Origin of the sequence: Methylobacterium carpenticola (assembly GCF_042748905.1) — a bacterium.
Lineage (GTDB): Bacteria > Pseudomonadota > Alphaproteobacteria > Rhizobiales > Beijerinckiaceae > Methylobacterium > Methylobacterium carpenticola.
Map to the genome: position 1 here is coordinate 625,446 of NZ_JBHZEO010000001.1, position 54,707 is coordinate 680,152.

Annotated in this window: 53 protein-coding genes, 1 tRNA gene, 1 pseudogene and 1 riboswitch (2 of these 56 cut by a window edge); of the genes and pseudogenes, 30 read left to right on the plus strand and 25 right to left on the minus strand. The window is 72.3% G+C overall.

Annotated features, from left to right (window positions below; genetic code table 11):
• A protein-coding gene (locus ACE101_RS02980; RefSeq protein WP_379126052.1) for an MBL fold metallo-hydrolase crosses the window boundary here: on the minus strand, positions 1–435 show its 5' end (the start). It extends 1,368 nt beyond the left edge of the window; only the first 435 of its 1,803 coding nucleotides appear in the window; the start codon lies at positions 433–435; its stop codon lies beyond the left edge, outside the window.
• 273 nt (positions 436–708) lie between these two features.
• On the opposite strand from ACE101_RS02980, the gene ACE101_RS02985 reads away from it, so the two are divergent.
• Together ACE101_RS02985 and ACE101_RS02990 are read left to right on the plus strand one after the other, a co-directional pair.
• Positions 709–1,131 (plus strand): hypothetical protein, encoded by a 423-nt coding sequence (locus tag ACE101_RS02985; RefSeq protein ID WP_379126053.1) that lies wholly within the window; start codon positions 709–711, stop codon positions 1,129–1,131.
• 196 nt (positions 1,132–1,327) lie between these two features.
• Complete coding sequence (locus ACE101_RS02990) at positions 1,328–1,648, plus strand: DMT family transporter (protein WP_379126054.1); 321 nt, start codon at positions 1,328–1,330, stop codon at positions 1,646–1,648.
• Positions 1,649–1,690: 42 nt separating this feature from the next.
• Here ACE101_RS02990 and ACE101_RS02995 read toward each other — a convergent pair whose 3' ends face one another.
• From ACE101_RS02995 to ACE101_RS03005, 3 genes are all read right to left on the minus strand, one after another.
• A complete protein-coding gene (locus ACE101_RS02995; RefSeq protein WP_379126055.1) occupies positions 1,691–2,821 on the minus strand; it encodes a M20/M25/M40 family metallo-hydrolase in 1,131 nt (376 codons plus the stop codon).
• On the minus strand, positions 2,818–4,281 hold the full coding sequence (locus ACE101_RS03000) for a M81 family metallopeptidase (RefSeq protein WP_379126056.1): 1,464 nt from the start codon (positions 4,279–4,281) through the stop codon (positions 2,818–2,820). The genes ACE101_RS02995 and ACE101_RS03000 overlap by 4 nt, the downstream gene beginning before the upstream one ends.
• Before the next feature lie 91 nt (positions 4,282–4,372).
• The gene (locus ACE101_RS03005; protein ID WP_379126057.1) at positions 4,373–5,911 is read right to left on the minus strand and encodes a class I adenylate-forming enzyme family protein; all 1,539 of its coding nucleotides are present in this window, start codon (positions 5,909–5,911) and stop codon (positions 4,373–4,375) included.
• Positions 5,912–6,181: 270 nt separating this feature from the next.
• Here ACE101_RS03005 and ACE101_RS03010 point away from each other — a divergent pair, with 270 nt between their 5' ends.
• Both ACE101_RS03010 and ACE101_RS03015 read left to right on the plus strand, forming a co-directional pair.
• Positions 6,182–8,335 (plus strand): methyl-accepting chemotaxis protein, encoded by a 2,154-nt coding sequence (locus ACE101_RS03010; RefSeq protein ID WP_379126058.1) that lies wholly within the window; start codon positions 6,182–6,184, stop codon positions 8,333–8,335.
• A gap of 118 nt (positions 8,336–8,453) precedes the next feature.
• Positions 8,454–9,680, plus strand: coding sequence for a peptide ABC transporter permease (locus ACE101_RS03015; protein WP_379126060.1), 1,227 nt, complete (start codon positions 8,454–8,456; stop codon positions 9,678–9,680).
• A gap of 67 nt (positions 9,681–9,747) precedes the next feature.
• Here the strand turns inward: ACE101_RS03015 and ACE101_RS03020 are convergent, their stop codons facing one another.
• From ACE101_RS03020 to ACE101_RS03040, 5 genes are all read right to left on the minus strand, one after another.
• On the minus strand, positions 9,748–10,170 hold the full coding sequence (locus ACE101_RS03020) for a metallopeptidase family protein (protein ID WP_379126061.1): 423 nt from the start codon (positions 10,168–10,170) through the stop codon (positions 9,748–9,750).
• A gap of 112 nt (positions 10,171–10,282) precedes the next feature.
• Positions 10,283–11,014 carry a pyrimidine 5'-nucleotidase gene (locus tag ACE101_RS03025; RefSeq protein WP_379126062.1) on the minus strand — a complete coding sequence of 244 codons (732 nt, stop codon included), beginning with the start codon at positions 11,012–11,014 and terminating at the stop codon, positions 10,283–10,285.
• A gap of 113 nt (positions 11,015–11,127) precedes the next feature.
• Complete coding sequence (argB, locus tag ACE101_RS03030; protein ID WP_379126063.1) at positions 11,128–12,042, minus strand: acetylglutamate kinase; 915 nt, start codon at positions 12,040–12,042, stop codon at positions 11,128–11,130.
• 150 nt (positions 12,043–12,192) lie between these two features.
• On the minus strand, positions 12,193–12,960 hold the full coding sequence (gene eutC / locus ACE101_RS03035) for an ethanolamine ammonia-lyase subunit EutC (RefSeq protein WP_379126064.1): 768 nt from the start codon (positions 12,958–12,960) through the stop codon (positions 12,193–12,195).
• Positions 12,957–14,336 (minus strand): ethanolamine ammonia-lyase subunit EutB, encoded by a 1,380-nt coding sequence (locus ACE101_RS03040; RefSeq protein WP_379126065.1) that lies wholly within the window; start codon positions 14,334–14,336, stop codon positions 12,957–12,959. Before ACE101_RS03040 ends, eutC begins: the two co-directional genes overlap by 4 nt.
• A 339-nt stretch (positions 14,337–14,675) precedes the next feature.
• Between ACE101_RS03040 and ACE101_RS03045 the strand changes: the two genes are divergently transcribed.
• Complete coding sequence (locus ACE101_RS03045) at positions 14,676–14,933, plus strand: DUF6894 family protein (protein WP_379126066.1); 258 nt, start codon at positions 14,676–14,678, stop codon at positions 14,931–14,933.
• 293 nt (positions 14,934–15,226) lie between these two features.
• On the opposite strand, the gene ACE101_RS03050 is transcribed toward ACE101_RS03045, so the two are convergent.
• The 3 genes from ACE101_RS03050 to ACE101_RS03060 form a co-directional block, all read right to left on the minus strand.
• A complete protein-coding gene (locus ACE101_RS03050) occupies positions 15,227–15,721 on the minus strand; it encodes a hypothetical protein (protein WP_379126067.1) in 495 nt (164 codons plus the stop codon).
• 153 nt (positions 15,722–15,874) lie between these two features.
• Positions 15,875–17,239: an ATP-binding protein gene (locus ACE101_RS03055; RefSeq protein ID WP_379126068.1), complete on the minus strand. Its 1,365-nt coding sequence runs from the start codon at positions 17,237–17,239 to the stop codon at positions 15,875–15,877.
• Positions 17,236–17,991 carry a response regulator gene (locus ACE101_RS03060; protein ID WP_379126069.1) on the minus strand — a complete coding sequence of 252 codons (756 nt, stop codon included), beginning with the start codon at positions 17,989–17,991 and terminating at the stop codon, positions 17,236–17,238. The genes ACE101_RS03055 and ACE101_RS03060 overlap by 4 nt, the downstream gene beginning before the upstream one ends.
• A gap of 138 nt (positions 17,992–18,129) precedes the next feature.
• On the opposite strand from ACE101_RS03060, the gene ACE101_RS03065 reads away from it, so the two are divergent.
• The gene (locus tag ACE101_RS03065) at positions 18,130–18,405 is read left to right on the plus strand and encodes an accessory factor UbiK family protein (RefSeq protein ID WP_379126070.1); all 276 of its coding nucleotides are present in this window, start codon (positions 18,130–18,132) and stop codon (positions 18,403–18,405) included.
• Between the two features lie 264 nt (positions 18,406–18,669).
• Positions 18,670–19,173: a type III secretion system chaperone family protein gene (locus tag ACE101_RS03070; protein WP_379126071.1), complete on the plus strand. Its 504-nt coding sequence runs from the start codon at positions 18,670–18,672 to the stop codon at positions 19,171–19,173.
• A 329-nt stretch (positions 19,174–19,502) separates the two neighbouring features.
• On the opposite strand, the gene ACE101_RS03075 is transcribed toward ACE101_RS03070, so the two are convergent.
• Positions 19,503–22,406, minus strand: a complete 2,904-nt coding sequence (locus ACE101_RS03075) for an FAD-binding and (Fe-S)-binding domain-containing protein (protein WP_379126072.1) — start codon at positions 22,404–22,406, stop codon at positions 19,503–19,505.
• Positions 22,407–22,699: 293 nt separating this feature from the next.
• Here ACE101_RS03075 and ACE101_RS03080 point away from each other — a divergent pair, with 293 nt between their 5' ends.
• Both ACE101_RS03080 and ACE101_RS03085 read left to right on the plus strand, forming a co-directional pair.
• On the plus strand, positions 22,700–22,972 hold the full coding sequence (locus tag ACE101_RS03080; RefSeq protein WP_379126073.1) for a hypothetical protein: 273 nt from the start codon (positions 22,700–22,702) through the stop codon (positions 22,970–22,972).
• Between the two features lie 48 nt (positions 22,973–23,020).
• Entirely contained in the window at positions 23,021–23,896 is an 876-nt protein-coding gene (locus ACE101_RS03085) for an SDR family oxidoreductase (RefSeq protein ID WP_379126075.1), read from the plus strand.
• Between the two features lie 25 nt (positions 23,897–23,921).
• Here the strand turns inward: ACE101_RS03085 and ruvA are convergent, their stop codons facing one another.
• Entirely contained in the window at positions 23,922–24,539 is a 618-nt protein-coding gene (gene ruvA, locus ACE101_RS03090; protein WP_379126076.1) for a Holliday junction branch migration protein RuvA, read from the minus strand.
• 99 nt (positions 24,540–24,638) lie between these two features.
• Here ruvA and ACE101_RS03095 point away from each other — a divergent pair, with 99 nt between their 5' ends.
• Entirely contained in the window at positions 24,639–25,259 is a 621-nt protein-coding gene (locus tag ACE101_RS03095; RefSeq protein WP_379126077.1) for a YceI family protein, read from the plus strand.
• Between the two features lie 172 nt (positions 25,260–25,431).
• On the opposite strand, the gene ACE101_RS03100 is transcribed toward ACE101_RS03095, so the two are convergent.
• Both ACE101_RS03100 and ACE101_RS03105 read right to left on the minus strand, forming a co-directional pair.
• Positions 25,432–25,692, minus strand: coding sequence for a hypothetical protein (locus ACE101_RS03100; RefSeq protein WP_379126079.1), 261 nt, complete (start codon positions 25,690–25,692; stop codon positions 25,432–25,434).
• Positions 25,693–25,697: 5 nt separating this feature from the next.
• A complete protein-coding gene (locus tag ACE101_RS03105; protein ID WP_379126081.1) occupies positions 25,698–26,711 on the minus strand; it encodes a WD40 repeat domain-containing protein in 1,014 nt (337 codons plus the stop codon).
• A 252-nt stretch (positions 26,712–26,963) separates the two neighbouring features.
• On the opposite strand from ACE101_RS03105, the gene ACE101_RS03110 reads away from it, so the two are divergent.
• From ACE101_RS03110 to ACE101_RS03140, 7 genes are all read left to right on the plus strand, one after another.
• Complete coding sequence (locus ACE101_RS03110) at positions 26,964–27,371, plus strand: response regulator (RefSeq protein ID WP_379126082.1); 408 nt, start codon at positions 26,964–26,966, stop codon at positions 27,369–27,371.
• Between the two features lie 24 nt (positions 27,372–27,395).
• Positions 27,396–27,821: a photosystem reaction center subunit H gene (locus ACE101_RS03115; RefSeq protein WP_379138451.1), complete on the plus strand. Its 426-nt coding sequence runs from the start codon at positions 27,396–27,398 to the stop codon at positions 27,819–27,821.
• Positions 27,822–28,082: 261 nt separating this feature from the next.
• Positions 28,083–29,162, plus strand: coding sequence for an ROK family protein (locus tag ACE101_RS03120; protein ID WP_379126083.1), 1,080 nt, complete (start codon positions 28,083–28,085; stop codon positions 29,160–29,162).
• Between the two features lie 248 nt (positions 29,163–29,410).
• Positions 29,411–29,890, plus strand: a complete 480-nt coding sequence (locus ACE101_RS03125) for a Tat pathway signal protein (RefSeq protein ID WP_379126084.1) — start codon at positions 29,411–29,413, stop codon at positions 29,888–29,890.
• Positions 29,891–30,125: 235 nt separating this feature from the next.
• Positions 30,126–30,620, plus strand: a complete 495-nt coding sequence (locus ACE101_RS03130; RefSeq protein ID WP_441005384.1) for a MotA/TolQ/ExbB proton channel family protein — start codon at positions 30,126–30,128, stop codon at positions 30,618–30,620.
• Positions 30,621–30,646: 26 nt separating this feature from the next.
• Positions 30,647–31,117, plus strand: coding sequence for a protein TolR (gene tolR / locus ACE101_RS03135; RefSeq protein ID WP_379126086.1), 471 nt, complete (start codon positions 30,647–30,649; stop codon positions 31,115–31,117).
• Positions 31,118–31,170: 53 nt separating this feature from the next.
• On the plus strand, positions 31,171–32,157 hold the full coding sequence (locus tag ACE101_RS03140) for a TonB family protein (protein ID WP_379126087.1): 987 nt from the start codon (positions 31,171–31,173) through the stop codon (positions 32,155–32,157).
• Between the two features lie 417 nt (positions 32,158–32,574).
• Here ACE101_RS03140 and ACE101_RS03145 read toward each other — a convergent pair whose 3' ends face one another.
• The 3 genes from ACE101_RS03145 to ACE101_RS03155 form a co-directional block, all read right to left on the minus strand.
• Positions 32,575–34,224, minus strand: a complete 1,650-nt coding sequence (locus ACE101_RS03145; RefSeq protein WP_379126088.1) for an OFA family MFS transporter — start codon at positions 34,222–34,224, stop codon at positions 32,575–32,577.
• 104 nt (positions 34,225–34,328) lie between these two features.
• Positions 34,329–34,553, minus strand: coding sequence for a hypothetical protein (locus tag ACE101_RS03150; RefSeq protein WP_379126089.1), 225 nt, complete (start codon positions 34,551–34,553; stop codon positions 34,329–34,331).
• A gap of 39 nt (positions 34,554–34,592) precedes the next feature.
• Complete coding sequence (locus ACE101_RS03155) at positions 34,593–35,273, minus strand: hypothetical protein (protein ID WP_379126090.1); 681 nt, start codon at positions 35,271–35,273, stop codon at positions 34,593–34,595.
• Positions 35,274–35,482: 209 nt separating this feature from the next.
• Here ACE101_RS03155 and ACE101_RS03160 point away from each other — a divergent pair, with 209 nt between their 5' ends.
• Positions 35,483–36,499: a substrate-binding domain-containing protein gene (locus tag ACE101_RS03160; RefSeq protein WP_379126091.1), complete on the plus strand. Its 1,017-nt coding sequence runs from the start codon at positions 35,483–35,485 to the stop codon at positions 36,497–36,499.
• Here the strand turns inward: ACE101_RS03160 and ACE101_RS03165 are convergent.
• The gene (locus ACE101_RS03165; protein WP_379126092.1) at positions 36,481–36,672 is read right to left on the minus strand and encodes a hypothetical protein; all 192 of its coding nucleotides are present in this window, start codon (positions 36,670–36,672) and stop codon (positions 36,481–36,483) included. The two genes, ACE101_RS03160 and ACE101_RS03165, sit on opposite strands and share 19 nt — an antisense overlap.
• Before the next feature lie 261 nt (positions 36,673–36,933).
• Here ACE101_RS03165 and ACE101_RS03170 point away from each other — a divergent pair, with 261 nt between their 5' ends.
• The 3 genes from ACE101_RS03170 (at position 36,934) to ACE101_RS03180 (ending at position 39,284) form a co-directional block, all read left to right on the plus strand.
• Positions 36,934–37,389, plus strand: a complete 456-nt coding sequence (locus ACE101_RS03170) for a lysozyme inhibitor LprI family protein (RefSeq protein ID WP_379126093.1) — start codon at positions 36,934–36,936, stop codon at positions 37,387–37,389.
• Positions 37,390–37,461: 72 nt separating this feature from the next.
• Positions 37,462–38,382, plus strand: coding sequence for a bestrophin family protein (locus ACE101_RS03175; RefSeq protein ID WP_379126094.1), 921 nt, complete (start codon positions 37,462–37,464; stop codon positions 38,380–38,382).
• Between the two features lie 131 nt (positions 38,383–38,513).
• Positions 38,514–39,284 (plus strand): SDR family NAD(P)-dependent oxidoreductase, encoded by a 771-nt coding sequence (locus ACE101_RS03180; RefSeq protein WP_379126095.1) that lies wholly within the window; start codon positions 38,514–38,516, stop codon positions 39,282–39,284.
• A gap of 38 nt (positions 39,285–39,322) precedes the next feature.
• Here ACE101_RS03180 and ACE101_RS03185 read toward each other — a convergent pair whose 3' ends face one another.
• A complete protein-coding gene (locus ACE101_RS03185) occupies positions 39,323–40,753 on the minus strand; it encodes a PepSY domain-containing protein (protein ID WP_379126096.1) in 1,431 nt (476 codons plus the stop codon).
• Positions 40,754–40,760: 7 nt separating this feature from the next.
• On the minus strand, positions 40,761–42,875 hold the full coding sequence (locus tag ACE101_RS03190; protein WP_379126097.1) for a TonB-dependent receptor: 2,115 nt from the start codon (positions 42,873–42,875) through the stop codon (positions 40,761–40,763).
• Between the two features lie 255 nt (positions 42,876–43,130).
• Positions 43,131–43,323, minus strand: a riboswitch (cobalamin riboswitch).
• 137 nt (positions 43,324–43,460) lie between these two features.
• Between ACE101_RS03190 and ACE101_RS03195 the strand changes: the two genes are divergently transcribed.
• On the plus strand, positions 43,461–43,607 hold the full coding sequence (locus ACE101_RS03195) for a hypothetical protein (protein ID WP_379126098.1): 147 nt from the start codon (positions 43,461–43,463) through the stop codon (positions 43,605–43,607).
• Positions 43,608–43,615: 8 nt separating this feature from the next.
• Here the strand turns inward: ACE101_RS03195 and ACE101_RS03200 are convergent, their stop codons facing one another.
• The 3 genes from ACE101_RS03200 to ACE101_RS03210 all read right to left on the minus strand — a co-directional run bounded on the left by ACE101_RS03200 (position 43,616) and on the right by ACE101_RS03210 (position 46,620).
• A complete protein-coding gene (locus tag ACE101_RS03200; protein WP_379126099.1) occupies positions 43,616–44,809 on the minus strand; it encodes an iron-containing alcohol dehydrogenase in 1,194 nt (397 codons plus the stop codon).
• A gap of 69 nt (positions 44,810–44,878) precedes the next feature.
• The gene (locus tag ACE101_RS03205; RefSeq protein ID WP_379126100.1) at positions 44,879–45,658 is read right to left on the minus strand and encodes an AprI/Inh family metalloprotease inhibitor; all 780 of its coding nucleotides are present in this window, start codon (positions 45,656–45,658) and stop codon (positions 44,879–44,881) included.
• A complete protein-coding gene (locus tag ACE101_RS03210; protein WP_379126101.1) occupies positions 45,655–46,620 on the minus strand; it encodes a 2-hydroxyacid dehydrogenase in 966 nt (321 codons plus the stop codon). Before ACE101_RS03210 ends, ACE101_RS03205 begins: the two co-directional genes overlap by 4 nt.
• Before the next feature lie 261 nt (positions 46,621–46,881).
• Between ACE101_RS03210 and ACE101_RS03215 the strand changes: the two genes are divergently transcribed.
• From ACE101_RS03215 to ACE101_RS03255, 8 genes and pseudogenes are all read left to right on the plus strand, one after another.
• Complete coding sequence (locus ACE101_RS03215) at positions 46,882–47,976, plus strand: ABC transporter ATP-binding protein (protein ID WP_379126102.1); 1,095 nt, start codon at positions 46,882–46,884, stop codon at positions 47,974–47,976.
• 139 nt (positions 47,977–48,115) lie between these two features.
• Positions 48,116–49,426, plus strand: coding sequence for an ABC transporter substrate-binding protein (locus ACE101_RS03220; RefSeq protein ID WP_379126103.1), 1,311 nt, complete (start codon positions 48,116–48,118; stop codon positions 49,424–49,426).
• A gap of 87 nt (positions 49,427–49,513) precedes the next feature.
• Entirely contained in the window at positions 49,514–50,458 is a 945-nt protein-coding gene (locus tag ACE101_RS03225) for a carbohydrate ABC transporter permease (protein ID WP_379126104.1), read from the plus strand.
• Positions 50,459–50,469: 11 nt separating this feature from the next.
• Entirely contained in the window at positions 50,470–51,345 is an 876-nt protein-coding gene (locus ACE101_RS03230) for a carbohydrate ABC transporter permease (RefSeq protein ID WP_379126105.1), read from the plus strand.
• A 141-nt stretch (positions 51,346–51,486) separates the two neighbouring features.
• Positions 51,487–52,899, plus strand: coding sequence for a 3-isopropylmalate dehydratase large subunit (leuC, locus tag ACE101_RS03235; RefSeq protein WP_379126106.1), 1,413 nt, complete (start codon positions 51,487–51,489; stop codon positions 52,897–52,899).
• A gap of 89 nt (positions 52,900–52,988) precedes the next feature.
• Positions 52,989–53,073 (plus strand) — tRNA-Leu (locus tag ACE101_RS03240).
• An 877-nt stretch (positions 53,074–53,950) separates the two neighbouring features.
• Positions 53,951–54,370, plus strand: a complete 420-nt coding sequence (locus tag ACE101_RS03250; RefSeq protein WP_379126108.1) for a winged helix-turn-helix domain-containing protein — start codon at positions 53,951–53,953, stop codon at positions 54,368–54,370.
• 17 nt (positions 54,371–54,387) lie between these two features.
• Positions 54,388–54,707: pseudogene (locus ACE101_RS03255) on the plus strand (IS630 family transposase) (its annotated part continues 217 nt past the right edge of the window); the annotation flags it as partial.

A 54,707-nucleotide genomic window follows, 5' to 3' on the forward strand; every position in this document is an offset into this window, starting at 1 on the left:
GACCGCGACGTCGTCCTCGAGGGTCAGCTCGCCCTCGACGAGGTCGTGGTAGCGGATCGTGGCGCCGAGCTGCTCGAGCGCGACCGGGAAGTAGCTGTACTGCATCTGCCCCGACAGGGTCTCGCGCAGGGAGGCCCCGAGCCCGCGCGGCGCGTAGATGTCCCACTCGTTGCCGGGGACGAAGAAGGGCGCGAAGAACGGCACGCCCTGGATGTGGTCCCAATGGGTGTGGGTGATGAGCACGTGCCCGCGCAGGGGCTCGCCCGTGGCGGCGAGTTCCCGCCCCAGCGCGTAGGCTCCCGTGCCCATGTCGAGGATGACGCGGGTGCCGCGCGCCGTGCGCAGGGCCACGCAGGAGGTGTTGCCGCCGTAGCGGATGGTGCGCGGCCCGGGGACCGGCAGGGAGCCCCGCGTTCCGAAGAACCGAACCTGCATGGCCCATCCTCCCGGCCATCCGCCGCCGGCATGCCCGAGCGGGACGTGAAGTTTTCGCGAGAACCGGTCCCGGTTCAAGCGGGGACCGTCAACCGCAGGCATCGGACCGTCCTCAGCGTCACCGGGAGGGCGTTCGCGGCTCAAACGAGAGCTGCTCCAGCTCGTTGATTGGGTTCGGCGCCTCCACCCGCCGCTCTGGCCCGGAAACCCCTCTCCCGTGCGGGGGAGGGGATCCCGCGCCCGGACCTGAACTCACGAGCCAAGTCCGCCCGGATGATCGGCGGGCGGCAGGGATTTCAGACCGCGTGGCCGCGCATCGACAACCGGATATTAACCACGATCCTCAAGCATAGCCGCATGAGACATCGACGGCATCTGACGACCATAAACTTCCTGTTGCTCGCCAGCATTGTGCTCGCGGCTGGCTGCACGCGGGCGCACCGGTCTGATCTGTCGTCGATCCGGCCGGTCGAGTTTCGGGATCGGCCGGTCGGTCGCGGGACCGGCAGCGGAGCCAGGCACGCGGCCGGGTATGTTGAGCCGATGCTTGTCCTGCGCGGTTCGCTGCATCCGAAAGCGAACAAGGCTCCGAGCTTCACGAAAGTCGAGGATGCCTGGGCGTTCTACGACGACTTGGCGAGACGGATGGACGCACGGGCGGTGCGGAGCATGCGGACGATCTGCCTGGGCTGTTGACGCCGCGCGAGTTCGGCCGGGGCGCCGCCGGGCGACCCTGGCGGACGATGCGCGGGGGCGGGGCTCGCCGGCGGCGTTGATGTCCGGCGCCCCGTCGGGTAACCGGGCGCCGCGACGGCAACGTCCTCGCCCCGCCCGGCTTCGCCGGGGCCGGGTTCTCAAGACCGGGACGGCCCGGCAGCCCGGGGAGGCTGTCGTGGCGTGGCTCGTTCTGGTGATCGCCGGCCTGTTCGAGGTCGTGTGGGCCTTCGCGATGAAGCAGTCGGACGGCTTCACCCGCCCCTGGCCGACCGTGCTGATGGCCGTGGCGATGCTGCTCAGCGTCGTGCTGCTCTCGTGGTCGATGCGCGTGCTGCCGCTCGGCACCGCCTACACGGCCTGGACCGGGATCGGCGCCGTGGGGGCCTTCGTGGCCGGCGTGGCGGTCCTGGGCGAGGCCGCGAGCCCGCTGCGGATCCTGGCCGCCGTCCTGATCGTGAGCGGGCTCCTGCTCATGAAGCTGGCGAGCCCCGAATGAGGCGCGCCCGATCCTCTCCGGCCGGGCCCCGGACCGTTCGGATCAGGCCAGGGTGGCGAGCAGCCCTGCGAACAGCCGCCCGCGGCTGACGAGGCTGTCCTCGTCGAGATGCTCCTCCAGGGTGTGGTAGCCCCGCCCGATCACCCCGAGCCCGTCGAGGGTCGGCAGGCCCATCGCCCCGGTGAAGTTGCCGTCCGAGCCGCCCCCGGCGCTGCGGTGGGGCAGGGGCAGGCCCATCGCCCCGGCGAGCCCGCGGGCCGTCTCGTAGAGGGCGAGCGTGCCCGCATCCGGTTCCCAGACCGGGCGCGTGACCCCGCGCGTCACCGTGAAGGTCACGTCGTCCTCGGCGCCGGAGAGGGCGAGCATGCGGGCGACGCCGCGGTCGAGGTCGGCCTGGCGCTTGGCCATGCTCAGCGCCTCGCCCCGGCAGGTCGTCGGCACGCAGTTCACCCACTGGCCGCCCTGGACCACGCCGACGCTGAAGGTGCAGTCCTCGCTCGTCATCGCGTCGATCGCCAGGATCTTGCGGGCGAAGCTGCGCACCGCCGAGCGCCCGTCGCCGAGGCGCGAGCCGGCATGGCTCGGCCGGCCCACCGCCTCCAGGTTGAAGCGCGCGATGGCGTAGCGGCCCGTCACCACCCCGTTGTCCTCCTGGCCCGGCTCCGGGACGAGGATGAAGCGGTGGCGCGCGGCCTCCGCCTCGATCAGGTCGCGGGTCGCCGGGCTGCCGATCTCCTCGTCGCTGGTGAACAGCACCGTGACGGGGAGCGGCGTCGCGATCCCGGCCCGGCCGAGGGCCCGGATCGCCTCCAGGGCGATGAGGTTGCCGCCCTTCATGTCGAGGATGCCGGGGCCGTGGACCCGGCCGCCCTCGCGCCGCCAGGGCAGCGCCCGCAGGGTGCCGACCGGATGCACCGTGTCCATGTGGCCGAGCACCAGGATGCCGGGCGCGCCGGCCCGCGGATGCGGGAAGCGGGCGCGCACGCAATCGCCGAGCCCCAGCCGGCCGGGGATGATCTCCACGCCCGCCCCCGCCACCGCGAGGTCGCGGGCGGCGAGCGCCATCATGCGGTTGACCGCCGGGGCGTCGAAGGTCGGGCTCTCGCACTCGACCCAGGGGCGCAAGGTGGCCAGCATCGCCTCGCGGTCGAGGGGCAGATCGGTCGGGTTCATGCGGCCTCGAAGGGGTTCGGATCGCGGGGCCACCAGGGGCCCGCCTTCTTGGTGAGGGGCAGGGTGGCGAAGTCCGGCGGCACGGCGCCCGGGGCGGCCACGTAGCGCACCTCGCTCGCGATCGGCGCGAAGGCGGCGTGGAAATGCTGCATCGACTTCACGATCACGAGGCGCTTGTCGTGCAGGGTGAGGCCGAGCCCCGTGAAGCCGTCCGGATCGAAGGGCTGCTGGCGCTGACTCGTCAGCACGAGGTGGATGCCGTCCGCCTCGACCCAGGCGCAGGGGCCGAGCAGCGCCCGCCCGCCGCTGAGGCCGCCCTGGCTGTGCGCCTCGGAGAGGCCCCGCACGGTGATGCGCAGGTCGACCGGATCGCCCGAGGTGACGCCGCACTTGCCGCCGACGCGCAGGGTGAAGCTGGCGCCGAGCCCCGCCTCCCGGCAGATGCCGACCGCGCCCGGATCCCAGTAGAGCCCGCTCGCCACGCCCCGCACGCCGCGCTCCACGAGGCGGCGCAGGATCGCTGTGTTGTCGGAGGGCGCGCCCGCCCCGGCATTGTCGGCGACGTCGGCGAGCACCATCGGGCGCGGATCCGGGGAGGCGAGCGCCCGGTCGATCGCCTGATCGATGGTGTCGTAGCGGGTGGCCGCCTCCTCGCGCATGGCGAAGACCTCGCCGGCGAGGTCGCGGGCGAGCGCCGCGGCCTTCCCGGAATCGCCATCCGCCACGACCAGCATCCTGGCGCCCACATCCGCCACGTCGGCCCAGGGGAAGCCGTGCCCGAAGGACACCGACAGGATGCCGTCCCGGCCCTCCGCCGCGCTCATGCGGTCGACGAAGCGGCGCACCGGCGGGTCCGAGGTGCGCCACAGGCTCACCATCCGGCAGTCGTGATAGGCCATCACGGGCCGGATCCGTCCCTCGGCGGTGCCGATCACCAGGGGGTAGAGGTCGCGGGCCCGGTCGACGATGTCGGTGTGGGGATATTCCTTGTAGATCACGATGACGTCGGCTTCCCGCCGCATCATCTCGGTGAGATGGCAGTGCAGGTCGAGTTCGACGCCGACCGGCACCCCCGGCCCGACGATCCCGCGCACCCGGGCGAGGGTGTCGCCCTCGCAATCGTCGTAGCCCTCGGCGACCATGGCGCCGTGCATGAACAGCAGCACCGCATCCACCGGCCCCGCGGCGCGCAGGTCGTCGAGGAGCGTGTCGCGCAAGTCCTCGTAGACGTCCCGCAGGGTGATCCCGCCGGGCTGCGCGAAGGTCGAGAGGCTCTCGACCACGCTGTGGCCGTCCGCCTCGGCGAGGCGGCGCCACTCCTTGAGGCCGATATTGCTCAGGCGCGGCGGGTTCAGGCTGCCGTCGCGGCGGGCGTAGTCGGCCAGGAAGGCGGTCCGCCCGGTCGGCAGGGGCGCGAAGGTGTTGGTCTCGGTCGCGAGGGAGGCGATGAAGAGCTTCACGCGGGGATGGTCTCCATGGGCGAGGCGGCTTCCGGATCCGGCGCAGGCGATCGCGATAACCTCGGCCGCCGGTCTGCAAGAGCCGGGCCGCTCACCCGGCCGTCTCGGCGAGGCGCTTCCTCTGCACCTTGCCGTTCGGGGTGCGGGGCAGGGCATCCAGGAACACGATCTCGCGCGGGCACTTGTAGGCGGCGAGGCGCTCCGCGCACCACGCGAGCAGCGCCTCCCGGTCCGGCTCCGCGCCGGGCTTCGGCACCACGTAGGCGGCGATGACGCGCACATCCGCCCGCACCGTCCGCTCGGCCACCGCCACCTCCTGCACGTCCGGATGGCCGATCAGCGCCGCCTCGACCTCGTTCGGCGAGACCCGGTAGCCGAAGGCGTTCATCACGTCGTCGTGGCGGCCCTCGAACCAGACGTAGCCGTCCGCGTCGAACCGGGCGAGGTCGCCCCCCGTGAACCACTCGCCCCGGAAGACCGCCGCCTCCTCGTCGGGGCGGTTCCAGTAGCCGAGCATCAGACCGGGATCGGAGCGGTGGACCGCGAGCAGCCCCGGCTCGCCCGCCGGCAGCGGCGCGGGCGGGCCCTCGGGGGGCAGGATGGCGACGCGCCGCCCCGGCTGCGGCCGGCCGGGGGAGCCGGGGCGCACCGGCACGGTCGGGCCGGTCGAGATGTAGGTCGAGATCTCGCTCATCCCGAGCGCCTCGTAGAGGAGCTTGCCGGTGAGCCGGGTCCATTCGTCGAGGAGATGGGCGGAGAGCGCCTCGCCCGCCGTGATGCCGTGACGCAGGCTCGACAGGTCGTGGGCGCCGAGATCGGCGTATTTGAGGATCTGCCGGTAGAGGCTCGGCACCGCGGCGAACAGCGTGGCGCGGTAGCGGGCGATCAGGGCCGGCCAGATCCCGGGATCGCGCCGGCCCGTATAGAGCACCGTCGTGGCGCCCCGTGCCCAGGGATCCTGGATGCCGACGCCCAGCGTGTAGGTCCAGTTCATGGTGCCGGCATGCAGCACCACATCGCTCTCCTGCAATCCGAGCCAGTGGTCGTGCATCGGCCGCCGCCCCCAGAGGGTGCGGTGGGCGTGCAGCACGCCCTTCGGCCGGCTCGTCGTGCCGGAGGTGTAGACGAGGTAGGCCGGGTCGTCCGCCGCGGTGTCCGCATAGGCCGGCAGGGGCGGCCCGGCCCGCAGCCGCGCCACGTCCGCCGGTCGCAGCACCACGCGCCCGCGGCAGGCGTCCGGGTCGAGGGGGCAATCCTCGGCGGCCACCACGGCGGCGGCGCCGGAATCCGCCATCAGGAAGGCGGCCTCGGCGGGGGTGAGCTGCGGCGAGGAGGGCTGCGCCACCAGCCCCGCGGCCAGGGCCGCGAAGTAGACGATGGCGTAATCGGCGTCGTTGCCCATCCGGATCATCACCCGGCTGCCGGGGCTGAGACCGAGATCGAGCAGCCCCGCCGCGACGCCGCGCACCGCCCGGTCCACCGCGCCGTAGGTCAGGACCTCGGCGGCGTCGCCGTCGCCCGCCAGGATCAGCGCCGGCTTGTCGGGATGGCGGCGCGCATTCGCCTCCAGGCAGTGACGGGCGCCGTTGAAGCGGGCAGGGGGCGGGCTGGCGTCGGATGGGGCGCTCACGGGGAACTCCGGGCCGCGGAACGAGCCCTCGTCTTACGCAACCGGGCCGCGATCGTCACCCGGACCTTCGCCGGGCGCGGGTGATCCCAGCCGGTTCGGTCGCGAAACCAAGTGTTGTACCGGTCGCTCACGCGATTTCTTTGAATCTGATGCCGGAGGTCCGGTCTTCGTGGATGCGCCTCCATGTACTTTGGTTGATGAGCGCAGATTAATAGAATGTTCACGCTTGTGACATAATCGATTTCGGCACACTCGCACGTGGTCCGCAACATGTCCCTGCTCGCAAGTCTCAAGGTCCGCCTCCCGGCCACGACGGTCGGCCTTGCGCTCATCAGCGCGGCCGCGATGGGGACCCTGAGCTGGTACGCGGCCAGGGACGGGCTCGTGACGGCGGTGCAGGAGCGCCTCGCCTTCGCGGCGACGGCCCGGAAGGCCGGCATCGAGCTCGTGGCGGGGCGCCTCGCCGATGAGGTGCAGGCCCTCGCCGGCACCCCCCAGGTCGCCAGCAACCTGCCGGACCTCATCGAGACGCTCGATCCCGCCAAGCCCGATTTCGAGGCGGTGGTGAAGGCCTTCACCGCCCCCGCCAGCGTGGCGGATCGCCTCGCCCTCGACGGCACCAGCACCGGCACGATGTACGGGCGCCGCCAGGCCAAGGTGCAGGAGGCCGCCCGCCGGCTCGTGGCGCGTCCGGGCATCGCGGACGTCCTCTTCGTGGAGGAGGGCGGACGCATCGTCTACACGGCGACCAAGGACGGCGACTTCGCCAAGTCCGTCTCCGATCCGGGCCTCGCCGGCACAGCCCTCGCGCGGCTCGTCGAGCGGCTGAAGGCTGCCGAGGGCGACGTCGCCCTGTTCCAGGATTTCGCCGCCTATCCGGTGGGCGAAGGGCCCGCCGCCTTCGTCGGGCGCGCCATCACCCGGCGGGCGAACGTCGCCATGGGCACGGGGCAGGCCGCCACGCGCATCGGCTTCCTCATCCTGCGCCTGTCGCCGGCGGCCTTCGACGCCACCCTGTCGGACCGCGAGGGCCTCGGCCTGACCGGGCAGGTGATGGCGGTGGGGGCGGACGGGTTCCTGCGCAGCAACCCGCCGCTGGGCGGCCCGCGGGCCGGGCGCCCGGTGAGCGAGCGCGGCGTCCCGGCCGACGCTCTCCGCTCGGGCGGCGCCTTCACGTTCCAGAGCGCGGACGGCACCCGCGTGGCGGCCTCCGCGCCGGTCTCGGTGCTCGGCACGTCCTGGACCATCCTGGCCGAGCAGGAGGAGGGCGAGGCCCTCCGGGCGGTGGGCCGCCTCACCCGCCTGCTCGCCCTGTCGGCGGCGGCGGTGCTGGCCCTGACCGCGCTCATCGGCACCGCCCTCGCCCTGTCGATCGTGCGCCCCCTCGGCGCCCTGACCGGAGCCCTCCAGGCGCTCGCGGCGCGCCAGACCCTGGCCGAGGTGCCGGGCCACCGGCGCGCCGACGAGATCGGCGACATCGCCCGGGCGGTGGCGGTCATCCGCGACGTCTCGCTGGAGGACGCCGCGCGGCAGCTCGAGACCGAGGCGGCCCAGCGCCTGCGTCAGGAGGAGGAGCGGCGGGCCCTGCTGCGCGACCTCGCGGACGGGTTCGAGCGCTCGGTGGGCGGCATCGTGGATGGCGTGGCGCAGGCGGTGGCCGGCCTCTCGCAGGCCGCCGACACCATGACGGGTGCGGTCGAGGGGACGGCGCGCCGCTCCACGGGCGTCGCCGCCACCGCCCATCAGACCGCCGGCAACGTGACCGCCGTCGCGGCGGCGGCGGAGGAACTCGGCGCCACCGTGGGGGAGATCAGCCGGCAGGTGGAGCAGGCGGCCGCGATGTCGCGCGGGGCGGTCGAGGAGGCGAGCCGCACGGCGGGCACCGTCGAGGCGCTCTCGGCGGCGGCCACCCGGATCGGCGACGTGATCGGCATGGTGTCGCAGATCGCCGGCCAGACGAACCTTCTCGCGCTCAACGCCACCATCGAGGCGGCCCGGGCCGGGGAGGCGGGCCGCGGCTTCGCGGTGGTCGCCGCCGAGGTGAAGAGCCTCGCCCAGCAGACCGCCAAGGCCACGGACGAGATCTCCAGCCAGATCGGCGCGATCCAGAGCGCGAGCGGCGACGCCGCGGCGGCGATCCAGGCCATCGCCGCGCGCATCGGCAGCATGGAGGAGGTGACCGCGGGCATTGCCGCCGCGGTGGAGCAGCAGGGCGCCACCACCCAGGAGATCGTGCGCAACATGGGGCAGGCCTCGGACGGCACCGGCGCGATGACGGCCGACATCGCGGGGGTCGCGCAGGCCGCGCAGGCGGCGGGGGCCGCCGCCGGGCAGGTGAGTGCCGCCTCCTCAGGCCTTGCCGCGGAGGCGGAACGCCTGCGCGCCGAGGTCGGCTGCTTCCTGGCGAGCGTGCGGGCGGCGTGATCCCGCACGGGCTCGCCGGCCCGCAGTGTTGCACCGTGTCTACAGCGCTCGGACGGCCGGCTGACTAGGAGGGGAGGATTGCGCGCCCGCAGGCGCGCCGCCCGAAGGCTCGTCGCCCATGCCGCGCGCGGCTTCCTCCTCCCCCGATCCGGCCGTCGACGCGGCGGCGCTGCTGCGCCGCATCGGCTTCCTCTGCATGCTGGTGGTGGTGCCCCTCGCCACCCTGGTGTCGCGCCGGGCCATCGTCATCCTGGTGCCGATCGCGGTCGCGCTCCTCTGCCTCGCCACGGCCCTCGACGGGGCGGGCCGGCCGCTCGGGGCGGGCCTCGTCCGCTTCGTGCGCTCGCGGGCGATGGCGGCGGGGGCGCTCCTCGTCGGCTGGGCGGCGCTCTCGATCGTCTGGACGCCCTTCCCGGGCTCCGCCACCGAGCGGCTCCTCAACATCGCGATCACGGTCCTCCTGACCCTGGCAGGCTACCTCGCCCTGCCGGACCGGATGCGCGCGGCCAACGCCTACCTGCTGCCGGTAGGCGTCGGGCTCGCGGCGGTGGCGGCGGTGGCGCTCGGGCTGTTCAGCGGCGCAGCCCTGCGCATCGGCCTCGACGACGATTCCACCCTGGAGCGCGGCGCGATGCTGCTCGCGCTCCTGGTCTGGCCCGCGGTGGCGTGGCTGCGCTCGCGCCGCCGCGACGTCGAGGCGCTCGGCGTCGCGGTGGCGGTGGCCCTCGCCCTGGTGCTCGCGCCGGGCCCGATCCCACTCCTCGCCCTCGCGGCGGGCGCCGTCGCCTTCGTGCTGGCGGCGTGGCGGCCGGGCCCGGGCGTGCGGATCGTGGCCGGGGCCGCGGCGGGGCTCCTCGCCCTCGCGCCGCTCATCCCCTTCCTGCTGCGGCCGCTGGTGACGCCGCTCCTCGGCACGGCGCATCCGCTGGCGATGGCCCTGAAGACGTGGCAGCGCGTGGTGACGAGCGAGCCCCTGCGCCTCCTCACCGGGCACGGCTTCGAGACCGCCCTGCGCGGGCGGATCGTCGGGCTCCTGCCGCCGAGCGCACCGACCTCGCTCCTGTTCGAGATCTGGTACGAACTCGGCGTCGTCGGGGCCGTCGCGGCGGCCTTCGTGCTGTGGTCGGCGGTGCTGCAATCGGGCCGCGATCACCCGACGCTCGCGCCGGGCGCCATGGCGACCGCGATGACCGCCTTCGCCTCGGCCTGCCTCGGCATGGGCACCACGGTGATCTGGTGGCTCACCAGCGTGGCGATCGCAGTGCTGGCCTTCATCGCCATCGAGCGCGGCCAGTTCCGCACCAGCCGGCCGAAGGCCAGCGCCCTGCCGGGCCGGGGCGGATAGGCCGCGCAGCGTCCCGGTCGCGCAGCCTCGCCGCCGCCGGACCTGTGACCGTTTCGGCGAACGACGCCTACTCGGCCTGCGCCTCGATCCGGGCCATGTCCGCGTCCGAGAGGCCGAAATGGTGGCCGATCTCGTGCACCAGCACGTGGGTGACGAGGTGGCCGAGCATCTCGTCGTGCTCGGCCCAGTAATCGAGCAGCGGGCGGCGGTAGAGCCAGACCATGTTGGGGAACTGGCCCGTGGCGAGGCTCGCCGCGCCGCCGCCCTGGGCGAGGCCGGTGCCGCGGAACAGCCCGAGCAGGTCGAACTCGCTCTCGCAGCCCATCTCGTCGAGGGTCTCCTCGTCCGGGAAATCCTCGACCCGGATCACCACGCCCTGGCAGAGGCGCCGGAAGGCCTCGGGCAGGCGCGCGAAGGCCGTCTCCGCCAGGGCCTCGAAGGCGGCGAGGTCGGGCGCGCGCGCGGCGCTCCAGTCGGGCGTGTCGGTCATCACCAGAGCCTGAGCTGCACGCCGAGCCACCACGCCATCACCGCGACGGCCACGACGCCGAGGCCGCGGCCGATGCGCCGGCCCCAGATCTCCGCCGGATCGCCCTCGGGGCTCACGGGGCGAGGGCCGGCGAGACCCGCTCGGCGAGGAAGCCGGCGAGATCGTTGGTGATGTGGTCGATATGGGGCGCCCGCACCGCCTCCTGCTCGGTGGGATCCCGGAAGGGGTCCAGGGTGCGGGGCACCACCAGCACCGTCGCCATGCCGAGGTCGTGGGGCACGACGAGGTTCTTGGCGATGTCCTCGAACAGGGCCGCCCGGGCCGGGTCGACCCCGTGCCGGTCGAGGAACTTCTCGTAGGCCGACCGCTCGGGCTTGGGCACGAAGTCCGAGGCCGCGATGTCGAACACGTCCTCGAAATGATCGAGGATGCCGAGCTTGCGCGCCACGTTCTCGGCGTGGCGCCGCGAGCCGTTGGTGAGGATGAGCTTGCGCCCCGGCAGGGCCTCGATCGCCTGCCCCAGCGCCGGGTCGAGGACGATGCTCGAATGGTCGATGTCGTGCGCGAAGTCGAGGAAGTCGTAGGGATCGATCTTCCACTCGTCCATCAGCGCCCGCAGGGTCGTGCCGTAGCGGTGGTAGAAATACTTCTGCAGCGCCTGGGCCGAGAGCCCGTCCAGCCCGAACAGATGCATCACGTAGCGGGTGATGCGCTCGTTGACCTGCGGCCAGACGCGGGCATCGTGCGGATAGAGCGTGTTGTCGAGGTCGAAGACCCAGGTGTCGACATCCGCGAAGCCGCGGGCGTTGGGGGCGGTGAGATGGCTCTCGCTGGGCAGGAACACGGGTCTCGACCCATTCGACGCGAAGGGGGCCCCGCGGCCCCCGGGCGTTCAAGATAAGCGTCCCGCTCCGGAAGGGAAGCGGGGATGGTCCGGCGGCCCCGCGGGGCCGCCGTTCAGATGGCGCTGCGCCGGATCAGCGTGCCCGCGCCGTAATCGGTGAACAGCTCCAGGAGCACCGCGTGCGGAACCTTGCCGTCGAGGATGACCACCGCCTCGACGCCCTGCTCGATGGCGTAGATGCAGGTCTCGATCTTCGGGATCATGCCGCCCGTGATGGTGCCGTCCGCGATCAGCTTGCGGCAATCCTCGACGGAGAGTTCCGGGATCAGCTTCTTGTTCTTGTCGAGCACGCCCGGCACGTCGGTGAGGAGGAGCAGGCGCTTGGCCCGCATCGCCCCGGCGATGGCGCCCGCGAAGGTGTCGGCGTTGACGTTGTAGGTCTGCCCGTCCGAGCCCACCGCCACGGGGGCGAGGACCGGGATCAGCTCGGCCTTGAGCACCGCGTCGAGCACCGCCCGGTTGACGCGCTCCGGCTCGCCGACGAGGCCGAGATCGACGTGGCGCTCGATGTGCGAATCGGGATCGACCACGGTGCGGGTGGCCCGGCGGGCCTGGACCATGTTGCCGTCCTTGCCGCACAGGCCGATGGCCTTGCCGCCCTCGGCGGAGATCCAGCCCACGATCTGCTTGTTGATCGAGCCGGCCAGCACCATCTCGACCACCTCGACGGTGGCCTCGTCGGTGACGCGCAGGCCCTCGCGGAACTCGGACTTGATGCCGAGCCGGTCGAGCATGCGGCCGATCTGCGGGCCGCCGCCATGCACGATCACCGGCTTCAGGCCGGATTGCTCGAGGAGCACCACGTCCTCGGCGAAATCCTCGGCGGCGGCGCGGTCGCCCATGGCGTGGCCGCCATACTTGATGACGACGATCTCCTCGTCGTAGCGCTGCATGTGCGGCAGCGCCTGCACCAGCACCTCGGCCCGCACGTGGACGTTGGGCAGCGCGTCCGTGTCGGATTGGCTCATCGTGGCGGCGTCCTCTCGGTCGGTCCCCGTCCCCCGGGGCGGCGGGTTCTAGCGCAGGATTCCGGGCGTCGGAAGCGTGGAACGCCGCCTTTAGGGGAGGCTGTGCGACGGGATGATGACGCGGGACGGGTGACGACGCCCCCGCTCCGCTCAGGGCAGCGCCGGGGTCTCCGCCGGCCCGGGCAGCCCGTCGCTCTCGTCCTTGAGGCCGACCCCGGTGAGCCCCCGCCGGAACGCCTGCGCGATCAGCCAGTGCAGCTTGAAGGCGGCGAGATCCGGCTTGAGCCCGGCCCCGCGCACGTTCGACAGGCAGTTGCGCTCCGCATCGGTGCGGCCGGGACGCGGATCGAGGGTGAGGTAGATCCCGAGGCTGTCGGGGGAGGAGAGGCCCGGCCGCTCGCCGATCAGCACCGCCACGGCCCGGGCCTTGAGCGCCGCGCCGACCGCGTCCCCGAGCGCCACCCGGGCCTGCTCGGCCACCACGACCGGGGCGAGCGACCAGCCCGAGCCGACGAGCGCGGGCCGGAGGGCCCGCAGCAGCGGCACTGCGCCTTCGTGGACCGCCCGGGCCGAGAGCCCGTCCGCCACCACGAGGGCGAGGTCGACGGGGCCGCCCGCCGCGGCGGCGAGGCGCTCCAGGCTCTCCCGGTCGGGCCGGCGCCCGAGATCGGGGCGCCGCAGGTAGGTGACGCGGTCGGGGGCCGCTGAGGCGACCGCGAGCGTCGGCAGATCCAGGGCCTCGATCTCCGCCCGCAGGGCCGGCGCATCGAGGGGCGTGTGCACCGCGTCGCGGGCCTGGGCATGGGCGAGGGCGAAGTCGAGCACCGCCCGGGTCGGCAGGCCCGCCCCGGCTCGGCCGAGCCCGATCCGGGCGGGGGTGAGGGCGGCGAGGCGCCGCCAAGCCTCCTCGGGGCTCACGCGGCCAGCCCCGGCGCGGCGGCGAGCAGCGGAGCGGCCCCGCCGGGCAGGAGCGCCCCGGCCGCGTCGGCAAGGCCGATCCGTTCGAGCCAGGCGGCGAATTCCGGCGCCCGCTTCAGCCCCAGCACCTCGCGCAGGTAGAGCTGGTCGTGGAAGGACGTCGACTGGTAGTTCAGCATCACGTCGTCGGCCCCCGGCACGCCCATGATGTAGGTGACGCCCGCCGCCCCGAGCAGCGTCAGCAGGGTGTCCATGTCGTCCTGATCGGCCTCGGCGTGGTTGGTGTAGCAGACGTCGCAGCCGAGCGGCACGCCCATCAGCTTGCCGCAGAAATGGTCCTCCAGCCCGGCCCGGATGATCTCCTTGCCGTCGTAGAGGTATTCGGGCCCGATGAAGCCCACCACGGTGTTGACGAGGAGCGGCCGGAAGGCCCGGGCCACCGCGTAGGCCCGCGCCTCCAGGGTCTGCTGGTCGATGCCGTGATGCGCATCGGCCGAGAGGGCCGAGCCCTGGCCGGTCTCGAAATACATCACGTTGTCGCCGAGATGGCCGCGCTTGAGCGCGAGCGCCGCCTCGTGTGCCTCCCGGAGAAGCGGCAGGGTGACGCCGAAGGAGGCATTGGCCTTCTGCGTGCCGGCGACCGACTGGAAGACGAGGTCCACCGGCACGCCGCGGTTGATCGCCTCGAGCGTCGTGGTGACGTGGGTGAGCACGCAGCCCTGGGTCGGGATCGCGAAGCGGGCGATGAGGTCGTCGAGGAGATGCAGCAGGCGCGTGAGCGCCTGCACCGAATCCGAGACCGGGTTGATGCCGATCACCGCGTCGCCGCAGCCGTAGGACAGCCCGTCGAGGATCGCCGCGGTGATGCCCGCCGGATCGTCGCTCGGATGGTTGGGCTGAAGCCGTACCGCCAGGGTGCCGGGCAGCCCGATCGTGTTGCGGAACCGGGTCACCACCCGGGCCTTGCGGGCGACTAGGATCAGGTCCTGGTTGCGCATGATCTTCGACACGGCGGCGGCGATCTCGGGCGTGATGCCGGGGGCGAGCGCCGCCAGGGTCGCGGAATCGGCGGTGAGCAGGAACTCGCGCAGGCCGCCGACCGTGAGGTGGGCGATCGGGGCGAAGGCCGCGGCGTCGTGCGTGTCGAGGATCAGCCGCGTGACGTCGTCCTCCTCGTAGGGGATGAGCGGCCGGTTGATCAGTTCCGTGAGCGGCAGGTCGGCGAGGCACCAGCGGGCGGCGACGCTCTCCTCCGCGCTGCCCGCCGCGATGCCGGCGAGGCGGTCGCCCGAGCGGATCGGGCTCGCCTTCGCCATCAGCTCGGCGAGATCGGCGAACACCCAGCTGCGCGGGCCGACGACGTGCCGGTAGGCCATTCCGGTCTCCCTCTTCCTCGACCATTCTAGGGCGGCGCCCGATCCCGTTGCAATCGGTCGCTGCCCTAGGTCTTTGATTTTACCGCATTTTCTGCGGCGGACCGGGATCTGCTTCGCCGGACAATGCCCCAGCGCGGAGGTCGGCGGCTGCGAGCAGGCCCGCGTGACCCGCATGAGACGAAATTCCGGCGCGCGCCCCTGTCCGACCGAGCCGGCCGGACTACCTACGCAAATGCCGCGCCGCAGGAACACTTATTGCATCGCCCAGCAGGCTATCCTGTGTGATGGCGAGGCACGCCGTCCCGGGCTCTAAGCAGCATTCCACCATGGAGGAAGGCCGTGCACCGCTACTTCTTCGACCTTGAAGCCGAGGGTTTCGATGCCCGGGATGACGTCGGTGTGATCCTGGCCGATGCGCGCGCCGCGCGCGCCGAAGCGGTGCAGGCCCTGCGCTCCTGCGCCTCGGCGACCCTGCCCTGCGGGCCGGCCGCCGACCTCGCCCTGACGGTCCGCGACGAGACCGGGCAGACCGTGCTGCGCGTGGCGCTCGGCGCGATCCCGCAGGCCGACCGGCCCGTTCACGGCCTGGTGGCCTGACCGGGCTCCTCGGCGGCCACGATGACGGCGTGGCGGCGCCTTCCGAGGAGGCGATCCGGTGCCGTCCTGTGCGCCCGCCGCCCGTTTCCCGTGCCGCGCCTCGTGCCGATCGCGGGCGGGACGAGGCCGAACCATCCCGCCGAAGGTCTCATGCGAGACCACGAAGTATCGCCGGGCCGCGGCGGACTCGCCACCGCCACGACGGGGTATGCCGCCCCCTCGCCCGCGTGGAAAACGGAGTAGGCGAGCGCGCGGGACGCCTCCCGGCCGGCTTCGGCCCGGGGCCCGAAGCCTCACGCCTGGAAATCGACCAGCAAGGCGCTCGCGACGGTGCCGCCGCTGCTGCCGGTCGCGCCGTAGCGCGTGGCCTGGCCCGGGGATTGCGCGTCCTGGATCTGCTTGAGGAAATTCGACAGGAGATCGTCGAGGCGGCTGCCCGAGGCGGTGGAGGTCGAGGAGGCGACGCCGCCGACCGGCCCGCCCGCTTGCGGGCCCTGCTGGGAGAGAAGGCCCTTGAGCGTCTCGGCCTGCTCGCCCGTGAGCGTGCCCTTGTCGACCTCGCCCGCGATCAGGTCGTCGATGCGGCTCGTGGCCTCCGAAGGGTCGAGGCGCGCCGGGCGGGTGCCGGAGGCGCCTTGGCTCAGGGTCTGGTCGATGTCGTCGATGGCGCGCGACAGGGCCTCGGCATCCGTCGCGCCGATCGCGCCGGATTGCTCCTTGGCGCTCACCTGATCGAGGAGGCGCTGGCGGGGGGAGAATGGCGGGGAGGAGGCGGAGATCGTCGTCATCGCGGGCTCGCGGGGAGGGGCGCCGCCACGATGCCGGCCCGGATGGTTAAACCGGTTTAAGCGCGCGGGTCGACTTGGTTACCGGCCGTTGCGCCCGCCCGGCCGGCAATACGCGGAAACAAAATTCCCTGGCCTGGCTCGCGCGGCCTTCCGTCAGGCCGCCTCGGCGGGGGAGCGGCGGGGCGCTCCCGCCGCGGCGCGGGGCAGTTCGAGCCGCACCGCGAGGCCCCGCGGCGTCCGGTTGGCGAGCCGGAGGGCGCCGCCATGGGCCTCGGCGATGGCGGCCGCGATCGACAGGCCGAGGCCGAAGCCGCCGGCCTCGTTGAGGGTGCGCGCCCGGTCGCCGCGCACGAAGGGTTCGAGCATCGCGGACAATTCGCCCTCGGGGACGCCCGGCCCCTCGTCCAGCACCTCGACCGCCACCGCCTGCGGGCCCTCCTGGACGAGGCGCACGGTGGCGCCGCCGCCATACTTCACGGCGTTGTCCACGAGGTTCGTCAGCGCCCGCTGCAGCTCGGCGGGGGCGCCCTTCACGAGGCAGGGCTTCAGGCCCTCCGCCCGCACGTCCTCGCCGATATCGGCGAAGCCGTCGCAGACCGTCTGCACCACCGAGGCGAGATCGATGAGGGCGAGTCCCTCGCGGGTGCGCCCGTCGCGCACGAAGGACAGGGCGGCCTCGACGAGGGCGTTCATCTGGTCGAGGTCGCGCAGGAACTGCGCGCGCAGGGCCTCGTCCTCCAGGAATTCCGCCCGCAGGCGCAGGCGGGTGATCGGCGTGCGCAGGTCGTGGCTGATCGCCGCCAGCATGTGGGTGCGGTCGTCGATCAGGCGCTTGACCCGGGCGCGCATGCGGTCGAGGGCGCGCGAGACCGCCAGCACCTCCTCGGGCCCCGCCTGCGGCAGGGGCGCGAGATCCATGTCGGTGCCGAAGGCCTCGGCCGCGCGCGCGAGCCGCCCGAGCGGCGCCGTCAGCGCCCGCGCCGCCCAGACCGAGAGCAGGGTCAGGCTGAGGGCGAGGAAGAACAGGGTGAAGAGGATCGCGCCGGTGAGGGGGCTGCGCCGCTCCGCCCGGGGCGACAGGTCGGCCGCGAGGGCGAGCGCCGGACCGCGGATGACGAGCCGGCGCGGGCGGTCGTCGCCCGGCGCGAGATGCCCGCTCGCCGTCACCTCGAAACCCTCGCCGAGGGTCCGCCGCAGCTCCTCGGCCTCGGTGCTGGCGCGGATCGGGGCGGGGGGCGGCGCCTCGCGCGGCAGCACGGTGAGGCGGAAGCCGGAGGGGCCCTGGGCGGCGGCGGCGACCACGGCGGCCCGGTCCTCCGGGCCCGTCGCGGCCAGCATGCGCACCACCAGGGCAAGGCGGTTGGCGAGCGCGCCCGGATGCTCCTCCAGGCGCCGCAGGTCCGGACGGATGAGCAGGAACGCCACCGTCAGGACGACGTGGGTCACCACGATGGCGGCGACGACCAGGATCGCGATCTGCCCGGCGATGCGCCGGGGGAGGCGCACCCGCCCGCTCATGCCCGGCTCACCTCCGGGGTGAAGACGTAGCCGCCGGAGCGGATGGTCTTGATCATCTCCGGGTTGCGCGGGTCGCGCTCGATCTTCTGCCGGATGCGGCTCACCAGCACGTCGATGCTGCGCTCGAACGGGCCGGGCGCCCGGCCCTGGGTCAGGTCGAGGAGCTGGTCGCGGGAGAGCACCCGGCCCGGGCGCAGGCACATGGCGTGCAGGAGGTCGAACTCCGCCGCCGTCAGCGCCACCTGGGCCCCGTCCGGGTTGAGGAGCTGGCGCAGCCCCGCATCGAGCACGAAGCCCCCGAAGCCGAGCCGCCGCGCCGCCTCCTCGTCCCGCGCGGCCCCGCCGCCGCCCCGGCGCAGCACCGCCCGGATCCGGGCGAGCAGCTCGCGCGGGTTGAAGGGCTTGGCCAGATAATCGTCCGCCCCGAGTTCGAGCCCGACGATGCGGTCGATCTCCTCGCCCTTGGCGGTGAGCATCAGGATCGGCACCGTCGATTGCGCGCGCAGGCGCCGGCAGATCGACAGCCCGTCCTCGCCCGGCAGCATCAGGTCGAGGACGATCAGGTCGACCCGGGAATCGGCCATCAGCCGATCCATCTCGCGGCCGTCGCCCGCGATGCTGATTCTGAGGTCGTTGCCGCGCAGGTAGCGGGCGACGAGCTGGCTGATCTCGCGGTCGTCTTCCACGAGGAGGATGTGAGGCGTGCTGGTCACTCCCGTGTTATGCCCGAGCGCGGCCTCCGCTTGAAGCATCCGAATGTTTCCGCTCCCGCTGCCGGAAAAGGACCGCAATGTTCGGGTCGCGTGCCGGGCGATTCGGCGCTTCGCGGATTGCGGGACCGCCCGGATCGTCCCATCTGCGGGCGACGGCCTCGAGACCAGGAGACCACGGTGCAGTCCCAGAACCGCTTGCTCGACGATTTCGCCCGCCTGATGACGGATGCCGCCGGTGCCGCCCAGGGCATGCGCCGCGAGGCCGAGACCATGGTGCGCGCCCAGGTGGAGCGCCTCCTGCGCGACATGGACGTGGCCTCGCGCGAGGAGGTGGAGGTGCTGCGCGACCTCGTGAGCGCGCTGCGCAGCCAGAACGAGGCGCTCGCCGCCCGCGTCGCGGCGCTCGAAGCCGCCCAGGGCGGCGCCCCGGCGTCAAAGCCCGCGGGCGCCTGATCTCCGCTTATTCACAGGAAGCTTCGGTGGATGGCGGGCTTGCGTCCCGCTTTCCCCGGAGGTTTCGCTTTGAGTCTCGCGACTCGACCGGGCTATAGTGACCCAAGCCCTGATTCGCCGTCATCAAGGGGAGACAAGTCGGCCGTTAAGCTCATCGCCTGCGGGCCAATACGTGCCGGGGATGCGATCTGCTTTGACATCGACATCGCTGTCCACGTCCCATGACGCTTCTCCCCGCTCGGACGAGCCAAGAACCGGATCGCCATGACCCAAGTGAACATCGTCGACCTTGAGCGCGCCGAGCACCCGCTCGATGTCGTCGAACGGCTCGCCTCCCTGCGCGACTGGATCTTCGACCGGGCCGAGACCGACGAGATGTCGGTGGCCGTCGCGGGCAAGTGGGCGGAGTATCACGTCGCCTATACGTGGATCGAGGACGTGGAGGCGCTGCACATCGCCTGCGCCTTCGACCTCAAGGTGCCGCCCCGCCGCCGCACGGATGTGCTGCAGCTCGTCTCGATGGTGAACGAGCAGCTCTGGGTCGGCCATTTCGACCTGTGGAGCGGCGAGGACGTGGTGATGTTCCGCCACTCGCTGCTGCTGACCGGGGGCGCCGAGCCGACCCACCGCCAGTGCGAGATGATGCTGAAATCGGCCATCGACGCCTGCGAGCGCTACTTCCAGGCCTTCCAGTTCGTGGTCTGGGCCGGCAAGTCGGGCCGGGAAGCCCTCGACGCCGTGCTGTTCGAGACCGAGGGCGAGGCCTGAGCGGGGTCCGGAGCCCGTTCCGCTCCTGCCGAGGTGCCGCGGAGCACCCCTGAGCGGTTTCTCGGATCCTGCCGGATCGTACGCGCGTGTATCCAGCCACATTCGCCCCCTTTCCGGGCCCGTTCGGGCCTGCATGACTGATACGGTTTCCGGACGATCACTTTCGGAAACCGTATCACGAGCCCGCGCGGCGCCTGAGCGAGGCCGGTTTCCGCATCGCGAAGCGATCATCCGGAAACCGTATGAAGCGTCAGCGGAAGGAGATCCGGGAAAGGGGGCGGGTGAGCGGGCCGCGGCTCGGCCCGGAGTTTCGTCCGACGCCGCCCCGCTCACGCCGTGAGCGCCCCGGCCAGAACCCGCGCCACGTGGAGCGCCTCGCGGCCGAGCCCGTCGCGGATCTGGTGGCGGCAGCTCGTCCCGTCCGCCACCACGAGGTCGTCCGGGCCGGCGCGGCGCAGGGCCGGGAACAGCGACAATTCGGCCATGGCCCGCGACACCGCCTGCCGGTCCGCCCGGTAGCCGAAGGCGCCGGCCATGCCGCAGCAGCTCGATTCCACCACCCGCAGGTCGAGGCCCGGCACGTGGCGCAGCACCGCCTCGACCGCGCCCATCGCCCCGAAGGCCTTCTGGTGGCAATGGCCGTGCAGATGGGCGATCCGGCCGCGCTGATCGGCCAGGGGCAGCGCGATCCGCCCCGCCGCGAGATCCGTCGCGAGCAGCTCCTCGAACAGCAGGCTCGCCCCGGCCAGCGCCTCGGTCTCCTCGCCCGGCAGCAGGGCCGCGAACTCGTCCCGGAAGGTGAGCAGGCAGGAGGGTTCGAGCCCCACCACCCGCGCCCCGGCCCGCACGAAGGGCAGGAGCGCGTCCCGGCTGCGCCGCGCCTCGGCCCGGGCCCGCGTCACGTCGCCCGCGGCGAGGAAGCTGCGCCCGCAGCAGAGCGGGCGGTTGCCCCGGCCCGGCGCCACCACCCGGTGCAGCCGGTAGCCCGCCGCCGCCAGCACCGCCTCGGCCGCCTCCAGGTTCTCCCGCTCGAAGGCCCGGTTGAAGGTGTCGCCGAACAGCACGAGATCGCGGAAGCCGCCCGCGAGGTCGCTCGGATGGGCGATCTCGCCGCTCTCGCGCCAGGGCCGGCGCCAGCGGGGGAGGGGACGCGCCGCCGCGAGGCCGAGCAGGCGCTCCGAGAGCCGCGCCAGGGTGGGGATCCGGTCGCGCAGGTTGAGGAGCGGCGCGAGGGCCGCGGCGGCCCCCGCATAGTCCGGCAGATGCGCCACCACCCGCTCGAAGGCCGGGCGCCCGTGGCGGGCGTGATAATGGTGGAGCACCTCGATCTTCATCCGCGCCATGTCGACGCCGGTCGGGCATTCCCGGCGGCAGCCCTTGCAGGACACGCAGAGGTCGAGGGCCCGCTTGGTCTCGGGGGCGGTGAGGGCGTCCGGCCCGAGCTGGCCCGAGAGGGCGAGGCGCAGGGTGTTGGCGCGGCCCCGCGTCAGGTGCTCCTCGTCGCGCGTGACCCGGTAGGAGGGACACATCGTGCCGCCCGCGAGCGCCCGGCAGGTGCCGTTGTTGTTGCACATCTCGACGGCGCCGCCGAAGCCGCCCCAGCCCGACCAGTCGAGGGCGGGCACGGGCGCCTCCACCCGGTAGCCTTCGGGAAAGCGCATCAGGCGGCGGTCGTCCATGCGCAGCGGCCGCACGATCTTGCCCGGGTTGAGGCGGTTGCCGGGATCGAAGGCGTCCTTGACCGTCGCGAAGGCGCGGGTGAGCCGCGGGCCGAAGAGCGGCGCGATGAATTCCGAGCGCGAGATGCCGTCGCCGTGCTCCCCCGAATAGGAGCCCTTGAAGCGGGCGACCAGCTCCGCCGTCTCCTCGGCGATGGCGCGCATGGCGGCGACGCCCGCCGCCTGCTTCAGGTTCAGGATCGGCCGCACGTGCAGGCAGCCCACCGAGGCGTGGGCGTACCACGTGCCCCGCGTGCCGTGGCGCGCGAAGCAGGCGGTCACCGCGTCCGTGTAGTCGGCGAGATGCGCGAGCGGCACCGCGCAATCCTCGATGAAGGAGACCGGCTTCGCGTCGCCGCGCATCGACATCATGATATTGAGGCAGGCTTCCCGCATCGCCCAGATCGTGCGCTGCCGGGCAGGCTCGGGCACCGTCACGACGGCGTTGGGGAAACCGTGATCGGCCATGCAGGCGTCGAGGCGGCGCAGCTCCGCCGCGAGGGCCCCCGCGTCGTCGCCCGCGAACTCCACGAGGAGCAGGCAGTCGGGGCGCCCGCGGGTGATGTCGGCGAGGGTGGTGCGGAAGAGCGGGATGTCGGCGCCGAGCACCAGCACGTTGTTGTCGACGAGTTCCACCGCCGCGGGGTCGAGGGCGACGAGGGAAGCCACCGTTTCCATGGCGGAGCGGAAGGACGGGAAGTGGCACACCCCCATCACCCGGTGGGCGGGCAGGCGCGACAGTTTCAGGGTCAGCGCCGTGGTGGCGGCGAGCGTCCCCTCCGAGCCGACGAGGAGATGGGCGAGGTTCGGCTGCGCCGCCAGCAGGGCGTCGAGGTTGTAGCCGCCGACCCGCCGCTGGACCTTCGGAAACCGCCGCTCGATCTCGTCGCGCTCCTCTTCCGCGAGGCGCAGCATGCGGGCGGCGATCGCCTCGGCGCCCGAGACGCGTCCGGCCGACAGCGAGACCGGCGTGCCGTCCGCGAGCAGCCCGTCGAGGCCGAGCACGTTGTCGACCATCTTGCCGTAGCGCAGGGAGCGGGCGCCGCAGGAATTGTTGCCCGCCATGCCGCCGAGCGTGCAGCGGCTCGCCGTCGAGGGCTCGACCGGGAAGAACCAGCCATCCGCCCTCAGGCGCGCGTTCAGGCGCTCCAGCACCATGCCGGGCTCCACCGTGACGGTGCCGGCCTCCGGATCGTAGGCGAGCAGGCGGTCGAGGTGGCGGGAGCAATCGACGACGAGGCCCTCGCCGATCGGCTGCCCGTTCTGCGAGGTGCCGCCGCCGCGCAGGATGACGGGCAGCCCGTGCCCGGCCGCGACGGCGAGGGTCCCGGCGATGTCGGCGGCGCTCGCCGGCAGCACCACGCTGCGGGGCATGATCTGGTAGATCGAGGCGTCGGTGGCGTAGCGCCCGCGGTCGTGGAGGCCGGTCAGGACCTCGCCGGCGACGGCCTCGCGCAAGGCCCGCTCCAGGGCGCCGTCGCCCGCCGCGCCGATGCGCTCCCATGATCCGTGCATGGCGCTCCTCCCTGTCTCGCCGCGCCGTCTCCGCCCGGGCGGGCGGGGGCGCGTTGTCGGCCCGTCCTCAGCACTGGCGGTGGCGTGCCAACGCTTCGTCCACTTAGGTTTCTGATATGTCGCAGGTTTTTTTTGCAAAACCGGCGACCAGCTGTTGCGGACCCTGCTTAGCGCAAAAGCACCGGGGCGTCAGGGCGAGCCTGCGAGGAACAGCCGGCGCGCCCACCCGTTGGTCCGGCGTCGCCTCCGCCGAGCGGGGCCGGCGATGATCCGAATTCCGAGGAGATGCTGCGATGCGCGCGTGCGCCGTCGGCCTTGTGCTCGCCCCGCTCCTGCTCGCGGCCGGTCCCGGCGCCGCGCAGGGCGGTCCCTTCTTCAGCGACGACGGCCCGGAGGTGACCGGGTCCCTGCGCGGCGCCCCGCCCGCCTACGGGCCCTATGGCCGGGCGGACGGGTTCGGCCCCCGCGTCTGCCAGAAATGGTGCGAGGCGGACCTCCTCCCCTGCGACCCGCCGAACTTCAAGATCGCGGACGGCCGCTGCCGGCCGAATACCGGGCGCTTCTGAGCCCCGGCCGCACGGATTCCCACCCCTCTCGTCAGGAACCGCGTACCGATGACGGATCTTCCCAAGCCGCCCTTTCCCAAGCCGCCCTTCGACCGCCAGAAGCCGATCCCGATGCCGGGCCACGACGCGGAGATGCATCCGCGGCCCGATTACGGCGAGAGCCACTATCGCGGCTCGGGCCGTCTCGCCGACCGCAAGGCGATCATCACCGGGGGCGACAGCGGCATCGGCAAGGCCGTGGCCCTCGCCTTCGCCCGCGAGGGGGCGGACGTGCTGATCAGCTATTACGACGAGCACGAGGATGCCCGCGAGGCCGCGAGGCTCGTGGAGGAGGCGGGCCGCAAGGCCGTGCTGGTGCCCGGCGACATCAAGGACCCGGCCCATTGCCGGGCGATCGTCGAGAAGGCGGTGGCGGCCTTCGGGCGCGTGGACATCCTCGTCAACAACGCCGCCCATCAGGCGAGCGTCCCGTCGGTCGAGGAGATCAGCGACGAGGAGTGGGACGTCACCTTCCGGACCAACATCCACGCGATGTTCTACCTGACGAAGGCGGCGGTACCCCACATGCGGCCGGGCAGCGCGATCGTGAACACGACCTCGATCAACGCCGACACGCCGAGCCCGCAGCTCCTCGCCTACGCGACCACCAAGGGCGCGATCCAGAACTTCACCGGCGGCCTGTCCCAGCTCCTCGCCGAGAAGGGCATCCGGGTGAACTGCGTGGCGCCGGGTCCGGTCTGGACGCCGCTGATCCCCTCGACCATGCCGCCGGAGAAGTTCGAGCAGTTCGGCATGCAGACGCCGATGAAGCGGCCCGCCCAGCCCTGCGAGCTGGCGCCGGTCTACGTGATGCTGGCGGCCGAGGAGGCGAGCTACGTCTCGGGCGCCACGGTGGCGGTCACGGGCGGCAAGCCGCTGATCTGACGCGCCACCGGCCGGATCCGCGGGATCAGCGGGCGAGTTCGCGCAGGCCGAGGCGGATCAGCGTCTTGGCCTCCGCGCCCTCGCCGGCATTCTGCAGGGCCGCCGCCACCGCCGCGGCGGCCTGGACCTGCGGATAGCCGAGATTGACGAGCGCCGAGACCGCGTCGGCGACCGGCTGCGGCGCGGTGCGCTCCTCGACCGCCCCGGTGAGACGGATCAGGGCCGGATCGACCGGCGCGAAGGCCGGAGCCTTGTCCTTGAGTTCGGCCACGAGCCGCGCGGCGAGCCGCGGCCCGACGCCGGGCGCGCGGGCGATGGCGCCCTTGTCGCCGGTGGCGATGGCGCCGGCGAGATCGCCCGGCTCCAGCACCGAGAGCACGCCGAGGGCCACCCGGGTGCCGACGCCCTGCACGGTCTGGAGCAGGCGGAACCACTCGCGCTCCGGGTCCGAGCGGAAGCCGTAGAGGCGGATCATGTCCTCGCGCACATGCGTGTCGATGGCGAGGTCGGTCGCCTCGCCCACCGGCGGCAGCCGCTGCAGCGTGCGGGCCGAGCAATGCACCACGTAGCCGACGCCGTGCACGTCGAGGATGACGAAGTCCTCGCCGTAGGAATCGACCACACCCTTCAGCTTGCCGATCATGAGGTCCGTGCGGCGGGCCCGTCCTTGAGCCGCGCTCCTGTTCGTGGGATGGGATCGCCGCCATATCGGCGACCCCGATCCAACTCACAAGGTGACCGCATGAAGCGTGCGACCGTGCTGGCCTGCCTCCTCCTCGCGGCCGCCCTCCCGGCGCGGGCCCAGGAGACCGCCGCGTCCGCACCGACCACCGACCCGACCCAGGTCCGGGCGGGGCGCTACAGCCTCGATTCGGCCCACGGCAAGATCACGTGGTCGCTGAGCCATCTCGGCTACTCGACCTATTACGGGCAGATCACCGACGTCGCCGCCGATCTCAGCCTCGATCCGAAGGCGCCGGCTCAGAGCCGGCTCGGTGTCCGGATCGGCGTGGCGAGCGTGAATACGCTCAACGACGCGCTCAACCGGCACCTGCGTGCCCCGGACTTCTTCGACGCCGAGAAGTTCCCGACCGCCACCTTCGAGAGCCGGGCCGTCGAGCCGACCGGCCCGACCACGGCCCGGGTCACGGGCGACCTGACCCTGAAGGGGGTGACGAAGCCCCTCGTCCTCGACGTCACCTTCAATCAGGCGGGCGTTCACCCGGTCGACAAGACCTACACGGTGGGCTTCGATGGCCGCGCGGTGATCCGGCGCTCGGAATTCGGCATCTCGGCCTTCCTGCCGGTGCTCGGCGACGAGGTGACTTTGCGGCTCGAAGGCGAGTTCAAGGCGGTGCCGTAGGGGACCTCCCTCGCACGCGGCATGGTGGCTGCCTGCGGAGAAGACGTGGCGCCACTCCCCGCTCCCGAGAGGGACAGGGGGGGGGCCCGCGCCTGTTCGGTTCCCGGACGGAGCCCTCCGGCGTGTGGGGAGCGGGCGCGCCCGCTCCCGCGAGGGAGGAACGCCGATCCGCTCACGCCAGGGCGGCCGCCACGTCCTCCGGCGTCACGGCCTCGACGGGCTTGCCGACCTTCACGGCGCGCGAACGGGCCCCCGGCGCCATGATCAGGATCACCGTCTCGGTCCCCGGGCAGGCCGGGTCGGCGCAGACGATCTCGCTCACGGTGAGCACCACCGCCGGCCCGAAGCCGCCGGCCTCCCGCGCGAAGCCGGCCACCCGGTCCCGCGCGCCGGAATCCGGCCGCGGCCGGCGGAACCCGGAGAACAGGCCCATGCCGGTCAGCGCGGCAGGGTGAGGATACCGGCCTCCCCGTCCGCGGCCCCGAAGGCGAGGTGCTCGCCCGACCGGTCCCAGGCCAGGGCCGTCACGGCGCTGCCCTTCACGGCCGGGCGCACCAGCAGCTCCGAGCCGTCCGTGAACCGGATCAGCAGGATGCAGCCGTCCTCGTAGGCGGCGGCCAGCACCGGCGCCTTGGGGTGGAAGGCGACGCGCGACACCCGCGCCGGGCGCACGCCGCATTCGCGCGGCTGCTTGCCGGTCGGCCCCTCCTTGCTGTCGAAGGGCCAGACGATCGCCGCCTCGGCGCCGCTCGTCGCCAGCCAGTTCCCGTCCGCCGACCACGACACCGAGCGCACCTTGGCCGGGTAGCCGCTCATGCGCATGTGACCGCGATCGGGCTGGAGGCGCCAGCCGTGCAGGGCGTTCTCCTGCATGCTCGTCACCACGAAGCGCCCGTCCGGCGACCACGTCACGTCGATGTGCGAGCCCTTCCAGCTCAGCGCCTCGGGGGTGGCGTCGAGGTTCGGATACCAGAGCGTCGCGCCGTTGTAGTGCGACAGGGCGAGCCGGTAGCCCTTGGGCGCGAAGGCGAGGCCGCGCACGGTGGAGGGCGCCTCGGTGCTGCGCTCGCGGCCCTTAGCGTCCCGGGCGATCGCCCGCTTGCCCGCCGCATAGGCCAAAGCCCCGTCCGGATGCAGCGCCAGCGCGTCGATCCAGGCCCCGCCCGGGGCCGTGGCCAGGGTCTCGGTGGTGCCGTCCGCCCGGGTCACGGCGATGCGCCCGTCGTCGCCGCCCGTGACGAGGCGCCGCCCGTCGCCCGCGGTCACGAGGATGCCGCCCTCGGGATGGGCCGCCACCCGCTCCGCGCTCCCGTCCGGCCGCGCCAGCAGCACCGCCCCGTCGCCGAGCGCCAGCGCCGCCCGCTCGCCGAGCCAGTGGATGCCGGTCACGTGAGCGCCGGCCGTGATCCCGGTGACGGCCTGGGTCAGGGATGGGGCGGCGGTGGCGCTCATGCGTGAAGGACCCTGCGCAGCGAGGAGATGCCGTGGCCTCTCACATGGGTCCGCCGCTTGCAAGGGCGAGGGCCCGGGAGCCGCGTCGCAGTGATTCCCGGGGACGAGTGAACGCGGGGCGCGCAGGGTTAATCCTTCGCTCACCAAACCCGCGCAATTCGATGGATCGGTCGCGAACGCCGCTCGGAGCGGAGCCGTTCTCCTTCCGCGACGGTCGAGGCGTTCGTCGCCGTCTGGAATCGGAGTTGCGTCATGATCCAGCTTGCCTGCGCCGCCCTGCACCCGCCGGGGCTTCTCCCGCCCGAGACGGTCCTGGTGGTCGAGGACGAGGCGCTGATCTGCGAGATGACCGCCGCCGCCTTCGAGGACGAGGGCTATCGCGTGCTCACCGCCGCCGACGCAGAGGAAGCCGGCCGCATCCTGCGGGACGAGCGGGTCGACATGCTCTTCACCGACATCGATCTCGCCCGCAACACCGACGGCGTCACCCTCGCCCGCGCGGCGCGGCATCGCCGCCCCGATCTCCCCGTTGTCTACACGTCGGGAGGGCGCCATACGCTGGCGGAGGGCGAGGCGGTGTCCGATTCGGTCTTCGTGCCCAAGCCCTACTACCCGAGCGACGTGGTGGCCCTGGCCAACCGGATGCTCGGGCATTCCTGACGACAGGTTCCGGAGCCTTCCGTGATGGTGACCCGCGTGATCCTTCTCGGCGCCGGCCTCCTCGCCGCCGGCGCGGCGCTTGCGGCCGGGCCGGCGACCGCGCCCGCGACCTCCGCCGGAACCCCCGCCAAGCCGCCCGCCAACACCGAGGCACCGGCCGGCTGCCCGGCGCTCACCCTGCGCCTCGAGGAGGAGATCGGCCGCACGCCGCACCTCAAGGAGCCGGCGAACGAGCAGGCCGTGCGCGACCTGCGCACCCTGCGCGACGCCGCGATCGTGCTCGACGCCTACAAGTACGCGCCCGAATGCGCGCGCCTGAGCGCGATCCTGCGGGAACTCCTCGACAACCCGCGCAAGACGATCGGGCAGGGCGGGGACACCGACGAGGAGAAGGCCGAGGCCATCGAGGAGAGCCGCGCGCCGAAGGCGCCCGCGACCACCAAGAAGTGATCCCGACGGCCATTTCCAAGGATCGTTGATTCCGTCCTCGAATTTTCGTCAAGTCTCTGATTTGGCGTCGGAACGTCGAGCTGAGCCAGCGGCCCCGCCGATCGCGGGCCCGCGATCGGTCCAGGAGGCGTCAGCATCCTGGGCCGCTGACATGGGAGGGCGACCCCGCCGCGCAGAATCGCGCGGCGGAAAGCTGAACCGTTGGCCCGCCGTCGCCGTTGTGTCGGAACCTGCGCATCCCGCGCCCGAAGGGTTCCCCGCATGGCGACGAGCCAAGCCCCGAGCGTCTCCGAGATCCCGCACGCCGCCGGCACGCTGCCGGCGGTCACGGTCGACAGTTACAACATCGAGCTGCGCCAGCCGGACGATGAGGGCTTCCTCGGCGACCGGGTCACCAAGGGCGCGTTCCGCGACCTCGTCGAGGATTGGCGCGAGCGCCTGCGCAAGCTCGGCGACGATCCCCTCGGTGAGACGCCGAGCCGCGACCTCGCCAAGAAGACTCTCGACCGCCTCCTGCGCGAGGGATCGCCCGAGGCGGCCGGCGTGGTGCAGGGCGCCGTCGAGGATTTTTCCCAGGAACTCGCCACCGTGGTGCGCCGCTTCCTGCGCCAGAAGGGCTGGCGCGACACCGAGCGCATCGTGGTCGGCGGCGGCCTGAGCGACTCCTATGTCGGGCGCCTCGCGATCGGCCGGGCGAGCGTGCTGCTGCGGGCGGCCGGGATCGACCTCTCCCTCGTGCCGATCCGCCACCACCACGACGAGGGCGGCCTGATCGGGGCCGTGCACCTCGCCCCCGCCTGGATCTTCTCCGGCTACGACAGCCTGCTCGCCATCGATATCGGCGGCACCAACATCCGGGTCGGCATCGTGGCGACGAACCTGCGCAAGGCGGCGGACCTGTCGCGCGCCGCCGTCTGGCGCTCCGAACTCTGGCGCCACCGCGACGAGGAGCCGCCCCCGACCCGCGACGCCGCCGTGGCGCGGATCGTCGCCATGCTGGAGAGCCTCGTCGCCCGGGCGGAGAAGGCGGATCTCGCGCTCGCCCCCTTCATCGGCGTCGGCTGCCCCGGGGTGATCGAGCCGGACGGCCAGATCAGCCGCGGCGGCCAGAACCTGCCGGGCAACTGGGAGAGCAGCCGCTTCAACCTGCCGCGGGCCCTGCGCGAGGCCCTGCCGACGATCGGCGGCCACGAGACCATGGTGGTGATGCACAACGACGCGGTGGTGCAGGGCCTGAGCGAGGTGCCCTTCCAGCAGGACATCGTCCGCTGGGGCGTGCTCACCATCGGAACCGGCCTCGGCAACGCCCGCTTCGGCAACCGGGACGGGGCCGGCTCTTGAGAAGCGTCGGCCATTGGTCCGAATAACAGTCTGGAATTACTCTGAGTTTCTCCCCGCAGTCTTGATCCGGCATCGGCATCTCGGCTAGTGCATCCCCGCCGGCCCCCACGGCACGAGGCGGCCGGCACAGAACGAGAGCGGAGCGGAACCCGGCCGGCAGCGACCGGCGGCTGGACCTGCGGCCCTGCGGGGACGCGGGCCGTATCCGATCGCGCTTGGCCCCGGGATCACCGATCCGTGCCGGAGGGATGGAGTCCGTGTTCACGCAAGGCATGCCGTGGTTTCGCGCCCGGGTCGGGCATCTCGCCCTCGACCTGCTGTTCTGCCTCGCCATCTCGCTCGTGATGCTTGCCTCCGCGCTGGCGCAGACGCCCGAGACGCCCCTGCGCGTCGAGCTCAACAAGCTCGACGCGGCGGGGGATGCCTGCCGGGCGACGATGCTCGTCGACAACGGCAAGGGCGGCGCGATCAAGTCGCTCAAGCTCGACCTCTTCGCCTTCGACACGGACGGCGTGGCCCAGAAGCGGGTGCTGGTGGAACTCGGACCGCTCGCCGCCCGCAAGACGGTGCTGCGCCAGTTCGACATCGCCGCGGGGGCCTGCGCCGGGATCGGCCGCGTCCTGCTCAACGACGTGGTCGCGTGCGAAGGCGCCGACCTGACCCGCGACACCTGCCTGGAGCGCATCGCCCCGTCCTCCGCCAAGGGCGCCGCTCCCTTCGTCCGCTGACGTCGCCCCGACGCTCCAGCTCCCGACACCGCCGATTGAGGAGATCCCGATGGATCCGACCGCCGCGCCGGCCGCCCACGACATGAGCTTCCTCGGCCTGTTCCTGCAGGCCGATCCGATCGTCAAGGGCGTGATGGTCCTCCTCATCCTGGCCTCGGTCGCCTGCTGGACGGTCATCATCGAGAAGACGATCCGGCTCGCCGTCGCGCGGCGTCAGGCGAAGGCCTTCGCCCGGATGGTCGCCACCGGCGGCGGCCTGGAGGCGGGCCGCGGCATCGCGGCCCGGATCGTCGCCGCGGCCCAGGAGGCTTGGCGCGACCAGGATCCGACCGAGACCCGGGCCGAGCGGCGCGAGCGCATCGAGCGCGCCATGCGGGCCGCCCTCACCCTCGATCTCAAGCGCCTGCAGCTCGGGCTGCCGCTGCTCGCCACCTCCGGCTCGGCCGCGCCCTTCGTCGGGCTGTTCGGCACCGTCTGGGGTATCATGAACTCGTTCTCGTCGATCGCGAAGAGCCAGGACACCAGCCTCGCGGTGGTCGCCCCCGGCATCGCGGAGGCGCTCTTCGCCACCGCCATCGGCCTCGTGGTCGCGATCCCGGCGGTGATTGCCTACAACAAGCTCTCGGGTGACGTCGGCAAGGTGCAGTCCGCCTTCGTGGCGGCGATCGGCACCCTCGGCAACCGGCTGGCGCGCGACCGCAGCCACCACGCCCGCAGCGCCGCAGAGTAAGCGTCGAGCAAAAAGGAGTCCGCCCGATGGGCATGGGTCCGCTCCAGTCGAGCGCCGCGGACGAGGACGGCTTCGAGGCCGCCCCCCTCTCCGAGATCAACGTCACCCCGATGGTCGACGTGATGCTGGTGCTGCTCATCATCTTCATGGTGGCGGCCCCGCTGATGACGGTCGGCGTGCCGGTGCAACTGCCCAAGACCGCCGCCGCCAAGACCTCGGAGCCGAAGAAGCCGGTGGTCGTCTCGGTGGACAAGGAGGGCAAGGCCTTCCTGGCCAAGGAGCCGCTGCCCCCCGAGGACGCGCTCGGGCGCCTCAGGGCCCTCGCCGCCGAGGATCCGAACCAGACGGTGCTGGTGCGCGGCGACAAGGACGTGCCCTACGGCAAGGTGATGGAGGTGATGGGCCTCGTGGGGCAGGCGGGCTTCGCCAAGGTCTCGCTCATCGCGAACGCGCCGAACGGCGCTCCCGCCGGCACGGCACCGGCCGCACCCAAGTGATGCCGCTCCGAGAGACGCCGCTCCGCGTGACTCCGAGCCGAGCGCAGGCCCCCATGATCTCCCACGCGACCACGCAGGAGCCCGATCCGCAGCCGGGTTCCGGCCTCGCCCTCGCGTTCCTGGTGGCCTTCGTCCTGCACGCGGCCGCGATCGGGGCGATGACCTACTGGCACACCACCCCGCCGACCACCGGCGAGAACGAGGTCACCATCGATCTCGCCCCGAGCCTGGAGGCGATCGAGGTTCCCAACGATTCGCAGGACATCGAATCGGCTCCGCCGCCCGCGGATCTGCCCACCGAGCAGACGATGGTGGAGCCGCCGGCGGAGATGACGCCCGTCGAGACCCCGCCGGAGACGCTGGAGACCAAGCCGCAGGAGGTGCCGCTCGAGACGCCTCCGCAGATGACCGAGACCGTGCCGCCCGAGACGGTGACGGAGACGAAGCCCGCGGAAGTCCAGGCCGTCGAGCCGCCGCCGGAGGAGCAGGTCCTCACCTCGACGAATGCGCAGGCGCCCGTCGCGCCGCCGCCGCCGGCCGTGGTCGCGCGCCCGGTGGAGGCGCCCAAGCCCAAGCCCAAGCCGGTCGAGCGGCCGAAGCCCAAGCCCGTCGAGCAGGTGCGCAAGCCCCCGCCGAAGCCGGTGCGCGAGACGGTCCGCGAGCGGCCGCGGGCGGCCGAGCGCAGCGTCGAGCCCGAGCGCCAGCGCCGGGCCTCCTCGGCCTCCTCCCGGGTGAATGCCGGGGGCCAGTCGGCCGCGGCCAGCTCGAACCCGAACTCCCTGCGGGCCTGGGGCCAGCAGATCTCCGGCGCGATCCGCTCGCGGGTGCGCAGCCCCGGCGGCGGGGGGACGGTCACGATCCGCTTCACGGTGTCCCGCTCGGGCCGCGTGCTGAGTGCCTCGTTGATCAGCAGCAGCGGGAACAGCACCCTCGACGCCGCCGCGCTCGCCGCGGCCTCGCCCGGCAGCGCGCTCCCGGCCGCCCCCGCGGACGTGACCGTCGCCCAGCAGAGCTTCTCGGTGCCGCTCGCCTTCCGGTGAGGCGGCACCCGCCCGCCGCGGCCCGAACGAACGCCGTGGCGGAAGGCGCGGGATCCGCTCTCCCGTGTGGGGTTTGGGTCGGGACGGTTCCCGAGCGATCCGTTGCGGCAACCCGGGAGCCGTGCAAGGCCCGATGAGCACGGCAGTGCCGGCATCGACCCGCTCCTCATGCGGAGGTGGCGCGAAGCGCCCGCGACGCACGCCCGCGCGGCGCTCCCATCCTCCGGTTCCCGGGATCGCCGTTCCGGGGTGCTTCGGGGGCCGGCTCACGCCGGCCGCCTCAGCATGAGGAGCGGCCCGGGCTTCATGGTTCGTCGGGCGGTCCGGCGTCGCGGTCGCCACGGACGGCAGCGCTGAAGCCATGCCCGTCCCCACCCCCAAGCGGGGCGGGAACGGGCCCGTCAAGGTCGAGCGGGATTACCGCACCAGGATCAGCGCCTTCGCGAGCGTGATCCAGACGCCCCAGGCGATCGGCAGGCCGACCGCGAGCCACGCCAGGGCGACCCGCAGGCTCAAGCCGCCCCGCCCGATGCCGCCCGAGACACCCGCAGGCGCGAGGGTGGCCTCCGCCGCGGCGACCTCGCCCGCGCCCATGAACCAGCGCGTGGACAGGGGCCGCACCAGCAGGTTCGCCACGAGGCCGACCGCCAGGAAGCCGGCCAGGATGGTGAGGGTGCGGCCGTAGAGCGCCGCCCCCTGCACCCCGGCATCGACCTGCGCCTGCCGGATCGCCGTGACCACCAGGGGGCCGACCACGCCCGCCGTCGACCACGCGGTGAGGAGCCGCCCGTGGATCGCGCCGACGAACTGCGTGCCGAACACATCCGCCAGATAGGCGGGAATCGTCGCGAAGCCGCCGCCATACATCGACAGGATCACGCAGACGATGCCGACGAACAGGGCCGTCGAGCCCGTCGCCGCGGCGTAGGGCGCGGCGGCGTAGAGCGCGGCGCCGAGCGCGAAGAAGATCGCGTAGGTGGCCTTGCGGCCGATCCGGTCCGAGGCGGAGGCCCAGGCGAAGCGGCCCAGGATGTTGAACAGCGACAGGAGGCCGACGAAGCCCGCCGCGATGGCGGCGACCTGCGCCTTCTGCCCGGCATCGAGCTGCCCGAAGCCGAGATCGGGCCGGCCGATCAGCGCGCCGCCGAAGATCTCCTGCAGCATCGGCGAAGCGAGGGCCAGCACCCCGATCCCCGCCGAGACGTTGAGGCAGAGCATCGCCCAGAGCAGCCAGAATTGCGGCGTCCGGTGCGCGTCGCGCAGGTGGACGTGGCCCGCCGTGATCATCCGGCGCGCCGTCGCGGGCGGGGTGTAGCCCTCGGGCTTCCAGCCGCCCGGCGGCACCCGGTAGCCGAAGGCGCCCGCCAGCATGGCAAGGAGATAGCCCGCCCCCATCAGCGCGAGGGTCTGCCAGACGCCGGCCTCGCCCGGCCCCTTGAAGCGGGTGATGAGCAGGTCGGCGAGCGGCGAGCCGATCATCGCGCCGCCGCCGAAGCCCATGATCGCCATGCCGGTCGCCATGCCGCGCCGGTCGGGGAACCACTTCACCAGGGTCGAGACCGGCGAGATGTAGCCGAGGCCGAGCCCGACGCCGCCGATCACCCCCATGCCGAGCCAGATCAGCCAGAGCTGGTGCAGATGGACGCCGAGCGACCCGATCAGGAAGCCGCCGCCCCAGCACAAGGCCGCGGCGATGCCCGCCTTGCGAGGGCCCGCCCGCTCCAGCCAGCCCCCGAACAGGGCCGCCGAGAGACCGAGCATCACGATGCCGATCGAGAACACCACGACGAGGTCGCTCACGCGCCAGTCGCAGCTCGTGGTCACCAGGGCGGTGAGGAGGCTCATGTCCGGGCAGGCGGCCGGCGCCGGCTGCCCGGTGCTGAGCGCCCGCGACAGGGGCAGCCAGAACACCGAGAGCCCATAGGACATGCCGATGCAGAGATGGATGGCGAGCGCCGCGGGCGGCACCAGCCAGCGGTTGAACCCGGGTCGGGCGATGATCGCCTCGCGGGAGAGCCGGTCCCGGACCGGGGCACGGCTGGGGAAGGCGGCGGCATTGGCGTCCATGGCGTCTCCGATGCGGCGGGGAGCTTGCGCGTCTTCTTCGAGACTTCGCCCCGATCGCGGAAGCCTATACGGGCGACCGGCACCGCTTCATCCCCTGCGATTTGTCATCCTTTGGTCTGATGCGCGGCCCGCTCGGCCGCCCGGCCCGTCTCCGTCAGCCGGAGTTCCTGCCGGTCGGCCCGGTAATCCACGAAGCCGAGCGCCATCAGGTTCGGGATCAGGAGGCCGATCCCGTCGTCGAGGAGGCGCCGCCGCTTGAGGTCCGCCAGCCCGACCCAGTCCCCGGCCTGCGCGAGATGGCGCAGGAGGCGCCGTTCGGCCGCAGTCACCGCCGGTCTCCCGTTCCTCCGATCCTCATCCTTCCATCCTCATGGCAGCGGCAGCGGGCGGGCGCCGATCTCGCCCTCCCGCCGCGGGGTGACGGCCGCAAGGTCGTGGGCGACGAGGAGGTCCAGGGCGGCCCCGACGCGCAGGGCCGTGACGTTCAGCAGGTCCGCCGCCGCCCCGACCGCGATCCGCATCTCGCCGCCCGGCTCCCCGGTCCAGGCGCAGAGCAGGAGGTAGAGCTTCAGCGCGTCGAGGTTGCCGGCCTTCCGGCAGGACAGGGCGCGCAGGCCGCGGATCTCGGCCTGCGGATTGCGCCGGTAGGCGGGATCGTGCGGGATCCAGGCCCGGCGCGCGCCGGGTGCGAGGCGGGCGAGGGTGAGGCGCGTCTTCTGGCCCTCGGGGGTCGCGTGCACCAGGTCGTAGGCCGCGAGCAGCTTCTTCGCCGACACGATGAGCGACTGCGTCAGGCCCGCGAGGGCGGCGAGTTGCGGGCAGAGGAGGATCGCCGAACCGTCCTCGTCGGCGGCGACCGCGAGGGCGATGACCAGCTTGAGCGCCGCCGCCGAGCGGCCGACGAGGGCCGCATCGCTCCGGAACAGGCGCAGGCCCCCGTCGAGCACCCATTGCCCCGGCAGCGGCGACCACGCGGCGGCGGCCCGCGGGAGCGGGAGCCGCGGCCCGGCGGCGACGGCGCCCGTGAGGAGATCGGCGTCGACGCGCACCCGGCTAATCCTGCGCGCCCGGCGGCCTCTGGCCACCGCGCCGCGATGCTGCGAAGGATGACGGGATACCCCATCCCCCGGACGCGGCCGCGTCGGCGAGGCATGGGGACGAGGGAGATGTCTCGGGTGGCACCAGCATCACGGCCTGCCGCACGGCCCGTCGGGGCCGATCATCATCGGCAGTATTCCAGCGTTGCGGCGCGCTCAATATGAACCGGACTTCCGATGAGACGGCCGTGACGGTCGATCTCGTCCTCGGCGGGGCGATCCGGCTGGGGGACCGCACGGTGGCGGTGGCCGATGCGGCGGCCCTGCTCGATGCCATCGCGCGCAGCGGCTCGGTGCAGGGGCTCGCCGCGACGCTCGGCCTCTCCTACCGGGCGGCCTGGGACCGGCTGCGCGGGCTCGAAGCCGGGTTCGGCCGGCCTCTGGTGCAGAAGACCCGCGGGCACGGCTCCGCCCTGACCCCGGACGGCCTCGCCCTGCGGGCGGCCCTCGGGGCCGCGGCGGCCGGGCTGGAGCCGGCCCTCGCCCGGGAGGGCCGCGCCCTGGAGATGCGGCTGCGCGACCTCCTCGGGGCGTCCCGCCCGCTGCGGATCGCGGCGAGCCACGACCCGCTGCTGATGGACCTCATCGCCGAGCTGCAGGCCGGCGACGTGGCGGTGGCCGGCAGCGAGGAGGCGGTCGCCCAGCTGATCGAGGGGCAGGCGGATGCGGCGGGGTTCCATTGCGGCCCGCTCGCGCCCACCGAGGCGGGGGCGCCCTTCGCGGATCTCGCGGCGGATCCGGGCATCGTGCTGCGGCCGCTTTTCGCCCGCGAGCAGGGCCTGCTCCTCGCGGCCGGCAACCCGCTCCGCATCCGCACGCTCGCCGATCTCGCCGCCCGGGGGGCGCGCATCGTCAACCGCCAGAAGGGCTCGGGCACCCGGCGCTGGTTCGACCGGCTCCTCGCCGAGCACGGGATCCCGGCCGCGAGCCTGCGCGGCTACGGGGTGGAGGAGTTCACCCACCAAGCGGTCGCCGCCGTGATCGCCTCGGGCGCGGCCGATGCGGGCCTCGGCGCCCGGGCGGCGGCGGAGCGCTTCGGCCTCACCTTCCTGTCGATGGGCTGGGAGGTCTATTATCTCGCGGCGAGCGCCACCCTCCAGACCGGGCCGCTCGACCGGCTGGCCGGCGAGGCCGCCCGGCGCGCCGCCGCCCTGCCCGGCTACCGGCCGCCGGGCTGAGCCGCGCCGGCGAGGCCGTTCGGACAGCCGGTGCCGTCCCGGCGCTCGTGATGCGCCTCGGCGATCTCGGTGGCGAGCTGGATCGGCGCCGCCGAGCTGCCGCCGAGGATGCGCCTGCCGATCACCGTGACTTGGGAATCATCCTGAAAGTCGCGTTCCGGCAGCCGCAGCATCGCTGCACTGTCGTCAGCCAGGAGCTTCGGTGGGATGGCGGGCGCATTCCGCCGACGGACATGATCGACCGGTGATGAGACCGTGCCGGGAGAGGATTATTCCAGTCCGGGTTTAGCGATCTGTCGCTTCCACGGCGTTTCCGGGCGGCCGCCCTTGGGGCCTCCGCCTCCGGAGCCCGCCGCCTCTCCGAAACGACAACGATGCGCTGCCCGCGCCCTCCATTTGGCGTAAGCTCGGCCGCGACAAGCGCGGGGGCCTTCATGCGTGGTGCGGCGATCCTGGTTCTCTTCCTGGCCCTCGGCCCGGCCGCCGCGGCCGCCGAGGATCCCTATGCCCCGGCCGACGCGCTCTCGGCGGCGCCGATCTTCCGCAAGTGCAGCGGGTCCCGGTTGCCGGAGTACCAGAAGGGGGCCTGCCTGGACGATGCCGCCAAGGATCTGGGCCGGCAGATGAAGGAGGCGGTCGACCGCAAGCTCGCGGCGATCGACGCGGTGGCCCGCCGGCCGCCGAGCCCCGGCAGCCTCGCCGGCCCGGCCGATGCCGAGGCGTGGCGCAAGGCCTTCCTGGCGGCGCAGGCGGCCTTCGAGGAATACCACCGGCTCCACTGCGACGGCCTCTATGATTTCGACCTGCACGGCGGCTCGGCGGCGGGGCAGATCGCCTCCGCCTGCAAGGTCCGGCAGCTGGTGGCCCGCATCAACGAGCTGCGCGGCTGATCCGGTTTCCGGACGGTCCGTTCGGAAACCGGATGACGCCCGGCAAGACGGCGTTCGCCGCGAGGTAGCACGATGGTCGTCCGGCCCCGTCCCGGCCTGATCCAGGTTCTGTTCACGCTTCAGGGCTCGATCCTGCCGAAGGTGGCGCGGCCGGTGGCCGGCATCACGCTGGCCGCCTGCCTCGTGGTCGCCGTCGAGCGCCACTGGCCGCAGCCCTTCCCGGGCGCCGAGGGCATCGGCCCCTTCACCCTGGTGGGGCTCGCCCTCTCGATCTTCCTCAGTTTCCGCAACAACACCTGCTACGACCGCTGGTGGGAGGCGCGGAAGCTCTGGGGGGCGCTGATCGCCGAGGCCCGCGACCTCGCGCGGCTGATCGGCGTGCTCCTGCCCGGCCCCGAGGAGGCGACGGCCCGGCGCGTCGCCCTGCGGCGGATCGCGGGCTTCGCGGGCGCCCTCCATGCCCGCCTGCGCGGCCACGACGAGGCCGCGGCGGCGGCCTCCTGGCTGCCGGCCGGGGAGGCGGAGGCGCTCGCCGCCCGCGCCAGCCCCACCGACGCCATCCTCTGCGCGCTCTCGGCCGACCTCGCCGCGGCCCTGCGGCGCGGCGCCATCGGCGACATCCTGTTCGCGCAGGCGCAGACCCGGATCGCCGCCCTCTCGCAGATCCACACCGCCTGCGAGCGCATCCACTCGACGCCGCTGCCCTTCGCCTACACGCTGCTCCTCTACCGCACGGCGTGGGTCTACTGCCTGCTCCTGCCCTTCGGGCTCGCCGCCTCGCTCGGCTGGGCGACGCCGGTCGTGGCCGCCCTCGTCGCCTACACCTTCTTCGGGCTCGACGCCCTGGGGGACGAGCTGGAGGAGCCCTTCGGCACCGAGCCGAACGACCTGCCCCTCGACGCGATGCTGCGCATGGTCGAGCGCGTCGTCTGCGACGCGCTGGGGGAGCCTCTGCCGCCCCTCGTCGTACCCGAGAACCACGTCCTGCCCTGATCCCGGCGGGCCGCGGGCGCGAAACCGCGCTTGAAAACCCCGTCGAGCCCGATCGCCGCGGCGCGGGCTCGCTCCACTTCACCCGAGGTCCGCCCTATGGTCGGCCGCGCATCAGCCGGAGTTCCTCGACGATGATCCCCATGCTCGACCCCGCGACCCTCACCGTGTTCGTCACCGGCGCCACCGCCGGCTTCGGCGCCGCGCTCTGCCGCCGCTTCGCGGAGGCCGGGGCGCGGGTGATCGGCACCGGCCGCCGCCGCGACCGGCTCGACGCCCTCAAGGCCGAACTCGGCGAGCGCTGCCACGTGATGGAGCTCGACGTGACGGACCGCGCGGCGGTCCTCGCCGCGGTCGAATCCCTGCCGCCGGGCTTCGACGCCCCCAATGTCTGCATCGCCAATGCGGGGCTCGCCCTCGGCCTCTCTCCGGCGCACGAGGCCGATCTCGACGATTGGGACCGGATGATCGCCACCAACGTCAACGGCCTCACCTACACGGTGCGGGCGCTGTTGCCGGGCATGGTGGCGCGCGACGAGGGCCACGTCGTGCTCCTCGGCTCGGTGGCGGGCGACTATCCCTATCCGGGCGGCAACGTCTACGGGGCGACCAAGGCCTACGTGAAGCAGCTCGCCCTCAACCTGCGCTCCGACCTTCTCGGCAAGAACGTGCGGGTGACGAACATCGAGCCCGGCATGGCCGAGACCGAGTTCTCGCTGGTGCGCTTCCAGGGCGATGCCGACAAGGCGGCCCAGACCTATGCGGGCATGACCTCGATGTCCGCCGAGGACATCGCCGAGACGATCTTCTGGTCCTGCATCCTGCCGCGCCACCTCAACATCAACCGCATGCAGATGATGCCGGTGATGCAGGCCTTCGCGCCCTTCGCGGTGAAGCGGGGCTGAGCGGGCGGGACGCCGGGCCCGCGCCGGCCCGGCGGCCGTCACCGCGCCGGCCGCGGCTGCCGGCCGCGATGGCGCAGCCGGCGCCAGCCGAGCACGACGCCGCTCGCCGAGACGACCAGCCCGACGAGGCTCAGCCCGATGATGACGGTCCGACGGGCGGCCGGGTGGTCGAGGAGCGGCCCGACATCGAGGGTGTGCAGGGCCGCGAACAGCCAGCGGTTCGCCCGGCCGCCGCGGTCGGTCCGCCCCAGGATCTCGCCGGTCGCCGGATCGACGTGGATCCAGGTCGCGGCCTCGTCCGCGAAGACGAGCCGCAGCACCGGCAGGCGCGGCGCCCCGTGCCGGTCCGACCAATAGGCGTCGGGTGCGTCGAGGTGCTGCACCGCGAGGGCGGCCTCCGGCACGAGGTCCCGCGCCGCCGCGAGGATGCGCTCCGGCGTCACGGCCGTGCCGCAGCAGGGCCGCAGGCCCTCCGGCCCGGCCGCCAGCACCAGGGGCTCGCCGCCGAGGAAGCCGAAGCGCAGCTCGACCGTGCCCGGCGGCATCCCGGCGAGCGCCGCGCGATCCAGGGGAAAGGCCGGGGCGGTCCGTCCCGCGTAGCGGGCGAGCGCCGCGGCGTCGGGCATCCGCGGACCGACCCAGCGGTTCGGGTTCATCGACATCCAGCCGCTGAAGATGAAGGTCACGACCGCGAGCCCGCCCACCACCCCGGCCCCATGGTGCCACGCCCGCCAGCCCCGATAGGGGGTGAGCCGGTCCCGCCGCAGGCGCAGGAAGCCGAGGATGATGCCGCTCAGAGCCGCGACCACGCAGAGGCCGGAGAGCCAGAGCACCACCTGCCGCCAGAGCGCGGCCTCGGCCCGCAGGGGCGTGAAGTAGATCCAGTGCGGCACCGTCCCGACCCAGCCCCATGTCCGCTCCGCCCGGGTGGTGTCGAGGGCGATCTCGCCGGTCGCCTCGGAGAGGTAGAGCTCCGTCCCGGCCGGATCGCCGAGCGCCACCAGCCGGAACGGGCGCGCGGGATCGTGGCGCGCCGTGACGGTCCACTGGTCGCGCTCCACGGTGCCGAGATCCGCGACCGACCGGGCCGCGGGATGGCGGCGGGCGAGCGCGAGGGCGGTCTCGGCGGTCAGGGGCGCCACCGGCGCGCCGGTGACCGCGGACAGCACCTGCCGGCGGCCATCCGGGCCGACGAGGCGGTAGACCGGCTCGTCGCCGCTCATGGAAAGGGCGAGGGCGGCGGGGAAGGCCGTGGCCCCCGCCCGCGCCAGCGCCTCCTGCGGCCCGATCCGCACCGCGTCGAGGGCGAGGGGCGGCAGGGCCGCCCGCCGCTCGGCTTCCGTGAGGGCGGGGAAGCCGACGAACAGCATCACCAGCCCCGACACGAACCAGACCGCGAAGAACAGCCCGGTCGCGATGCCGAGCCAGCGGTGGCCGAGATGCAGCCAGCGCTTCAGGCGTTTGCGCACCGGCACGTCAGAACCGCACCAGATAGGCGATCTCGATCGAGCGCGGCTGGCCGAGGAGCCAGGAATTGGTGTTGCCCGACACGGCGTAGATCTTGTCCGTGAGGTTGTAGCCGCGCAGCGACAGGCGTGAATCCGGCGTCACCTGCCGGTCGAGACTGGCATTGACCAGGGTGTAGCCCGGCCGGCGCACGCTGTTGGCGAAATCGCTGAAGACCGGCCCGACATTGTTGATCCCGAGCCGCGCCACCCAGCCCGGGGCGAAGGCGTAGGCGACCCAGACATTGGTGACGCGCTCCGGCACGTCGACCGGCACGTTGCCGGCGTACGACACCACGGTCCCGTTCACCGGCTGGGAGAAGGCGTCGTAGCGGGCCTGGAGCAGGGCGGTGTTGGCCTCGATCCGCCAGTGATCGTCGAGGGCGAAGGCCAGGGCGGCCTCGACGCCCCGCGAGGATTGGCGGCCGACCTGCCGCGACACGGTCGGACGGTCGGGGTCGGGCACCAGGAGGTTGTCCTTGGCGATGTGGTAGGCGGCGAGCGTCCACTCGCCCCGGCCGCCGGCGAAGATCCCCTTCGCGCCCGCCTCGATCTGCTCGCCCGTGGCGAGGTTGAACTGCGCCTGCGACACGCTCGTGGTGATCAGGCTGCCCAGCGGATCGGCCGCGGTGGCGTATTGCGCGTAGAGCGCGAGGTCGGGAACCGGGTTGTAGACCGCGCCGAAGCGGTAGCTGAGGGATTCGAAGGTCTTGGTGAAGGCCGTGCCGGCGAGCGGCCGCTCCACCGTGACGGTGGGGGAATCGAAGCGCACGCCGGAGATCAGCGCGAGCTGCGGCGTCAGCTCCAGCCGGTCCTCCGCGAAGACCGAGGCCTGGTTCATCCGCGAGATGATGTCCCGGCGGGTGCCGGCGAGGTTGAGGAAGGAGCCCGGCACCGGGCGCAGGAGATCGACGGTGGTCTCGCCGTCGAAGGGCGTGTTGCTGTCGCGCGCGAAGGCGACGTGGTTCACGTCGAAGCCCGCCACCACGGTGTTCGGCAGGCCGAAGAGGCTGTGGCGGTAGGTGGCGTCGAAGCGGTTCCCGACCTGCTCCTGATGGTGGAGGATCTCGATGTAGTCGCTGCGGCTGACCCGGCCCGTGGCCGGCAGGTAGGTGTACTGCTCCACGTCGCGCCAGTGCCGCTCGGTGGAGAGCCGGTAGGCGGTGTTGCGGATCGTGATATCCGCGCTCGGGGTCCACTCGGTGCGCAGCTGCGTCCAGTTGTCGAGCCAGGCGATGCGCGCGTCCTGGACGTTGTAGTTGGTGAAGCGGATGCGCTCCGGCACGCGGTTGTCGATGAGCGGCGAGCCCCAGTAGCGGGCGGGCTCGTTGGTGCCGAGGTCGTGCGAGAGGGTGAAGCTGAGGTCGGGGGCGGCCCGGAGCGTCACCGCGCCCGAGACCGCGAGGTTGCGGAAATCGCCGTCCGGCCGGATCCAGCCATCCGCGCGGTTGCCGCTGACGGTGACGCGATAGGCCATCGCCTCGCCGATGGGGCCGCCCGAATCGAGGGCGAGCCGCGCCGTGCCGTCCGAGCCGAGGGCGGCCTGGGCCTCGTTCACGGGCGTGAAGACCGGCTTCTTCGGCACCACGTTGATCACGCCGCCGATGGCGCCCTCGCCGTAGAGCACGGAGGCCGGGCCGCGCAGCACCTCGATCCGCTCCGCCGACCAGGGATCGAACGGGAAGGTGACGGTGCCCGCCCCGACATAGAGCCGCGTGCCGTCGTAGAGCTGCTGCACCGAGCCCGCCCCGGCGAAGCCCCGGCTGGTGAAGGAGAGGTTGCCGTTCCCGGGCGCCGCGATGCTGGTGATGCCGGTGGCGTTCTGCGTCACCGCATCCGCGATGGTGGTCTGGCCGCGGGCGCGGATGGTCTCGCCCGAGATCACGTCGATGCTGGCCGGGGTCTGGAGCGGGGTCAGGCCGAGGCGGCTGCCGGAGCGGGCCGGCGTCTCGAGGGCGAGGCCGGGGGGCGGACCCTCGCGGAAGCGGCCGGCCACGTCGATCGTGTCGAGGGCGATCTCCTGCGCGCCGGCGGGCGCGGCGAGGAGGAGGGCGAAGAGCGGGGAGGAGGCGCGAAGCGCGGGCATGGGGGATCCGAAGCGGGCCGTCGTCCCCTTCCGTAGCCGAGCTGGCAAGGGATGTAACGTTATAAAGTTACATACCCGGGACCGACGGGCAGCCCTGGCCGATCGCCCTGCGGCATCGGTTCGGGATTCGGGTCGGCGGGCGGCAGCGGTCACGGCGGGCGGAGGACGGGTGTGGCACGTCACCGCGAACGCAGCCGCACGGCCGCTTCGCGCCCGATCCGGCTCCCACCAGGACACCCCGCCCGGCGTGCTCGCGTGTGACCACGGCTGACGGCAGGTCTCCTGGCTCGCGGGTCAGCACCCCCCATCGTCTTCCCAGGGATGGCCCCAGTGACGTCGTGATGGAGGGCTCGCCGCTCACAGTTGCGGGGGCAGCCGCGGCTTCGGGCCTGCGCCCTCACCACGTTCCCTTTTGATCCCCGAGGGGAACCGTCGCCGCGAAGCTTAGCCTCAGGGGAAGGTTGGGGTCAATCGTTGCCCGGTGCCGGTGCCGGGGCTTGATCCGGATCAAGGCGGCGGCGTGCCCGGCCGGTGAGAACGATCCCCGACGACGCCATCCCGGCCGTCCCTGTCGAGGATCCTCCGATGACCGCTCACGTCCTGACCCTGCCCGTGCCGCCCGCCCGCCCGGCGGTTCGCACGCGGGCGGGCGACCTGCCCACCCTGACGCTGCTCGGAATCGCCGTCGCGGCCTCGCTGGTCACCGAGGTTCTGGTCCTGCTCGTCCTCTGACGGGCTCCTCAGGAGCGGGGTGCCTCCGGCGCCGCGCGGCTGCGCCCGTCCAGGGCCTCCGAGTAGATCGCGAAGGCGTCCGCGTAGGCCACCTCGCGCGGGTTGTTCACGAGGAGCCGGGTCTGCTTCATGGCATCCGCGGCGAGGCGCGGCAGATCCGCCTCGCCGATGCCGACCGCCGCCAGGGAAGCCGGCACGCCGCATTCGCGGCAGATCACCCCGAGGCTCTCCACGAAGCGGGCCGCGGCCTCCGCCGGGGCGAGCCCGGCCGCGGCGGGATCGAGGATCGGCGCGAGTTCCGCGTAGAGGCCCTGCGCCTCGGGCAGGTTGAAGCGCATCACCCCCATCAGCACCAGGGCGTTCGAGAGCCCGTGCGGCACGTGGAAGAGCGCCCCGATCGGATAGGCGAGGGCGTGCACCGCCGCGACCGGCGCGTTCGCGAAGGCCATGCCGGCGAGCATCGAGCCGAGCAGCATGCCGCCCCGCGCCGCGCGGTCGGCGCCGTCCCGGCAGGCCGCGCGGATATGCGCCGAGAGCAGCGCCAGGGCTTGGCGGGCGAGCTGGTCCGACATCGGGTTCTTGCGGTGCCGGCTCGTATAGGCCTCGATGGCGTGCACCATCGCGTCGATGCCGGTCGCCGCCGTCACCGGGGCGGGCAGGCCGAGGGTGAGATCCGGGTCGAGCACCGCCCAGTCGGGCAGGAGGGCGGGGGCGACCACGCCCTTCTTCTCGTCGCTCGGCGTCGTCACGATCGAGATCGGCGTCACCTCGGAGCCGGTGCCGGCGGTGGTCGGCACGAGGATCAGGGGCAGGCGCCGGCCCTTCGCCAGCCCGACGCCGTAGAGCGATTCGAGGGGCTCGTCGCTCCGCGCCAGATAGGCGACGAGCTTCGCCGTATCGAGGGCCGAGCCGCCGCCGATCGCGAGCACGAGGTCCGTCGCCTCCGCCCGGGCCTGCGCGGCCGCGGCCTCGATCACGGCGGCGGGCGGATCGGCCACCACGGCGTCGTAGACGGTGACGGCGAGGCCGGCGGCCGCGAGGGCCGCTTCCGCCGCCGCGGTCAGGCCGGCGCCGCGCACGCCCCGGTCGGTCACGAGCAGGACGCGCCGCGCCCCGAGCGATCCGATGATCCCGGGCAGCTTCGCGCTCGCGCCGGGCTCGAACAGGATGTTGGGGCAGGTCTGGAAGGTGAAGGGCGTCATGGGGTGATCTCGCGAGGGTGAGAGAGGGGCGCGGCATCCCGCCGGCCAAGGAGCGAGGTCAGGGGCGGGTCACGGCGTCACCCGCCGCAGCATGAAGGCGGTGCCGGCCTGCGGCTCTCGCCGCCAGCGGCCCTCGCTCTCCGGAACCAGCGTCACCACGTGCCCGCGCCGGGCGACCAGGGTGATCCGGCCCGTCTCGTAGTGCCAGGAGACCGGATCGAACACCGTGAGGCCGAGGTCGCGGCAGCCCTCCAGCACCCGCAGGCCCCCGGGATCGAGGGCGAGCCGGCAGGTATCCTTCTCGGCGTAGCGGTCGAGCGCGTAGACTCCCGCGACCCCGTCCGCCACCGGGGCGTCCGCCGCGGGGGCCGCCTGGGTGGCGGCGGCGGGCGTGACCGGCGGGGGAGGGGGCGGGAGAGGGGGGGCGGCCCGCGGCCCCTCGGGTTCGAGGCCGTAGGTCTCCGCCGGGCCCACCTCCGCCTTGAGGGGGCCCGGGGTCTCGGTCAGGGCGAAGTCGAGCACCGCCTTCGCCTCCGCGCTGAGGAGCCGCAGCGCCCCGTCCTCCAGCCGCCAGCCCGCGAGGCCGTTGAGCACCGGCAGCGCCCGCCGGCAGCCCGCCGGGAAGCGCAGGGCGTGGCCGCCCGCGACGGCCTCCCCCGTCAGCGTCACGACGCAGCGCCGGTGGCTGCCGTTGAGGGACAAGGTCCAGGTGCCCTGCGCCTCCGCGTCGGTGCGCGGCCGGGCGGGATCCGCCCGGGCGGCCGGGACCGCCAGGGCGGCGCCCGCCGCCACGACCGCGCCGGCCGCCAGGGCGCCGCGGGCCGCCAGGACGGGGCGGCGCGGGATCACGGCGCCGACCGTGGCCAGGGCGTCTCGGCGACGGGCGTCAGCGGTCCCTTGCCCGAGAACCACGACACGAGGTTGTCCACAACCAATTGGCCCATCGCCGCGCGGGTATGCGTGGAGGCCGAGCCCACATGCGGCAGCAGCACCGTGTGTTCCTGCGCGATCAGCCCGGCCGGCACCCGCGGCTCGTCGTCGAAGACGTCGAGGCCCGCGCTCTGGATGGTGCCGTCCTCCAGCGCCTGGATCAGCGCCGCCTCGTCGACGAGGCTGCCGCGGGCGACGTTGATCAGGATGCCCTCCGGGCCGAGCGCCGCCAGCACCTCCCGGTTGACGATGCCCCGGGTCTCGGGGCTGCCCGGCGCCACCACCATCAGCACGTCCACCGCCTGCGCGAGGTCGAGGAGCGTCGCGTGATAGGGGTAGGCGACGTCCGGCTGCCGGCTGCGGCCGTGATACGCGATCGCGACGCCGAACGCCTCCAGCCGGTGGGCGATGGCCCGCCCGATCCGGCCGAGGCCGAGGATGCCGACGCGCCGCCCCCGCAGGGTGCCGGTGAGCGGATAGGGCTTCTCCAGCCACTTCCCCGCCCGCAGGTAGCGGTCGACCTGCGGGATCTGCCGCACGGTGGCGAGCAGCAGCCCCACCGCGAGATCGGCCACCTCGTCGGTGAGCACGTCCGGGGTGTTGGTCACCATCACGCCGCGCCGGTTGCATTCGGCGGCGTCGATCGTGTCGTAGCCGACGCCGAAATTCGCGACGATCTCGAGCTGCGGCAGCCGGTCGAGGAGCGCCCCGTCCACCCGCACGTGGCTCACCGCCATGCCCTTCGCCCGCGGCCCGACCTCGGCGATCAGCCGCTCGGGATCCCCGCCCGGCTCGACCCGGTGCAGGGTGAACAGGCGCTCCAGATTCTCGGTGACGAGCGGCATCATCGGACGCAGCATCAACAGATCGGTGGACTTCAAGCGCGTCTCCTCGGCTTCCGGCGCGGCATCCGACGATGGATGCAGATGAGGGGCGCTTGATCTCGCGCCCTCGCCAACCGATGATGGCCCCGAACGACGAGAGGCGGCAAGCCGCCCGGACGCCAGGGAAGGAAACCTCATGAGCCTCGACGCACCGCGTCGTCACGCCTCTGTCGCCTGTCTGTGGCAGCGCTGCCGCTCCGTCGACTTCCCCCGCCGGCCGTTCCGGGCCGGGGCCTGACCGACGGGAGGAACGAGGCGATGGCCGGACTTGAGATTCGAAACGTACAGAAATCCTTCGGCACGACGCCGATCCTCCACGGCGTCTCCATCGACATCCAGGACGGGGAGTTCGTGATCCTGGTCGGCCCCTCGGGCTGCGGGAAGTCGACGCTCCTGCGGATGATCGCGGGGCTGGAGAACATCACGGCGGGCGAGATCCGGATCGGGTCGCGGGTCGTCAACGCGGTGCCGCCCAAGGAGCGGGACATCGCGATGGTGTTCCAGAACTACGCGCTCTACCCGCACATGACCGTGCGGGACAACATGGCCTTCTCGCTGAAGCTGCGGAAGGCGGCGAAGGAGGAGATCAGCGAGCGCGTGAACCGCGCCGCCGCGATCCTCGGCCTGGAGAAGCTCCTCGACCGCTACCCGCGCCAGCTCTCGGGCGGGCAGCGCCAGCGCGTCGCCATGGGCCGGGCCATCGTGCGCGACCCGCAGGTCTTCCTGTTCGACGAGCCGCTCTCGAACCTCGACGCCAAGCTGCGCGTCGCCATGCGGGCGGAGATCAAGGAGCTGCACCAGCGCCTGCGCACCACCACGGTCTACGTCACCCACGACCAGATCGAGGCCATGACCATGGCCGACAAGATCGTGGTGATGCATGACGGCGTGGTCGAGCAGATCGGCGCGCCCCTCGACCTCTACGACCGGCCCGACAACCTGTTCGTGGCGGGCTTCATCGGCTCTCCGGCCATGAACTTCCTGAAGGGCACGGTGACGGGGACGAGCTTCCGCACCGATGGCGGCCTCGTCCTGCCGCTGCCGACCCGCGGCGCGCGGCCGGCGGAGGGCCTGCGGGCCGTCTACGGCCTGCGCCCCGAGCACGTGCGCCTCGATCCGGCCGGCGTGCCGGTGGAGGTGGCGGTGGTGGAGCCCACCGGGTCCGAGACCCTGGTGCTGGTGCGCCCGCCCGGGCAGGGCGCGGGCACCGACGTCGTGAAGGAGGTCGGCCGCGACATGGCCTGCGTCTTCCGCGAGCGCATCGCCGCCGGCCCGGGCGAGCGCATCGCCATCACGGCCGATCCGGCCCTCGTCCACCTGTTCGACGCCGAGAGCGGCCGTCGCCTGCAGTGAGGCCGCCGGGCCGCCCCGGCGGCCCGGCGGATCGTTCCCGCGAGAGGGGCGCCAGATCCCTCCGCCCGTCGCAGACCATACGGATACGACACGAGCACGGGGCAACGACCCCGCACGGCACTATCGGGAGAAACGCCAGATGACGTCCTTCGACCGTCGCTCGATCCTGAAAGGGGGCGCCGCGCTCGGCCTCTCCGCGGCTGCGGGCCTCGACGGCTTCGCCCGTGCCTGGGCGCAGGAGAACCAGTGGAAGCCGGAGGCCGGCGCCTCCCTGAAGCTGCTGCGCTGGAAGCGCTTCATTCCCTCGGAGGACGAGGCCTTCATGCGCCTCGTCGACGCCTTCACCAAGGCGACCGGCGTGCCGGTGAGCGTCACCAGCGAATCCTTCGACGACATCCAGCCCAAGGCGTCGGTGGCGGCCAATACCGGCCAGGGGCCGGACATGGTCTGGGGCCTCTACTCCTTCCCGGCCCTGTTCCCGTCGAAGTGCCTGGAAGTCGGCGACGTCGCGGATTACCTCGGCAAGAAGTACGGCGGCTGGGTGCCCGCGGCGGAGGCCTACGGCAAGGTCAAGGGCAAGTGGATCGCGATCCCGCTCGCCTTCAACGGCGGCTACCTCAACTACCGCATCTCGGCCATGCAGAAGGCCGGGTTCAGCAAGTTCCCGGAGGACCTCGACGGCTTCCTGGAGCTGTGCCGGGGCATGAAGAAGAACAACACCCCGGCCGGCTTCGCGCTCGGTCACGCCACCGGCGACGGCAATTCCTGGCTGCACTGGGCCCTGTGGTCGCACGACGCCTACCTCGTCGATGCCAACGAGAAGATCATCATCAACTCGCCGGAGACCGCCAAGGCGCTGGAATACGTCAAGAACCTCTATCAGACCTTCATCCCCGGCACGGTCTCGTGGAACGATTCCTCGAACAACAAGGCGTTCCTGTCGGGCGATCTCTACCTGACCAATAACGGCATCTCGATCTACGCCGCGGCCAAGACCGAGAAGAAGGACATCGCCGAGGACATGGACCACGCGGTCTTCCCCGTGGGCAAGTCCGGCAAGCCGACCGAGTTCCAGCTCGCCTTCCCGATCCTGGCCTACACCTACACGAAGTCGCCGAACGCCTGCAAAGCCTTCATGGCCTTCGCGCTGGAGGCGCAGAACTACAATGCGTGGCTGGAAGCGGCGCAGGGCTACCTCTGCCATCCGCTGAACGCCTACGCCAACAACCCGATCTGGACGAAGGACCCGAAGAACAAGGTGTTCGGCGAGGCCTCGACCCGGACGCTGGCGGCGGGCGGCCTCGCCCCGGTGAGCGAGAAGATCGCGGCGGTGCTCGCCGACTTCGTCATCGTCGACATGTTCGCCGCCTACTGCACCGGCCGCGAGGACGCGAAGGGCGCCATCCGCACCGCGGAGCGGCAGGCCCAGCGCATCTTCCGCTCGGCCTGATGCCCCGAGCGGACCGGCCGCGCCCCTCCCGGGAGGGGCGCGGCCGGTCCCGGGACGCCGTTCCTCTTCTCGTCGCTGGAGGCCCCCATGGCCGACCTCGCCCTCGACCGTCCGGTCGCCCCCGCCCGGGCCGGCGCCTCCGCCTGGAGCCGCCTGCGCGCCCATCGCGGCTGGCTCGGCTTCTGGTTCATGCTGCCGGCGGCGCTGATCCTGCTCCTGTTCCTCGCCTACCCGCTGGTGAAGGGCATCTGGCTCTCCTTCACCGACACCCGCATCGGCCGGGGCGGGGCCTTCGTCGGCCTCGAGAACTACGAGTGGCTGTGGGACGACGGCGTCTTCTGGCTCTCGGTGTTCAACACGCTGCTCTACACGATCGTCGCCTCGGTGGCGAAGTTCGCGATCGGCCTCTACCTCGCGCTGCTCCTCAACCGGCGGCTGCCCTTCAAGGCGCTCCTGCGCTCGATCGTGCTGATCCCCTTCGTGGTGCCGACCGTGCTCTCGGCGCTGGCCTTCTGGTGGATCTTCGACAGCCAGTTCTCGATCATCTCGTGGTCGCTGCGCCATCTCGGGCTGCTGGAGCGCAACATCGACTTCCTCGGCGATCCCGCCTGGGCGCGCACCTGCGTGATCTTCGCCAACATCTGGCGCGGCGTGCCCTTCATCGCGATCACCCTGCTCGCCGGCCTGCAGACCGTGTCGCCCTCGCTCTACGAGGCGGCGACCATCGACGGCGCCACGCCCTGGCAGAACTTCCGCCACATCACCTTCCCGCTGCTCACCCCGATCATCGCCGTGGTGATGACCTTCTCGGTGCTGTTCACCTTCACGGACTTCCAGCTGATCTGGGCCATGACCCGCGGCGGGCCGGTGAATTCCACCCACCTGATGGCGACGCTGTCCTACCAGCGCGGCATCCTGTCGGGCAGCCTCGGCGAGGGGGCGGCGATCGCCACCGCGATGGTGCCCTTCCTGCTCTTCGCCATCATGATCTCGTGGTTCGGCCTTCAGAACCGCAAGTGGCAGTCCGGTTGAGGAGACGCGTCATGGCTCAGGCTGCCGACCATTCCGAGGGCATGGCCTATCTGGAGACCCTGCCGCGCCGGCTGGTCACCCTCTACCTGCCCCTCGGGATCATCCTCGTGGTGCTGCTGTTCCCGTTCTACTGGATGGCGCTCACCGCCATCAAACCGGACGACCAGCTCATCGACATGGAGACCTACAACCCGTTCTTCGTGGTCTCCCCGACGCTCAAGCACATCACCAAGCTCCTGTTCGAGACGCAGTACCCGGTCTGGCTCTGGAACACGATGCTGGTCTCGGTGGCGGCGACCATCCTGTCGCTGTTCGCGAGCGTGCTCGCCGCCTACGCCATCGTGCGCATCCGCTACCGCGGCGCGGCGCTCGTCGGCGCGGCGATCTTCCTCGCCTATCTGGTGCCGCCCTCGATCCTGTTCATCCCGCTCGCCACCATCATCCAGGCCTACGGGCTGTTCGATTCGCCGCTCGCCCTGATCCTGGTCTACCCGACCATCCTGATCCCGTTCTCGACCTGGCTCCTGATGGGATACTTCAAGACGATTCCCTACGAGCTGGAGGAATGCGCCCTCATCGACGGCGCCGGGCGCTGGCAGATCCTCACCCGGATCATCCTGCCGCTCGCGGTGCCGGGCCTGATCTCGGCCGGGATCTTCTCCCTGACCCTGTGCTGGAACGAGTTCATCTACGCGCTCACCTTCCTGTCCTCGACCCCGAACAAGACCGTGCCGGTGGCGGTGGTGAGCGAGTTCGTGGACGGCGACATCTACCGCTGGGGCTCGCTGATGGCGGGCGCGCTGGTCGGCTCGCTGCCCCTCGTCATCCTCTACTCGTTCTTCGTCGAGCACTACGTCTCGGCCATGACCGGGGCGGTGAAGGAATAGCCGCCGCCGGCTCATGCGGGGGGCGCAATCCGTTGCGGCGCCGAGCACCCTTCCGTCGGCCGGAGCGACGGACTACATCCTGGACGGACCGTATCCCGCGACGCGGTCCTCCAAAGAGAACGTGACAAGGCCCATTCCGCCATGGCTCCGCGCACCCTGTACGACAAGATCTGGGACGACCACGTCGTCGATCGTCAGCCGGACGGCACCTGCCTCCTCTACATCGACCGTCACCTCGTGCACGAGGTGACCTCTCCCCAGGCTTTCGAGGGGCTTCGTCTCGCCGGGCGGCGGGTGCGCCATCCGGAGAAGACGCTCGCGGTCGTCGACCACAACGTCCAGACCTCGGACCGCAGCTTCGGCATCGAGGATCCCGAGAGCCGCACGCAGATCGAGACCCTGGCCGTCAACGTCCGCGATTTCGGCATCGAGTATTACGACGCCCTCGACCGGCGCCAGGGCATCGTGCACATCATCGGCCCCGAGCAGGGCTTCACCCTGCCCGGCCAGACGATCGTGTGCGGCGATTCGCACACCTCGACGCACGGCGCCTTCGGGGCGCTGGCGCACGGCATCGGCACCTCGGAGGTGGAGCACGTGCTCGCCACCCAGACGCTGATCCAGAAGAAGGCCAAGAACATGCGGGTGACGGTGGACGGGACGCTCCCGGCCGGCGTCACCGCCAAGGACATCATCCTGGCGATCATCGGCGAGATCGGCACCGCGGGCGGCACCGGCCACGTGCTGGAATATGCCGGCGAGGCGATCCGCGCTCTCTCGATGGAGGGCCGGATGACGATCTGCAACATGTCGATCGAGGGCGGCGCCCGGGCCGGCCTGGTGGCGCCCGACGCGACCACCTTCGCCTACGTGAAGGACCGGCCGAAGGCGCCCAAGGGCGAGGCCTTCGACCGCGCCCGCGCCTATTGGGAGAGCCTCGTCAGCGACGAGGGCGCCCATTTCGACCGCGAGGTGCGGCTCGACGCGGCGAACCTGCCGCCGATCGTGACCTGGGGCACCAGCCCCGAGGACGTGGTCTCGGTACAGGGGCGGGTGCCCGATCCGACGGCGATCGCCGACGAGAACATCCGCCGCTCGAAGGAGCAGGCCCTGGCCTATATGGGCTTGGCGCCGGGGCAGAGGATCACCGAGATCGGCCTCGACAAGGTGTTCATCGGCTCCTGCACCAACGGGCGCATCGAGGATCTGCGCATCGTCGCCCGCATGGTGGAGGGCCGGAAGGTCCATCCCAACGTGAGCGCCATGGTGGTGCCGGGATCGGGGCTGGTGAAGCAGCAGGCGGAGGCTGAGGGCATCGCCCGGATCCTGACCGAGGCGGGCTTCGACTGGCGCGAGCCGGGCTGCTCGATGTGCCTCGGCATGAACGCAGACCGGCTGAAGCCGCACGAGCGCTGCGCCTCGACCTCGAACCGCAACTTCGAGGGCCGCCAGGGCCACAAGGGCCGCACGCATCTCGTGTCGCCCGCGATGGCGGCGGCGGCGGCGGTCGCCGGCCATTTCGTCGACATCCGCGAGTGGCCGCGTTCGGCGTGACGGAATTTTGCGGCCGGCTCAGTTTCCTGGTTGACGCTGAGCCGGCCGCCCACTAAACAGCCCTCACCGCGGCGCCACCGGCGCTTCGGGCCCAGGTGGCGGAATTGGTAGACGCGCTGGTTTCAGGTACCAGTGGTGCAAGCCGTGGAGGTTCGAGTCCTCTCCTGGGCACCAACTTTCTAGAAGGCCCTGACGCCTCTGAAAGTTGAGCCTCCTCAGAGCGATACGCTGAGCCGACCGTTGATACAACGGCGTGCGTCAGATGCTCTTCGGGCTCGCTTGACCGGTGAAACGGTCCGGCTCCTCTCTCCCTCAATTCGTCCAACGCATCCCCGCCGACGTGCGTCCCTTGATGGCAGATCGCACGCTGACCGTGCCGCTTGGCTCCGACACCATTCGCGTGCGGTTCACGCCGCCCATGCGAAGCGTCCGGTTCTCCCTCAGGACCCGAGACCCCGCCGAGGCCAGGATCCGCCAAGGCCAGGCTGCGGCAGCCTTCGAGCGGCACGGGATGGCGCTCCGCAAAGCCGCTCCGGCAACCCGGACGCACAAGCAGGGGACGGCGCTCGCGAGTGACCTGTATCGTGCCTGGGCCGATGCCGGGGCGGACCGGACGGTGGCCGTGCAGCACACGCCTGAAGGGTGGGTTCGCGTGAGGAGCACTCCCGAGGAAGAGGGGAGGGGCTTTGCATCGGCGCTGGCGAACTTGGAGGCTGCCACCCAGTCCGGCGACTCAGCCGAAAGACTCCTGGAACGAACCACTGCTCCGACAGCGACATGTCCGACAGCGACATGGCAGACGCAGTTCCGCCATGTTGGACGAAGCACGTGGATGTTCAAGGAGACACGGTTTTTCAGCCACTTATACCGGCGCGCGATTGAGGTGACTCGGCTGGGTGTTCCCCGGGAAGGAAGCAGCTGATTCAATTGGCTCCTGCCTGAGCGGGAGGTCGGAATGGGACGCGGTTTGCCAATCCGGGAGGATGTCGCGACGCCGACTGAGTTGAGGCGGCGGGCCAGGAAAGAGCCTCGCCGTTCGACAGCGCAGCGGATGCTGGCGATCGCCAATGCGCTGGAAGGCATGAGCCGCGCCGAGGCGGCGCGGGCGGCCGGGATGGAGCGCCAAGCTCTGCGCGATGCGGTGATCCGGTTCAATGCCGAGGGGCTGGCCGGGCTGGTGGATCGTCCGCACGGCCACAGGCGAGAGATCCTCAGCGAGGGTGAGCAAGCAGTTCTGGTGCATCGGATCCTGGTTGGGCCAGATCCCGAGCAAGGGGAGCCGTCGAGTTGGACGCTGCCGGACCTCTGCCGTTTCATCGAGGAGCGGTTCGACAAGACGATGTGCCCGCAATCCATGTCGCGGGTCGTGCGTCGGCTCGGGCTGTCGAAGCAGAAGGCCAGGCCCGTTCACCCGAAGCGGAACGCCCGTGCGGCGGCCGCTTTCGCCAAAGGGGGCTTCGCACCGCCGTAGCGGCGGCGGCCCAAGCCCATCCGGACAAGACGATCGCGCTCTGGTTCATGGACGAGGCGCGCGTGGGCCAGAAGGGCCGGACCGGCCATCGCTGGTGGGTGCGCGGCCAACGCCCACCAGGGCTGTGCGACAAGCGCTTCGCCTCAGCCTACATCTTCGCAGCCGTGCGGCCCGCCACAGGCGAGGAGTTCGCCCTCGTGCTGCCGCGGGTCTGCACTCAGGCCATGGATCGCTTCCTGGCCGACTTTGCGGCCAGCATCCCAGCCGACACCCACGCTGTGATGGTGCTGGACGGTGCGGGCTGGCACGATCCGCGCGCGGTGACGCTCCCGCCCAA

Bases quoted from the DNA above. Each gene is read 5' to 3' on its own strand.
- ACE101_RS02985 (WP_379126053.1), top strand. From the start codon at position 709: ATGATCGGCGGGCGGCAGGGATTTCAGACCGCGTGGCCGCGCATCGAC.
- ACE101_RS02995 (WP_379126055.1), bottom strand. From the start codon at position 2,821: ATGAACCCGACCGATCTGCCCCTCGACCGCGAGGCGATGCTGGCCACC.
- ACE101_RS03010 (WP_379126058.1), top strand. From the start codon at position 6,182: ATGTCCCTGCTCGCAAGTCTCAAGGTCCGCCTCCCGGCCACGACGGTC.
- ACE101_RS03015 (WP_379126060.1), top strand. From the start codon at position 8,454: ATGCCGCGCGCGGCTTCCTCCTCCCCCGATCCGGCCGTCGACGCGGCG.
- ACE101_RS03020 (WP_379126061.1), bottom strand. From the start codon at position 10,170: ATGACCGACACGCCCGACTGGAGCGCCGCGCGCGCGCCCGACCTCGCC.
- argB (WP_379126063.1), bottom strand. From the start codon at position 12,042: ATGAGCCAATCCGACACGGACGCGCTGCCCAACGTCCACGTGCGGGCC.
- ACE101_RS03040 (WP_379126065.1), bottom strand. From the start codon at position 14,336: ATGGCCTACCGGCACGTCGTCGGCCCGCGCAGCTGGGTGTTCGCCGAT.
- ACE101_RS03050 (WP_379126067.1), bottom strand. From the start codon at position 15,721: ATGACGACGATCTCCGCCTCCTCCCCGCCATTCTCCCCCCGCCAGCGC.
- ACE101_RS03055 (WP_379126068.1), bottom strand. From the start codon at position 17,239: ATGAGCGGGCGGGTGCGCCTCCCCCGGCGCATCGCCGGGCAGATCGCG.
- ACE101_RS03060 (WP_379126069.1), bottom strand. From the start codon at position 17,991: ATGCTTCAAGCGGAGGCCGCGCTCGGGCATAACACGGGAGTGACCAGC.
- ACE101_RS03070 (WP_379126071.1), top strand. From the start codon at position 18,670: ATGACCCAAGTGAACATCGTCGACCTTGAGCGCGCCGAGCACCCGCTC.
- ACE101_RS03075 (WP_379126072.1), bottom strand. From the start codon at position 22,406: ATGCACGGATCATGGGAGCGCATCGGCGCGGCGGGCGACGGCGCCCTG.
- ACE101_RS03080 (WP_379126073.1), top strand. From the start codon at position 22,700: ATGCGCGCGTGCGCCGTCGGCCTTGTGCTCGCCCCGCTCCTGCTCGCG.
- ACE101_RS03085 (WP_379126075.1), top strand. From the start codon at position 23,021: ATGACGGATCTTCCCAAGCCGCCCTTTCCCAAGCCGCCCTTCGACCGC.
- ruvA (WP_379126076.1), bottom strand. From the start codon at position 24,539: ATGATCGGCAAGCTGAAGGGTGTGGTCGATTCCTACGGCGAGGACTTC.
- ACE101_RS03095 (WP_379126077.1), top strand. From the start codon at position 24,639: ATGAAGCGTGCGACCGTGCTGGCCTGCCTCCTCCTCGCGGCCGCCCTC.
- ACE101_RS03100 (WP_379126079.1), bottom strand. From the start codon at position 25,692: ATGGGCCTGTTCTCCGGGTTCCGCCGGCCGCGGCCGGATTCCGGCGCG.
- ACE101_RS03105 (WP_379126081.1), bottom strand. From the start codon at position 26,711: ATGAGCGCCACCGCCGCCCCATCCCTGACCCAGGCCGTCACCGGGATC.
- ACE101_RS03110 (WP_379126082.1), top strand. From the start codon at position 26,964: ATGATCCAGCTTGCCTGCGCCGCCCTGCACCCGCCGGGGCTTCTCCCG.
- ACE101_RS03115 (WP_379138451.1), top strand. From the start codon at position 27,396: ATGGTGACCCGCGTGATCCTTCTCGGCGCCGGCCTCCTCGCCGCCGGC.
- ACE101_RS03120 (WP_379126083.1), top strand. From the start codon at position 28,083: ATGGCGACGAGCCAAGCCCCGAGCGTCTCCGAGATCCCGCACGCCGCC.
- ACE101_RS03125 (WP_379126084.1), top strand. From the start codon at position 29,411: ATGGAGTCCGTGTTCACGCAAGGCATGCCGTGGTTTCGCGCCCGGGTC.
- ACE101_RS03130 (WP_441005384.1), top strand. From the start codon at position 30,126: ATGGTCGCCACCGGCGGCGGCCTGGAGGCGGGCCGCGGCATCGCGGCC.
- tolR (WP_379126086.1), top strand. From the start codon at position 30,647: ATGGGCATGGGTCCGCTCCAGTCGAGCGCCGCGGACGAGGACGGCTTC.
- ACE101_RS03140 (WP_379126087.1), top strand. From the start codon at position 31,171: ATGATCTCCCACGCGACCACGCAGGAGCCCGATCCGCAGCCGGGTTCC.
- ACE101_RS03145 (WP_379126088.1), bottom strand. From the start codon at position 34,224: ATGGACGCCAATGCCGCCGCCTTCCCCAGCCGTGCCCCGGTCCGGGAC.
- ACE101_RS03160 (WP_379126091.1), top strand. From the start codon at position 35,483: ATGAACCGGACTTCCGATGAGACGGCCGTGACGGTCGATCTCGTCCTC.
- ACE101_RS03165 (WP_379126092.1), bottom strand. From the start codon at position 36,672: ATGCTGCGGCTGCCGGAACGCGACTTTCAGGATGATTCCCAAGTCACG.
- ACE101_RS03170 (WP_379126093.1), top strand. From the start codon at position 36,934: ATGCGTGGTGCGGCGATCCTGGTTCTCTTCCTGGCCCTCGGCCCGGCC.
- ACE101_RS03175 (WP_379126094.1), top strand. From the start codon at position 37,462: ATGGTCGTCCGGCCCCGTCCCGGCCTGATCCAGGTTCTGTTCACGCTT.
- ACE101_RS03180 (WP_379126095.1), top strand. From the start codon at position 38,514: ATGATCCCCATGCTCGACCCCGCGACCCTCACCGTGTTCGTCACCGGC.
- ACE101_RS03190 (WP_379126097.1), bottom strand. From the start codon at position 42,875: ATGCCCGCGCTTCGCGCCTCCTCCCCGCTCTTCGCCCTCCTCCTCGCC.
- ACE101_RS03195 (WP_379126098.1), top strand. From the start codon at position 43,461: ATGACCGCTCACGTCCTGACCCTGCCCGTGCCGCCCGCCCGCCCGGCG.
- ACE101_RS03200 (WP_379126099.1), bottom strand. From the start codon at position 44,809: ATGACGCCCTTCACCTTCCAGACCTGCCCCAACATCCTGTTCGAGCCC.
- ACE101_RS03215 (WP_379126102.1), top strand. From the start codon at position 46,882: ATGGCCGGACTTGAGATTCGAAACGTACAGAAATCCTTCGGCACGACG.
- ACE101_RS03220 (WP_379126103.1), top strand. From the start codon at position 48,116: ATGACGTCCTTCGACCGTCGCTCGATCCTGAAAGGGGGCGCCGCGCTC.
- ACE101_RS03225 (WP_379126104.1), top strand. From the start codon at position 49,514: ATGGCCGACCTCGCCCTCGACCGTCCGGTCGCCCCCGCCCGGGCCGGC.
- ACE101_RS03230 (WP_379126105.1), top strand. From the start codon at position 50,470: ATGGCTCAGGCTGCCGACCATTCCGAGGGCATGGCCTATCTGGAGACC.
- leuC (WP_379126106.1), top strand. From the start codon at position 51,487: ATGGCTCCGCGCACCCTGTACGACAAGATCTGGGACGACCACGTCGTC.
- ACE101_RS03250 (WP_379126108.1), top strand. From the start codon at position 53,951: ATGCTGGCGATCGCCAATGCGCTGGAAGGCATGAGCCGCGCCGAGGCG.